The organism is Tessaracoccus lubricantis, from assembly GCF_039544535.1.
Lineage (GTDB): Bacteria > Actinomycetota > Actinomycetes > Propionibacteriales > Propionibacteriaceae > Arachnia > Arachnia lubricantis.
Map to the genome: position 1 here is coordinate 1 of NZ_BAABLV010000038.1, position 57,298 is coordinate 57,298.

52 protein-coding genes, 1 tRNA gene, 1 other RNA gene and 1 pseudogene (1 of these 55 cut by a window edge) are annotated in these 57,298 nt (G+C 70.0%); 34 read left to right on the plus strand and 21 right to left on the minus strand.

Annotated features, from left to right (window positions below; genetic code table 11):
• Positions 1-88: 88 nt before the first annotated feature.
• Genes ABEA30_RS13040 through ABEA30_RS13050 form a run of 3 tightly spaced genes read left to right on the plus strand, consistent with a single transcriptional unit; the run spans position 89 to position 2,594 of the window.
• Positions 89-1,966, plus strand: coding sequence for a GAF domain-containing sensor histidine kinase (locus ABEA30_RS13040; protein WP_345583556.1), 1,878 nt, complete (start codon positions 89-91; stop codon positions 1,964-1,966).
• On the plus strand, positions 1,963-2,412 hold the full coding sequence (locus ABEA30_RS13045) for a response regulator (protein WP_345583558.1): 450 nt from the start codon (positions 1,963-1,965) through the stop codon (positions 2,410-2,412). Before ABEA30_RS13040 ends, ABEA30_RS13045 begins: the two co-directional genes overlap by 4 nt.
• Positions 2,409-2,594, plus strand: a complete 186-nt coding sequence (locus tag ABEA30_RS13050; protein WP_345583560.1) for a helix-turn-helix domain-containing protein — start codon at positions 2,409-2,411, stop codon at positions 2,592-2,594. The genes ABEA30_RS13045 and ABEA30_RS13050 overlap by 4 nt, the downstream gene beginning before the upstream one ends.
• A 45-nt stretch (positions 2,595-2,639) precedes the next feature.
• On the opposite strand, the gene ABEA30_RS13055 is transcribed toward ABEA30_RS13050, so the two are convergent.
• From ABEA30_RS13055 to ABEA30_RS13085, 7 genes are all read right to left on the minus strand, one after another.
• On the minus strand, positions 2,640-3,038 hold the full coding sequence (locus ABEA30_RS13055; protein ID WP_345583562.1) for a type II toxin-antitoxin system VapC family toxin: 399 nt from the start codon (positions 3,036-3,038) through the stop codon (positions 2,640-2,642).
• Entirely contained in the window at positions 3,032-3,283 is a 252-nt protein-coding gene (locus ABEA30_RS13060) for a type II toxin-antitoxin system Phd/YefM family antitoxin (protein ID WP_345583564.1), read from the minus strand. Before ABEA30_RS13060 ends, ABEA30_RS13055 begins: the two co-directional genes overlap by 7 nt.
• A gap of 101 nt (positions 3,284-3,384) precedes the next feature.
• Positions 3,385-4,641, minus strand: a complete 1,257-nt coding sequence (locus ABEA30_RS13065; protein WP_345583566.1) for a beta-ketoacyl-[acyl-carrier-protein] synthase family protein — start codon at positions 4,639-4,641, stop codon at positions 3,385-3,387.
• 90 nt (positions 4,642-4,731) lie between these two features.
• Positions 4,732-4,977 (minus strand): acyl carrier protein, encoded by a 246-nt coding sequence (locus ABEA30_RS13070; RefSeq protein ID WP_386086153.1) that lies wholly within the window; start codon positions 4,975-4,977, stop codon positions 4,732-4,734.
• A gap of 46 nt (positions 4,978-5,023) precedes the next feature.
• Positions 5,024-6,013, minus strand: a complete 990-nt coding sequence (locus tag ABEA30_RS13075; protein WP_345583568.1) for a beta-ketoacyl-ACP synthase III — start codon at positions 6,011-6,013, stop codon at positions 5,024-5,026.
• 5 nt (positions 6,014-6,018) lie between these two features.
• The gene (locus ABEA30_RS13080) at positions 6,019-6,945 is read right to left on the minus strand and encodes an ACP S-malonyltransferase (RefSeq protein ID WP_345583570.1); all 927 of its coding nucleotides are present in this window, start codon (positions 6,943-6,945) and stop codon (positions 6,019-6,021) included.
• 163 nt (positions 6,946-7,108) lie between these two features.
• Entirely contained in the window at positions 7,109-8,194 is a 1,086-nt protein-coding gene (locus tag ABEA30_RS13085; protein ID WP_425584638.1) for a PucR family transcriptional regulator, read from the minus strand.
• 128 nt (positions 8,195-8,322) lie between these two features.
• Between ABEA30_RS13085 and cobF the strand changes: the two genes are divergently transcribed.
• The 7 genes from cobF to ABEA30_RS13120 all read left to right on the plus strand — a co-directional run bounded on the left by cobF (position 8,323) and on the right by ABEA30_RS13120 (position 17,689).
• Complete coding sequence (gene cobF, locus ABEA30_RS13090; RefSeq protein WP_345583574.1) at positions 8,323-9,045, plus strand: precorrin-6A synthase (deacetylating); 723 nt, start codon at positions 8,323-8,325, stop codon at positions 9,043-9,045.
• A gap of 94 nt (positions 9,046-9,139) precedes the next feature.
• Entirely contained in the window at positions 9,140-10,549 is a 1,410-nt protein-coding gene (locus ABEA30_RS13095; protein WP_345583576.1) for an alanine/glycine:cation symporter family protein, read from the plus strand.
• A 28-nt stretch (positions 10,550-10,577) separates the two neighbouring features.
• Positions 10,578-11,321, plus strand: a complete 744-nt coding sequence (gene cobA, locus ABEA30_RS13100; RefSeq protein WP_345583578.1) for a uroporphyrinogen-III C-methyltransferase — start codon at positions 10,578-10,580, stop codon at positions 11,319-11,321.
• A gap of 3 nt (positions 11,322-11,324) precedes the next feature.
• Positions 11,325-12,053, plus strand: a complete 729-nt coding sequence (locus tag ABEA30_RS13105; RefSeq protein ID WP_345583580.1) for a PHP domain-containing protein — start codon at positions 11,325-11,327, stop codon at positions 12,051-12,053.
• A 124-nt stretch (positions 12,054-12,177) separates the two neighbouring features.
• Complete coding sequence (aceE, locus tag ABEA30_RS13110; RefSeq protein WP_345583582.1) at positions 12,178-14,937, plus strand: pyruvate dehydrogenase (acetyl-transferring), homodimeric type; 2,760 nt, start codon at positions 12,178-12,180, stop codon at positions 14,935-14,937.
• A gap of 149 nt (positions 14,938-15,086) precedes the next feature.
• Positions 15,087-15,482 (plus strand): DUF3052 domain-containing protein, encoded by a 396-nt coding sequence (locus ABEA30_RS13115; protein WP_345583694.1) that lies wholly within the window; start codon positions 15,087-15,089, stop codon positions 15,480-15,482.
• Positions 15,479-17,689, plus strand: a complete 2,211-nt coding sequence (locus ABEA30_RS13120) for a 6-phosphofructokinase (protein ID WP_345583584.1) — start codon at positions 15,479-15,481, stop codon at positions 17,687-17,689. The genes ABEA30_RS13115 and ABEA30_RS13120 overlap by 4 nt, the downstream gene beginning before the upstream one ends.
• Here ABEA30_RS13120 and ABEA30_RS13125 read toward each other — a convergent pair.
• On the minus strand, positions 17,664-18,707 hold the full coding sequence (locus ABEA30_RS13125; protein ID WP_345583586.1) for a hypothetical protein: 1,044 nt from the start codon (positions 18,705-18,707) through the stop codon (positions 17,664-17,666). The genes ABEA30_RS13120 and ABEA30_RS13125 overlap by 26 nt on opposite strands.
• A gap of 128 nt (positions 18,708-18,835) precedes the next feature.
• On the opposite strand from ABEA30_RS13125, the gene pdxS reads away from it, so the two are divergent.
• Together pdxS and pdxT are read left to right on the plus strand one after the other, a co-directional pair.
• Positions 18,836-19,732: a pyridoxal 5'-phosphate synthase lyase subunit PdxS gene (gene pdxS / locus ABEA30_RS13130; protein WP_345583588.1), complete on the plus strand. Its 897-nt coding sequence runs from the start codon at positions 18,836-18,838 to the stop codon at positions 19,730-19,732.
• Positions 19,729-20,409: a pyridoxal 5'-phosphate synthase glutaminase subunit PdxT gene (gene pdxT / locus ABEA30_RS13135; protein ID WP_345583590.1), complete on the plus strand. Its 681-nt coding sequence runs from the start codon at positions 19,729-19,731 to the stop codon at positions 20,407-20,409. Before pdxS ends, pdxT begins: the two co-directional genes overlap by 4 nt.
• A gap of 35 nt (positions 20,410-20,444) precedes the next feature.
• Here pdxT and lnt read toward each other — a convergent pair.
• The 5 genes and pseudogenes from lnt to ABEA30_RS13160 all read right to left on the minus strand — a co-directional run.
• Positions 20,445-21,755 (minus strand): annotated as a pseudogene (lnt, locus tag ABEA30_RS13140) (apolipoprotein N-acyltransferase); the annotation flags it as partial.
• 32 nt (positions 21,756-21,787) lie between these two features.
• Positions 21,788-23,131 (minus strand): Na+/H+ antiporter NhaA, encoded by a 1,344-nt coding sequence (gene nhaA / locus ABEA30_RS13145; RefSeq protein ID WP_345583592.1) that lies wholly within the window; start codon positions 23,129-23,131, stop codon positions 21,788-21,790.
• Between the two features lie 222 nt (positions 23,132-23,353).
• Positions 23,354-23,430, minus strand: a tRNA-Val gene (locus tag ABEA30_RS13150).
• 57 nt (positions 23,431-23,487) lie between these two features.
• Entirely contained in the window at positions 23,488-24,261 is a 774-nt protein-coding gene (locus tag ABEA30_RS13155; protein WP_345583594.1) for a hypothetical protein, read from the minus strand.
• Complete coding sequence (locus ABEA30_RS13160) at positions 24,261-26,642, minus strand: D-glucuronyl C5-epimerase family protein (protein ID WP_345583596.1); 2,382 nt, start codon at positions 26,640-26,642, stop codon at positions 24,261-24,263. Before ABEA30_RS13160 ends, ABEA30_RS13155 begins: the two co-directional genes overlap by 1 nt.
• A gap of 166 nt (positions 26,643-26,808) precedes the next feature.
• Here ABEA30_RS13160 and prfB point away from each other — a divergent pair, with 166 nt between their 5' ends.
• From prfB to secA, 17 genes are all read left to right on the plus strand, one after another.
• A complete protein-coding gene (gene prfB, locus ABEA30_RS13165; RefSeq protein WP_345583598.1) occupies positions 26,809-27,921 on the plus strand; it encodes a peptide chain release factor 2 in 1,113 nt (370 codons plus the stop codon).
• A 98-nt stretch (positions 27,922-28,019) separates the two neighbouring features.
• Positions 28,020-28,706, plus strand: coding sequence for a cell division ATP-binding protein FtsE (gene ftsE / locus ABEA30_RS13170; protein WP_345583600.1), 687 nt, complete (start codon positions 28,020-28,022; stop codon positions 28,704-28,706).
• Between the two features lie 13 nt (positions 28,707-28,719).
• Positions 28,720-29,622, plus strand: coding sequence for a permease-like cell division protein FtsX (gene ftsX, locus ABEA30_RS13175; protein ID WP_345583602.1), 903 nt, complete (start codon positions 28,720-28,722; stop codon positions 29,620-29,622).
• Positions 29,623-29,637: 15 nt separating this feature from the next.
• A complete protein-coding gene (locus ABEA30_RS13180; RefSeq protein ID WP_345583604.1) occupies positions 29,638-31,161 on the plus strand; it encodes a peptidoglycan DD-metalloendopeptidase family protein in 1,524 nt (507 codons plus the stop codon).
• Between the two features lie 19 nt (positions 31,162-31,180).
• Positions 31,181-31,663, plus strand: a complete 483-nt coding sequence (gene smpB, locus ABEA30_RS13185) for an SsrA-binding protein SmpB (RefSeq protein WP_345583605.1) — start codon at positions 31,181-31,183, stop codon at positions 31,661-31,663.
• An 82-nt stretch (positions 31,664-31,745) separates the two neighbouring features.
• A complete protein-coding gene (locus ABEA30_RS13190) occupies positions 31,746-32,315 on the plus strand; it encodes a DUF1707 domain-containing protein (protein WP_345583606.1) in 570 nt (189 codons plus the stop codon).
• Between the two features lie 31 nt (positions 32,316-32,346).
• Positions 32,347-32,717: a transfer-messenger RNA gene (gene ssrA, locus ABEA30_RS13195) on the plus strand.
• 226 nt (positions 32,718-32,943) lie between these two features.
• Positions 32,944-33,504 (plus strand): YqgE/AlgH family protein, encoded by a 561-nt coding sequence (locus tag ABEA30_RS13200; protein ID WP_345583608.1) that lies wholly within the window; start codon positions 32,944-32,946, stop codon positions 33,502-33,504.
• 74 nt (positions 33,505-33,578) lie between these two features.
• Positions 33,579-34,292, plus strand: a complete 714-nt coding sequence (locus ABEA30_RS13205) for a hypothetical protein (RefSeq protein ID WP_345583609.1) — start codon at positions 33,579-33,581, stop codon at positions 34,290-34,292.
• Positions 34,292-35,740, plus strand: a complete 1,449-nt coding sequence (locus ABEA30_RS13210) for a hypothetical protein (RefSeq protein ID WP_345583611.1) — start codon at positions 34,292-34,294, stop codon at positions 35,738-35,740. Before ABEA30_RS13205 ends, ABEA30_RS13210 begins: the two co-directional genes overlap by 1 nt.
• Positions 35,721-36,491 (plus strand): hypothetical protein, encoded by a 771-nt coding sequence (locus tag ABEA30_RS13215; protein ID WP_345583613.1) that lies wholly within the window; start codon positions 35,721-35,723, stop codon positions 36,489-36,491. The genes ABEA30_RS13210 and ABEA30_RS13215 overlap by 20 nt, the downstream gene beginning before the upstream one ends.
• A gap of 47 nt (positions 36,492-36,538) precedes the next feature.
• The gene (gene mtrA / locus ABEA30_RS13220) at positions 36,539-37,240 is read left to right on the plus strand and encodes an MtrAB system response regulator MtrA (protein WP_345583614.1); all 702 of its coding nucleotides are present in this window, start codon (positions 36,539-36,541) and stop codon (positions 37,238-37,240) included.
• A 52-nt stretch (positions 37,241-37,292) separates the two neighbouring features.
• Positions 37,293-38,792: an MtrAB system histidine kinase MtrB gene (mtrB, locus tag ABEA30_RS13225; protein WP_345583696.1), complete on the plus strand. Its 1,500-nt coding sequence runs from the start codon at positions 37,293-37,295 to the stop codon at positions 38,790-38,792.
• A complete protein-coding gene (locus tag ABEA30_RS13230) occupies positions 38,789-40,483 on the plus strand; it encodes a GerMN domain-containing protein (protein WP_345583615.1) in 1,695 nt (564 codons plus the stop codon). Before mtrB ends, ABEA30_RS13230 begins: the two co-directional genes overlap by 4 nt.
• 48 nt (positions 40,484-40,531) lie before the next feature.
• A complete protein-coding gene (locus ABEA30_RS13235; protein ID WP_345583616.1) occupies positions 40,532-41,191 on the plus strand; it encodes a ComF family protein in 660 nt (219 codons plus the stop codon).
• Positions 41,192-41,336: 145 nt separating this feature from the next.
• Positions 41,337-41,948, plus strand: a complete 612-nt coding sequence (hpf, locus tag ABEA30_RS13240) for a ribosome hibernation-promoting factor, HPF/YfiA family (RefSeq protein ID WP_345583617.1) — start codon at positions 41,337-41,339, stop codon at positions 41,946-41,948.
• Positions 41,949-42,085: 137 nt separating this feature from the next.
• Positions 42,086-44,920, plus strand: a complete 2,835-nt coding sequence (gene secA / locus ABEA30_RS13245) for a preprotein translocase subunit SecA (RefSeq protein ID WP_453827669.1) — start codon at positions 42,086-42,088, stop codon at positions 44,918-44,920.
• A gap of 9 nt (positions 44,921-44,929) precedes the next feature.
• Here the strand turns inward: secA and ABEA30_RS13250 are convergent, their stop codons facing one another.
• The 3 genes from ABEA30_RS13250 to ABEA30_RS13260 form a co-directional block, all read right to left on the minus strand.
• Positions 44,930-45,301: an Rv3235 family protein gene (locus ABEA30_RS13250; protein WP_345583618.1), complete on the minus strand. Its 372-nt coding sequence runs from the start codon at positions 45,299-45,301 to the stop codon at positions 44,930-44,932.
• 135 nt (positions 45,302-45,436) lie between these two features.
• A complete protein-coding gene (locus tag ABEA30_RS13255) occupies positions 45,437-46,699 on the minus strand; it encodes a hypothetical protein (RefSeq protein WP_345583620.1) in 1,263 nt (420 codons plus the stop codon).
• Positions 46,696-47,070, minus strand: coding sequence for a hypothetical protein (locus ABEA30_RS13260; protein ID WP_345583622.1), 375 nt, complete (start codon positions 47,068-47,070; stop codon positions 46,696-46,698). Before ABEA30_RS13260 ends, ABEA30_RS13255 begins: the two co-directional genes overlap by 4 nt.
• A 44-nt stretch (positions 47,071-47,114) precedes the next feature.
• Between ABEA30_RS13260 and ABEA30_RS13265 the strand changes: the two genes are divergently transcribed.
• Together ABEA30_RS13265 and ku are read left to right on the plus strand one after the other, a co-directional pair.
• Entirely contained in the window at positions 47,115-47,585 is a 471-nt protein-coding gene (locus ABEA30_RS13265) for a DUF6912 family protein (protein WP_345583624.1), read from the plus strand.
• Between the two features lie 2 nt (positions 47,586-47,587).
• A complete protein-coding gene (gene ku, locus ABEA30_RS13270) occupies positions 47,588-48,397 on the plus strand; it encodes a non-homologous end joining protein Ku (RefSeq protein ID WP_345583626.1) in 810 nt (269 codons plus the stop codon).
• Positions 48,398-48,414: 17 nt separating this feature from the next.
• On the opposite strand, the gene ABEA30_RS13275 is transcribed toward ku, so the two are convergent.
• On the minus strand, positions 48,415-48,888 hold the full coding sequence (locus tag ABEA30_RS13275) for a DUF2505 domain-containing protein (protein WP_345583628.1): 474 nt from the start codon (positions 48,886-48,888) through the stop codon (positions 48,415-48,417).
• A 76-nt stretch (positions 48,889-48,964) separates the two neighbouring features.
• Between ABEA30_RS13275 and ABEA30_RS13280 the strand changes: the two genes are divergently transcribed.
• Together ABEA30_RS13280 and trpS are read left to right on the plus strand one after the other, a co-directional pair.
• Entirely contained in the window at positions 48,965-49,819 is an 855-nt protein-coding gene (locus ABEA30_RS13280) for a PHP domain-containing protein (RefSeq protein ID WP_345583630.1), read from the plus strand.
• Positions 49,820-49,877: 58 nt separating this feature from the next.
• On the plus strand, positions 49,878-50,969 hold the full coding sequence (gene trpS, locus ABEA30_RS13285; RefSeq protein ID WP_345583632.1) for a tryptophan--tRNA ligase: 1,092 nt from the start codon (positions 49,878-49,880) through the stop codon (positions 50,967-50,969).
• A 63-nt stretch (positions 50,970-51,032) separates the two neighbouring features.
• Here trpS and ABEA30_RS13290 read toward each other — a convergent pair whose 3' ends face one another.
• The 4 genes from ABEA30_RS13290 to ligD all read right to left on the minus strand — a co-directional run bounded on the left by ABEA30_RS13290 (position 51,033) and on the right by ligD (position 54,596).
• Positions 51,033-52,511: a DEAD/DEAH box helicase gene (locus tag ABEA30_RS13290; protein ID WP_345583634.1), complete on the minus strand. Its 1,479-nt coding sequence runs from the start codon at positions 52,509-52,511 to the stop codon at positions 51,033-51,035.
• Positions 52,512-52,579: 68 nt separating this feature from the next.
• On the minus strand, positions 52,580-52,804 hold the full coding sequence (locus ABEA30_RS13295; RefSeq protein WP_345583636.1) for a DUF3107 domain-containing protein: 225 nt from the start codon (positions 52,802-52,804) through the stop codon (positions 52,580-52,582).
• Positions 52,805-52,840: 36 nt separating this feature from the next.
• Complete coding sequence (locus ABEA30_RS13300) at positions 52,841-53,641, minus strand: PP2C family protein-serine/threonine phosphatase (protein WP_345583638.1); 801 nt, start codon at positions 53,639-53,641, stop codon at positions 52,841-52,843.
• Between the two features lie 13 nt (positions 53,642-53,654).
• Positions 53,655-54,596 (minus strand): non-homologous end-joining DNA ligase, encoded by a 942-nt coding sequence (ligD, locus tag ABEA30_RS13305; protein ID WP_345583640.1) that lies wholly within the window; start codon positions 54,594-54,596, stop codon positions 53,655-53,657.
• Positions 54,597-54,660: 64 nt separating this feature from the next.
• Between ligD and ABEA30_RS13310 the strand changes: the two genes are divergently transcribed.
• Positions 54,661-57,298, plus strand: partial view of an ATP-dependent helicase gene (locus ABEA30_RS13310; protein WP_345583642.1) — the 5' portion only. 470 nt of this gene lie beyond the right edge of the window; 2,638 of the gene's 3,108 nt are visible here — the first part of the coding sequence; it begins with the start codon at positions 54,661-54,663; its stop codon lies off the right edge, out of view.

Here is a 57,298-nt window from a genome sequence, read left to right on the forward strand (position 1 = left end):
ACAGGGGCAGTAAGTCATGCCGGGCCTGGTGACCAGAACCCCGACCATCGGGGCTACCTAGAAGGTAACGGGCGTCACGGCGGCTGCCATGTCGGCACCGGACCTCGTCTGGTACCTGTCGTTCCTGTCCTTCCCGGCGGTTGGGGCCGTCATCGCCTGGCACCTGCCCACGTTGGCCATCGGATGGGTCTTCCTGGGTGTCGGCCTCACACAGACGCTCGCGGGGGTGGCGGGGCTGCTGTCGGACCTGGCCCCGGCCGCTGGCGCCACGGCGGCGTGGTGGAGCCTGGTGGCGGAGGTGGCCTTCGGCGTGACCTGGGTGCTGGCCACGGCCATCGCGCCGTTGGTCTTCCCGCTGGAGGGCGTGCCGGTTCGCGGCAGGCGGTTCCTGCTCGCAGCGGCAGCCGTCGGCCTGGTGATCGTCGTCGTGGGTGTCGCCGTGTCGGAGGGCCCCTTGGGCGGGGGCACAGGTCCGCCCAGCCCCCTGGCCGTCGAGGGGATCGGCACCTGGCCCAGGTTCCTGGCAGACGTGGCCGTCTACGCGCTGCTGCTCGTCACCCTGGCGGCCATGGCCCGGCTGGTGATGGCGTGGCGGCGCTCCACGGGCAGGCAGCGGGCGCGGTTGATGTGGCTGGCCTTCGGCGTCCTCACCGCGTTGCTGGTCATGGTGGCGGCCTCGGCCCTGCAGTCGTGGCTGCCGGGGTGGGTGGGATCCACCGCGGAGGGCATTGCGGTGGCCGTCATCCCGGCCAGCGTCGGCGTCGCCATCCTCGCGGCAGGGCTGTTCGACATCGGCTCGGTGCTGAGCGCCACGGTGGTCTACGCACTGCTGACGGGCGCGGTGGTCCTCACCTATTTCGCGGCGCTGTCGTCGGCCACGGCGTTGCTGGGGCAGGACGCGGGCAGGGGCGCGTCGCTCCTGGCCAGCGCCGCGATCGCGATCTTCCTCACCCCGTTGAAGGGTCGCCTGCACCGCATGGTGGTGCGCGCCGTCTACGGGCGCCGGGACGAGCCCTCTGCCGTCCTCTCGGAACTGGTGGCGAGGCTGGAGCACACGACTGCCTTGGCGGACCTGGTCGAGACCGTGCGGGTGGCCGTGCGCAAGGCGCTCCGGCTCGCCGAGGTGGACATCGTGTTGGGTGCCGACGCTGGCTTCAGCGAAGGGGCCGACGTGGTGCCATTGACGGCGCACGGGCGCAGGGAGGGCGCGCTGGTGCTGCGCCGAAGGGCGGGCCAGGCGCCGTTCGGGGCGGCGGAGCAGCGGCTGCTGGGTGACCTGGCCACGCAGGTGGCGCGCGAGATCCGGGCGGCACGCATCTCCGTGGACCTGCAGGCCTCCCGCGAGCAGTTGGTGCATGCCAGGGAGGCCGAGCGGCTGCGCGTGCGTCGGGAACTGCACGACGGCGTGGGGCCCACGCTGGCGGCGGTCCGGCTGCAGGTCGACGTGTTGCGTGAGCGGTGGGCGCCGGAGGAACCCCGGGCACTCGCACTCCTCGACTCGGTGCGGGCGGAGGTTGCCCCATGCGTGGCCGACGTGCGGCACATCGTCGACGGCCTGCGCCCCGCAGCCCTGGACGACTTGGGGCTGGTGGGCGTGGTCCGCGAGAGGATCGACACACTCCGGGTGGCCGGCCTCGACGCCGCTCTGGTGTGCCCGCAGCCGCTCGACCTGGGCAGTGCCGCCGTCGAGGTGGCTGCCTACCGCATCGTCAGCGAATCCCTGGCCAACGTCGTCAAGCACTCACAGGCCAAGGGCTGCACCGTGACGCTCGCCGAGGACGGCAGCTGGCTCACCGTCAGCATCAGCGACGACGGCTCGGGCATCCGCGCCGTCGGGGAGGGCGTCGGGCTGGCATCGATGCGCGACCGGGCCGCCGAACTGGGCGGCACCCTGACGGTGTCGAGCGCACACGGCCGGGGCACCCGCGTCGTGGCCCGACTGCCGGTGGCAGGGGGCGACGCATGACGCGCGTACTCATCGTCGAGGACCACCCCATCTTCCGCGACGGGTTGGCCGCAGCGCTCGACGGGGCCGGCGCCATCGAGGTGGTGGGCTGCGCGGGGAGTGGCGAAGAGGCGCTTGAGCAGGTGGGCGAATTGCGGCCCGACGTGGCGCTGATGGACCTGAACCTCCCCGGCATGTCCGGCGTGGAGGCGACCCGGGTGTTGTGCGAGCGCCATCCCGCCGTGCGCGTGCTGGTGCTCACGATGCAGGCCGACGACGAGTCGTTGTTCGCGGCCGTTCGTGCCGGGGCCAGGGGCTACCTCCTGAAGGGCGCGGAGCGCGCCGACGTGGTCCGCGCGGTCGAGGCCGTCGCGAGGGGCGAGGCGCTGTTCGGCGCAGCCGTCGCGGCCCGCATGCTGACCCGCTTCGCGGCACCCGCGCCGGCGGTCCCGTTCCCCCCGAGTTGACGTCGCGCGAACGGGAGATCCTCGACCTCGTCGCGGCAGGCCTGGGCAATCAGGGCATCGCGGCGCGGCTGTTCCTCTCGCCGAAGACCGTGCGCAACAACGTGTCGATGATCCTGCAGAAGCTGCAGGCGGCAGACCGTGGGGAGGCCATAGCCCGCGCCCGTGAACAGGGGCTGGGGTAGGGCCCTGCAAGGTCAGTCGGCCATGTTCTCGTGACTGCCCTGCTGCTAGGGCGAGACCGGGTCCAGTGTGCCGAGGCCCAGTTCAGCGGCCACTTCCTTCATCCGTGCATCATGCGTGCAGACGACGATGTCCTCGATGCCACTCCTCAGCGCTGAAGCCAGATGGATGGCGTCCAGGCTCCTGATGTGGGGGACGATCGCCTCAGCCTCCTGAAGGACGGCGTGGTCCAGCGGGATGATGCCGATGAAGTCGAGAACATGGTCTCGTCGTGTGACAGGTTCGTTGAGCCGCCGGAGCACCCTCGTGAGTTCCGTGCGGAGTAGGCGTGAAGAGATCAGCTCGGCCTCCCCAACGGTTTCGTCAAACCATTCGGAGGCATTCCGATGAGCTCCCATCAGGACATGGACGGCGACAGAGGTATCCAGATAGTAAGTGGTCACCATTCGCCCTTCATCTCGTCCAGAAGGTCGTCGACGCTCATTGAGTCGGGTAGCTCGACTGGGGCGAGGAGTCGGGTTCTGGCGGGGCCCCTCTTCTTCGCAGGGATGATCGTCGCTGAGGAAGTCACCGGGCTGATGCGTGCGATCTCCCGGTTGTGCCGGGTCACGCTGTAGGTTTCGCCGGCTGCCACCTCCTCCAGCATCTGTGTCGGATTCTGACGCAGCTCACCGACTGAGATCCTCTTCATGGATCCACGATAGGTTATTTGTCTAGGCAGATCTACGAGGTTGTGGTGGTTCCACGCGCGTCACCCCACGCGGGAGTCGGAGGCAGTTGGCTCGGGATTCGTCAGTTCGTGACGTTCTCGTTGCTCACCACGACGGCGACGTTGTGGCCGCCGAAGCCGAACGAGTTGTTGATCGCGGCGAGGTCACCGTCGGGCAGCGTCCGGTTCTCGGTGGCCACGTCGATGCCCAGGTCGGGCTCGATGTTGTCGACGTTGATGGTGCCGGGCACGATCCGGTTCTTCAGGGCCAGGACGGTGGCGACCGTCTCCAGCGCGCCGGCGCCTCCCAGCAGGTGGCCGGTCATCGACTTGGTGGAGGTCACGACGACGTGGTCGACGTGGTCGCCCAGCGCCTTGCGGATCGAGCCGGCCTCGGTCACGTCACCCTGCGGGGTGGAGGTGCCGTGCGCGTTGACGTGCACGATCTCCGAGGGCTGCAGGCCGGCTTCCTTCAGGCCGCGGGTCATGGCCAGCGACTGGCCGTAACCGGCGGGGTCCGGCTGCACCAGGTCGTGGCCGTCGGCCGACATGCCGGCGCCGCGCAGCGTGCCGTAGATCCTTGCGCCGCGCGCCTTGGCCGAGTCCAGGCGCTCGAGCACCATGATGGCCGCGCCCTCGCCGAGCACGAAGCCGTCGCGGTCGACGTCCCAGGGGCGCGACGCGCGGGTGGGTTCGTCGTTGCGGCGCGACAGCGCCTGCATCTTGGCGAACGCACCCAGCGGCAACGGGTGGATGACGGCCTCGCCGCCACCGACCACGACGACGTCGGCCCGGCCGAGCCGCAACATGTCGAGGCCCCACGCGATGGCCTCGTTCGACGAGGCGCAGGCGGAGACGGGGGTGTGGATGCCTGCGCGCGCGCCGAGCTTCAGGCCGAGGTTCGCTGCGGGGGCGTTGGCCATCAGCATGGGGATGGTGAACGGTGACACGCCGCGCAGGCCCTTGTCGCGCATGCCGTCCCAGTTGCCGAGCAGCGACTGCAGGCCGCCGATGCCGGTGGCGCAGACGACGCCGAGGCGGTCGCGGTCGACGGGGTTGTCCTCGCCCAGGCCGAAGCCGGCGTCCGCCCAGGCCTCGAGGCCGGCCGCGAGCACGAGCTGCGTCGATCGGTCCAGTTTGCGGGCCTCAACGCGCTCGATCACTTCGCTGGGGTCGACGGCGACCTTGGCGGCGATCCGCGCGGGGAGGTCCTGTGCCCATTCCTCCTCGAGGGCGACCACGCCCGAGTGGCCAGCCAGGAGGCCGTCCCAGGTGCTGGCGACGTCGCCGCCCAGCGGCGTCGTGGCGCCGATGCCAGTGATGACGATGGTGTCAGACATGTGTCTCCTCGTGGAGCGGGAATGGGATGTGTCAGTGGGGTGGGTCGTCTGCCGGGCAGGCGTCACCTGCCCGGCCCGACGTGCCGTCGATCAGTTGGCGGCGCGCTCGATGTAGGCGACGGCGTCGCCCACGGTCTTGAGGTTCTTGGCGTCCTCGTCCGGGATCTCCATGTCGAACTTGTCCTGGAGGTCGTTGATGATCTCGAGCATGGAGAGGGAGTCGACACCGAGGTCGTCGACGAACGACTTGTCGAGGGTCACGTCCTCGACGGCGTTGCCGTTGATGTCGTTGACGACCTCGGCGATACCGGCGCGGATGTCTTCAGTGCTGGCCATGATGGCTCCTTACTTTCCTGTGGTGGGAGTGGGTTGAGTCTAGGGGTCAGGGCAGGATCACGGTCTGGCCGGCGAACACGAGGCCCGCGCCGAAACCGATGATCAGGGCGCTGTCCCCGCTCTTGGCCTGCCCGGATTCGAGCAGGGCCTCCATCGCCAGCGGAACCGAAGCCGCAGACGAATTGCCCATGCGGATGATGTCGCGGCCGACCACGACGTCCTCGGGCAGCTTGAGGTGGCGCAACATCGAGTCGGTGATCCGGTTGTTGGCCTGGTGGGGGATGAAGCAGTCGAGTTCCTCGGGGGTGAGGCCGGAGGCCTCGAGCGTCTCGACGGCCTTCTCGACGATGGAGCCGGTGGCCCACTTGAAGACCTCGCGGCCGTCCATGTGGATGAACGGGCCGCGGCTGCCGGGCTCCAGCGTGCGCCAGTCGTCGATCTCGATGACCTCGTGCGCGTCGGGCTTGGAACCCCAGACGGTGGGGCCGATGGCCGGCTCGTCGGAGGGCCCGATGATGACGGCGCCTGCGCCGTCGGAGAACAGGAACGCGGTGGAGCGGTCCTCGATGTCGGTGTAGCGCGACAGCACCTCGACGCCCAGCACCAGCACGTGCCTTGCCGAACCGGCGCGCACCATGCCCTCGGCCACGCCGACGCCGTAGCAGAAGCCCGCGCAGGCGGCGGAGAGGTCGAACGCGGCCGGCGCCTCGAGGCCCAGCTTCGCAGCCAGGATCGTGGCCAGCGAAGGGGTCTGCATGAAGTGCGACACGGTCGACACGATCACGGCGTCGATGTCGGCCGGCTGCAGCCCGGAGCGCTCGATGGCCTTCTTGGCGGCCTCGAGGCCCAGCGACTCGGCGTCCTCGCCCTCGGCGGCCCACCGTCGCTCCGTCATGCCGGTGCGCTGCTGGATCCACTCCGGGGTGGAGTCGATCATCGTGCACATCTCTTCGTTGGTCACGACGCGGCTGCCCCGGGCGCCGCCCACAGACATGATGCGCGCGAACTGTGCGCCGGTTGCGGTCTTCAGTGCCACTGGGTTCACTCCGATTCGGTGTGGGTCTGGACGAAGGCTCGCGCCTCGTCGAGTTGGTCTGGGGTGTTGAGGTTGAACAGTTCGACGCCCTTGAGGTTGCGCTTGGCGATGCCGGTCAGGGTGCCGGCGGGCGTGAGCTCGAGCAGGCCGGTGACGCCGCGCTCCGCCATGGCCTCCATGCAGAGGTCCCAGCGCACCGGGTTGGCCACCTGGTTGACCATGCGCCGCAGCGCATCGGCGCCGGAGTCGACGACTGCCCCGTCGCGGTTGGACAGCAGCGCCGTCACGGGCTCACCCGGGGTCACACCCTCGGCGACGGAGGCCAGGTGCGCGACGGCAGGCTCCATGTGCACCGTGTGGAAGGCGCCGGCGACGCTCAGGGGGAACAGCCGGGCGCGCTTCGGGGCGTTGGCCGCCAACTCCTCCAACTGCGCGACGGTACCCGCGGCCACGATCTGGCCCGAACCGTTGTTGTTGGCCGGCGTCAGGCCCGCGGCCTCGATCGCGGCGAGCACCTCGTCGCGATCGCCGCCGATGACGGCGGTCATGGAGGTGGGCTGCACGGCCGAGGCCTCGGCCATGGCGCGGCCCCGCTCGCGCACCAGCACAAGGGCGTCCTCGTCGCTGACGGCCCCGGCCAGCGCCATCGCCGCCAGTTCGCCGACGGAGTGGCCGGCCAGCACGCCGACCCTGGCCACGTCGTCGCCCAGGAGCGCGCGTCCGCTGAGCAGCGCCGAGGCCACCAGCAGCGGCTGGGCGATGGCGGTGTCGCGGATGGTGTCGGCGTCGGCCTGGGTCCCGTAGTGGGCCAGGTCGATGCCGCTCACCTCGGAGAGGCGGGCCAGCTGAGCCGCCAGGGCGGGGTCGGCGATCCAGGGGGCGAGGAATCCGGGGGTCTGGGCGCCCTGTCCGGGCGCGACGATCACAAGCACATGTCCACCCTGCCCTGTCGTCATCGGGGAGGCGGGATCGAATGTCACGAAAATCCCCGCCCCGCCGTTGTGGGTTCTCGACAACAGACCTTCTCGCGGCCTGCGCTGCGGGGCTGCGCGAGTTTGTCAGGTGCCCTGAATCACAACGGGGTGATTCTCCGCGTCAGTGCAGCCGCCCCAGCGTGATCGCCAGCCGCAGCACGTAGGCCTCGCGCGGGTCCGCCGGGTTGTAGCCGGTCACGTCCTGGATGCGCTTGAGGCGGTACCGCACGGTGTTGGGGTGCACGAACAGGGCGCGGGCGGTGGCCTCCATCGAGGAGCCGCAGTCCAGGAAGCCCACGCACGTCTCGAGGAGTTCCTTGCTGGCCGCCAGCGAGGGGTAGATCTCGCCGGAGAGGATGCGGCGGGCGTGGCCGTCGCCGGCCAGCGCGCGCTCGGGGAGCAGGTCCTCCGACAGGAGCGTGGTGGGGCCCTCCGGCCATGCCTTGGCCGCCCGGTAGCCGGACGCCGCGGCCCGCGCCGACTTCGGCGCCCCGGCGAGGTTGTCCACCGTCGGGCCCACGACGACCGGCCCCGGCGCGAAGTGTTCCTGCAGTTGGCTGATGCGTTCACATGCCTCGACGGGGTCGCTGACGCCGTCGCCCCCGAAGATGCAGACCAGGCGGTCACCCTGCGGCGCGGCGAGCACCTCGAGCGACAGCTTCGCCGCCGCGCGCCGCAGCCCGTCGAGCACGACGGTCTCCGGCGCGCCACCGATGGCGACGGCGACCTTGGAGTCGGTGTCCCAGCCCAGCGTCGAAGCCCTCGACATCACCGATTCGTCGGTCTCGGCCCGCACCACTGCGTCGACGATGGTGGCCTCGATGCGGGAATCCCAGGCGCCGCGGGCCTCAGCGGCCCTGGCGTAGATGGCGGCGGCCGCGAACGCGATCTCGCGCGAGTAGTGGACGATGCCGAACTGCAACGGTTGGCGGTCGCCGCGGGGGAGGAGGTGCTGGATCTGTTCCTCGACGACCTCGGTGGTGGTGCGCACCAGGTCCACCGTCTGCTGCAGCGTGATGCGGCGGGCCATGGCGCGCGGGGCGGCGTCGAAGACCGACTCGGGCACGAACGGCTCGCCGGAGAACCACGTCACGAAGCCGTCGATGCCGGAACGGGCGAGGATGCCGATCCACGAGCGAGACTCCGGGTCCAGCTGCCCGAACCACTCGTGCCTCGCGACCATCGCGGTCAGCGTGGCGGTGTTCATCTCGGACGTGGCGGCGGTGAGTCGCTTCAAGAGGCCGGCTCGGGCACGCGACGACGAGATGAGCGCAGGGGCGGTGCCGGGGCGGGGATCCATTCGGCCAGCCTAGTGGTGTCGCTAGGGTGGTCCCCGTGAGTCGCGAGGTATTGGTCATCGGCATGGGTCCCGGCGGTTTCGGCCAGCTGACGTTGGATGCCGTCGACGCCATGAACCGCGTCGACGTGTTCCTGGTGGCAGACGAGGAGGGTTCAGACCTCGTGTGGCGGCGCAGCGAGCTGATCAGGCGTCACGTGCGGCACGCGCATCGCATCATCACGGTCCTCGACCCCGCCCACCAGCACCCCGACGACGAACTCGACGCCGCGCGGTTGGCCACCTACACCCAGATCCTGAGCGGGCTGCCCGACGGCACGGTCGTGGGCTTCCTCGCCTGGGGCGACCCCGCGCTGTACGACTCGATCCTGCGGGTGGTCGACGCGCTGCGCGGCGGGATGTCGCTCCAGGTCGAGGTCATCCCGGGGGTCAGCGCGCTCCAGGTGCTCGCCGCCGCGCACCAGTTGGCGCTGCACGGCGCGCCCGTGCACCTCACCACCGGCGCCAGGCTGCTGGCCGAGTACCGCCCGGAGCTGGGAGACGTGGTGGTCTTCGACGACGCCGAGCTCGCCTGTCGCGGCCTGGCCACGGAGTTCCCCGACCTCGAGATCTTCTGGGGCGCCTACCTCGGCTCCGAGGACGAGGTGCTCGCCAACGGGCCGCTGCGCGACGTCATCGACGAGATCGCCCGGCTGCGCGCGCAGCTCCACGACCACCACGGCTGGGTGCACGACACGTACCTGCTGCGCCAGCCGTCGTGACGCAGCACGCGACACGTCGGTGAACACGCCACGAAAAGGCACCCCGCGTTGCTAGCTTGTCCCCGGTGACGGTCCGACCCCGACGGGAGCACACATGGAAACGCTGCAGAAGACGCTGGACGCCATCGCGGGCTTCGTGTGGGGTCCCTGGCTGCTCATCCCACTGCTGCTGCTCACCGGCCTCTGGCTGACGGTCAAGCTGCGGGGCATCCAGTTCCGCACGCTGGGCTCCGCGCTGCGGCTGGCGTTGCTGGAGCGGCGCGACGACGACGCCGAGGGCGGCGACATCTCGCAGTACCAGGCGCTCACCACGGCCCTTGCGGCCACGGTCGGCGTGGGCAACATCGTCGGCGTCGCCACCGCGATCGCGGTGGGCGGCCCGGGTGCGCTGTTCTGGATGTGGGTCACCGGCCTGGTCGGCATGGCCTCGAAGTACTCCGAGGCCTTCCTCGCCGTCCGGTTCCGTACCGTCGACGCCAAGGGCGAGGCCTCCGGCGGCCCCCAGTACTACCTGAAGAGGGCGCTGCCCGGCGGCTGGGGCGTGGCGCTGAGCGTCATGTTCGCGGTGTTCGCCGTGCTGGCCAGCTTCGGCATCGGCAACATGACGCAGGGCAATGCCGTGGCCGCCAACCTGCACGACGCCTTCGGCGTGCCCGTGACGATCTCGGCGGTCGTGATGGCGGTGTTCGTGGGCCTGGTGATCCTCGGCGGCATCCGCGTCATCGGCACGGTGACCGCCGCGTTCGTCCCCATCATGATCGTGTTCTACGTCCTGGGCGCGCTCTACATCCTGCTGGTCAACATCGCCGACCTCCCCGGCGCGCTCGGCCTCATCTTCGGCCAGGCCTTCACCGGCAGCGGCATGGCCGGCGGCGCGCTCGGCTCGTTCATGCTCGCCGTCCAGATGGGCGTGGCCCGCGGCATCTTCTCGAACGAGTCGGGCATGGGCTCGGCCGCGATCGCGGCGGCCGCCGCCCAGACCACCCATCCCGTCCGGCAGGGCCTGGTGTCGATGACGCAGACGTTCATCGACACCCTCGTCGTGGTGAGCTGCACCGGCCTGGTGCTGGTCACCACCGGCGTGTGGGACGCCGACGCCAGCCCGGCCGTGCTCACCTCGATGGCGTTCAGCCACGGGCTCCCCGGCCAGTGGGGCGGATACGTGGTGGCGATCGGCGTCATCCTGTTCGCGTTCTCCACCATCCTCGGCTGGTCCTACTACGGCGACCGCTGCGTCGAGCGCCTCTTCGGCGCCCGGGCGACGATCTTCTACCGCATCGCGTTCACCGTCGTGGTCTACATCGGCGCGACGGTGCCGCTGGGCATCGTGTGGTCGTTCGCCGACATCATGAACGGCCTCATGGCGCTGCCGAACCTCATCGGCCTGCTCGCGCTCTCGGGCTTGATCGCGCGGGAGACGGCGCACTACCTCAAGCACGACCCGAAGCTGCGCGCGAAGAAGGCCGACGTGGACGCGTTCATGGCCGACCGGGTCGACGCCTGACGAATCACGGCCAGTAGGCTGTGCGCCCATGAACGCAACGCGCACCGGCCACGTGACCCTGCTCGGCGGGGGCCCGGGTGATCCCGACCTCATCACCGTCGCCGGGCTGAAGGCCCTGCAGCGCGCCGACGTCATCGTCTACGACCGGCTCGTGCCGCTCCAGCTGCTCGACGAGGCCCGGCCCGGCGCCGAGCTGATCGAGGTCGGCAAGGTGCCGCGTGGCGAGTTCACGCCCCAGGAGCGCATCAACGAGATCCTCATCGAGCAGGCCTCGGCCGGGCGCGACGTGGTGCGGTTCAAGGGCGGTGACTCGTTCGTCTTCGGGCGCGGGGGAGAGGAGTGGCTGGCGCTGCAGGAGGCCGGCATCGCGGTGTCGATCATCCCGGGCATCTCCTCGTCGATCGCCGCGGCGGAGCTGGCCGGCATCCCCGTCACCCACCGCGGCGTGGCCACGGGCTTCACCGTGGTCTCCGGCCACGTCGGGCCCGGCGATGAGCGCAACGACGTGGCATGGGACAAACTGGCCACGGCGGGCACCACCATCGTCATCCTCATGGGCGTGAAGAACCTGCCCGAGATCACCGGCACCCTGGTCTCGCACGGGCTGCCGGCCGACACCCCGGCCGCCGTCATCGCCGACGCCGGCCTGCCCTCCATGCGGGTGCTGCGTGGAGACGCCGCCGGGATCGCCGCCCTGGCCGCCGAGGCCGGCATCCGCCCGCCCGCGGTCACCGTGCTGGGCAACGTCGTGGGCCTGGGCATCGGGGTCTGAGCCATGCACCTGCGCGGCGACCTCCACACGCACACCACGTGGTCCGACGGCGGCGCGAGCATGGCTGAGATGACCGCCGTCGCCCAGGCGCTGGGCCACGACTACCTCGCGGTGACGGACCACTCCCCGCGGCTGAAGGTCGCACGTGGGCTGAGCCGGGAGCGGCTGCTGGCCCAGTGGGAGGAGATCGACGAGCTGCAGGAACAGCGCGACATCCGCATCCTGAAGGGCATCGAGGTCGACATCCTCTCCGACGGCGCGCTGGACCAGGGGCCGGATATGCTCGCCCGGCTCGACGTCGTCGTCGCCTCCGTGCACTCCCGCCTCGACGACGACGAGGCGACGATGACCCGCCGCATGGTTGCGGCCGTGTCCAACCCGCACACCACGGTGCTCGGGCACTGCACCGGGCGCAAGCGCCGCTCCGACGGCACCTGGCGATCGGAATCGCGTTTCGACGCCGACCTGGTGTTCACTGCGTGCGAGATGTTCGGCGTGGCGATCGAGATCAACTCCCGCCCTGACCGGGCGGACCCGCGCCTGGAACTCCTGGAGCTCGCCAACGACATCGGCTGCCTGTTCGCCATCAGCACCGATGCGCATGCGCCGGACCAGCTGGGCCACCTGCCGCTGGGCGCCGCGCGCGCCGAGGAGGCCGGCATCCACCCCGACCGCATCATCACCACCTGGCCGGTCGACGAACTCCTGAGGCACGCGAACAGGCACCGTTAGTCGCCGAATGCGCCGAAAGGTTCACCGGCGGATAAGGTGAATATCACAACCGCCGCTGCGCGCTAATGTTGAGCCATTGAGCGCCCCTGGCGCCTTGACCTGCCGACATCGAGAGGATTACTTCGTGAGTCAGAACGAGGCCGGACCCATCCTGAATGGGCTGCCCACCAACCTGCCCGATATCGACCCCGCGGAGACGGCCGAATGGCTGGAGTCCCTCGACGGTGTGATCGACGCGGGCGGCCGCAACCGCGCCCGCTACGTGATGCTGAAGCTGCTGGAGCGCGCGCGTGAGCGCCACATCGGCGTCCCATCGCTGACGGGCACCGACTACGTCAACACCATCCCCGCCAGCCGCGAGCCCGCCTTCCCGGGCGACGAGCAGTTGGAGCGCGGCATCCGCCGCCTGCTGCGCTGGAACGCGGCCATCATGGTGCACCGTGCGCAGCGCCCCGGCGTGGGCGTCGGTGGCCACATCGCCTCGTACGCCTCCTCCGCGACGCTGTACGAAGTGGGCTTCAACCACTTCTTCCGCGGCAAGGACCACCCCGGCGGCGGTGACCAGATCTTCTTCCAGGGCCACGCGTCGCCCGGCATGTACGCCCGCGCGTTCCTCGAGGGCCGCCTCGACGAGAACGACCTCGACGGCTTCCGCCAGGAGAAGAGCCACTTCGTCGACGGCGACCTCCGCGCGCTGCCCAGCTACCCGCACCCGCACCAGCTGCCCGACTTCTGGGAGTTCCCGACGGTGTCGATGGGCATCGGGCCCCTCAACGCCATCTACCAGGCGCAGTTCAACCGCTACCTGCACAACCGCGGCATCAAGGACACCTCCGACCAGCGGGTATGGGCGTTCCTGGGCGACGGCGAGATGGACGAGCCCGAATCGCGTGGCGCGCTGCAGCTCGCCGCCAACGAGGAGCTCGACAACCTGACCTTCGTCGTCAACTGCAACCTGCAGCGCCTCGACGGCCCGGTCCGCGGCAACGGCAAGATCGTCCAGGAGCTCGAGGCGTTCTTCCGCGGCGCCGGCTGGAACGTCATCAAGATCGTGTGGGGCCGCGGCTGGGACCCGCTGCTGGCCAACGACTCCGAGGGTGCGCTCGTCAACCTGATGAACGCCACCACCGACGGCGACTTCCAGACCTTCAAGGCCAACGACGGCGCCTACGTGCGCAAGCACTTCTTCGAGCGCGACCCGCGCACCGCCGCCATGGTCAAGGACTGGAGCGACGACGAGATCTGGCGCCTGTCCCGCGGCGGCCACGACTTCGCCAAGGTGTACGCGGCCTACAAGGCGGCCACCGAGTTCACCGGTGCCCCCACCGTGATCCTGGCGCACACCATCAAGGGCTACTTCCTCGGCAAGCACTTCGCGGGCCGCAACGCCACGCACCAGATGAAGAAGCTGGCCCTCGACGACCTCAAGGGCTTCCGCGACCGCGTGGACGCCCCCATCACCGACGCGCAGCTCGAGGAGGACCCGTACCGCCCGCCGTACCTGCACCCCGGTCAGGACGACCCGCGCATCCAGTACCTCCAGGCCCGCCGTCGCGAACTGGGCGGCTACCTGCCCGAGCGTCGCGGGGACCGCAAGTTCATCTCGCTGCCGCCGGACAAGAGCTACGACTCGGCCCGCAAGGGTTCCGGCAACCAGCAGGTGGCCACCACCATGGCGTTCGTCCGCCTGTTGAAGGACCTCATGCGCGACAAGTCCTTCGCGCCGCGCGTGGTGCCGATCATCCCGGACGAGGCCCGCACGTTCGGCATGGACGCGTTCTTCCCGACCATCAAGATCTACAACCCGCACGGCCAGAACTACACGCCCGTCGACAACGAGCTGTTCCTGAGCTACCGCGAGGCCAAGAACGGCCAGATCCTGCACACCGGCATCAACGAGGCCGGCTCGGTCGCGGCGTTCACCGCGGCCGGCTCGTCCTACGCCACGCACGGCGAGCCGATGGTGCCGATCTACGTGTTCTACTCGATGTTCGGCTTCCAGCGCACCGGCGACGGCATGTGGGCCGCGGCGGACCAGCTCACCCGCGGCTTCATGATCGGCGCCACCGCCGGCCGCACCACGCTCACCGGTGAGGGCACGCAGCACATGGACGGCCACTCGCCGCTGCTCGCCTCGACCAACACCTCCGTCGTGAGCTACGACCCGGCCTACGGCTACGAGATCGCCCACATCGTCAAGGACGGCCTGCGCCGCATGTACGGCGAGCAGCCCGAGGACATCATGTACTACCTCACGGTGTACAACGAGCCCCTCGTGCAGCCGGCCGAACCCGAGGGCGTCGAGGTCGAGGGCATCGTGCGCGGCATGTACCTCCTCAAGGAGGGCAGCTTCGACGGCGTGGGTGAGGACGCGCGTCGCGCGCAAATCCTCGCCTCCGGCGTCGGCGTGCCGTGGGCATTGGAGGCCCAGGAGCTGCTCAAGAACGACTACGGGATCGTCGCCGACGTCTGGTCGGTCACCTCGTGGGGCGAGCTGCGTCGCGAGGGCCTCGAGGCCGACGAGAAGAAGTTCTCCGACCCCTTCGGTGAGCACACCAGGACGTGGGTGGAGCAGAAGCTCGACGGCCGCCCCGGGCCCGTCGTCGCCGTGTCCGACTACATGCGCGCCGTGCCGGACCAGATCCGCCAGTGGGTGCCGGGCAGCTACACCACGCTCGGTGCGGACGGCTTCGGCTTCTCCGACACCCGCGCGGCCGCCCGTCGCTTCTTCCACATCGACGGCCCGTCCGTCGCCGTGGCCGTGCTGCAGCAGCTCGCGCACGAGGGAGAGATCCCGCAGGAGTGGGCGACGCAGGCCTACGAGAAGTACAGCCTGGACGACGTCAACGCAGGCACCTCCGGCAACGCCGGGGGCGACGCCTGAGCTGCGCCCGACGCGAAACGAGGGCGGGGCCGGTCAGCACGACCGGCCCCGCCTTGCATCGACACTGAACCCCAAGTGAAATCGCGCGCCGCATCTGGCAGGCTTGGCTCGTGGACATCGCACAGGACAAGGACCGCACGCACGAAGGGATGGCTGGAGCAGACCTCTTGGGGCTGACGCCCGGGATGGTCGTTCAGGAGCTCGGCTGGGACGAGGACGTCGACGCCGACCTACGTGACGACATCATGGACATCATCGACGCCGAGATGATCGAAGACCCCCTCGAGGCGGTCGACGTGACGATCCTCTGGTGGCGCGAGGAGGACGGCGACGTCGCCGACGGCCTCGTCGACGCGATGACGGACCTCGGCGACGACGGCTTCATCTGGCTGCTCACCCCCAAGGTCGGCCGGTCCGGATTCATCGACGCGGCATCGGTGGCCGAAGGCGTCACCATCGCCGGACTCTCCCTGACCCGCACGGCGAACGTGGCCTCGGACTGGCAGGCGACCAAGGTCGTGCGCCCCAAGGGCGGACGTCGATGACGGCCCGCATCGGCGTCATGACATCTGGCGGCGATGCACAGGGCATGAATGCCGCGGTCCGCGCCATCGTCCGGGCCGGGATCCACGAAGAGGCTGAGGTCTTTGCGATCAAGGAGGGATGGCAGGGCGCCATCGCCGGCGGCGACAACATCACCCAACTGAGCTGGAGCGACGTCTCCGGCATCCTCCCCAAGGGCGGCACGGTCATCGGCACCGCACGCTCCATGGAGTTCAAGACGCGCGAAGGGCAGCTCACCGCCGTCGAGAACCTGGTCGGCAGGGGCATCGACCGGCTGATCGTCATCGGCGGCGACGGTTCGCTGACCGGCAGCCGGGCGCTGTGCCTCGCCTGGCCCGAGTACATCGCCGAACTGCGCGAAGCGGGCCGCATCACCGTCGAGCAGGCCGCGGCGCACCCCCGGCTGCGCATCGCGGGGCTGGTCGGCTCCATCGACAACGACATGGTCGGCACCGACATGACCATCGGTACGGATTCGGCGATGCACCGCATCACCGAGGCGATCGACGCGATCAGCTCGACCGCCGAGTCGCACCGGCGCACGTTCATCGTCGAGGTCATGGGCCGCAGCTGCGGCTACCTGGCGCTCATGACCGCCATCGCGGGAGGCGCCGACTACACGTTCCTGCCCGAGTCGCCACCGCGGCCCGGCTGGGAGGACCGCATGGTCGACGTGCTGCAGCGCGGCCGCGACGCGGGACGGCGCGACTCGATCATCGTGGTCGCCGAGGGCGCCGCTGACCGCGAAGGGGTGCGGATCACCGCGGAGCGCATCCAGGCCGAGCTGCGGGAGCGCACCGGTGAGGAGGCCCGCATCACGATCCTGGGCCACGTGCAGCGCGGCGGCACCCCGTCGGCGTACGACCGGTGGATGGCGACGGCGTGTGGCGTGGAGGCCGTGCGGCAGGTGCTGCTGGCAGACGACGACACCGAGCCCGTCCTGGTCGGCGTGCACCGCGACGAGGTGATCGCAGTCCCGCTGCTCAAGGCGGTCGAGGACACCCACCACATCGCCACGCTGATCGCCGAGGGAGACTACGGCGCAGCCGTGCGTGCCCGCGGCGCGGGGTTCACCCAGATGATCGACATCTACCGCGTGCTGACCGAGGCCAGGCCCACCGTCGAGATGGCGCCTGACGCGAAGCGCATCGCGGTCATGCATGCCGGGGCGCTGGCCCCCGGCATGAACCAGTTGGCCCGCGTGGCCGTGCGCTCCGGCCTGGACCGCGGCTACCACATGCTGGCCGTGCGCGGCGGCGTGCCGGGCCTCGTGTCGGGCGACGTGGAGGAGGTGTTCTGGCATGACGTCGAGGGCATGGCCAACACTGGCGGCGCCGCCTTCGGCACGCGCCGCTACGTGCCGACCGAGTCAGACCTGTACGCCATGGCGCGCTCGCTCGAGGAGCACCGCGTCGACGCGCTGCTGGTGATGGGCGGTTTCCACGCCTACGCCACCGTCGACATGATGGAGCGCGAGCGTCGGCGCTATCCCGCGTTCAACATCCCCATCGCGCTGCTGCCCGCCAGCATCGACAACAACCTGCCTTCGTGGCCGATGGCGGTGGGGGCCGACACGGCGCTCAACACCGTCGTCGACTCCATCGACATGGTGCGCATGTCGGCGTCGGCCAGCAAGCGCGCGTTCGTCGTGGAGACGATGGGTCGCGGGTGCGGCTTCCTGCCGCTGGTCGGCGGCATCGCAGGCGGCGCCGAGAAGGCGTACCTGCCGGAGACGGGGCTGTCGCTGGACCAGCTCGCCACCGACGTGGAGGCGCTCGTGGACGCCTTCGAGTCCGGCCGCTCCTTCTACCTGGCGGTGATGGGCGAGGAGACCAGCGAGCACTACACCTCCGACGTCGTGGCGCGGCTGTTCGAGGCCGAGGGCAAGGGGCTGTACTCGGTGCGGCAGGCCGTGATCGGCCACGTGCAGCAGGGCGGCATCCCCACGCCCTTCGACCGCATCAACGCCACCCGGTTGGCCTACACGGCGGTGTCGAACCTCGACGGGCAGCTGCGGGCGGGGCAGGCGAACTACGTCGCGGCCTCCAGTTCGGAGGCGGGCCTGCTGGCGCCGCTGCGGACGGTCACCGAAGGCATGGACTGGGACGCCCAGCGCCCCCGCGAGCAGTGGTGGATGGCGCTGCGGCCGGTGTTCGACCAGCTCAGCCGCCGCCCTGGCCAGGAGTGAGCGCACACTGGTTGACGGTGATGCCGAAGCTCTCACTGGCCGCGCACTCCATGCTGACCAGTTGAGCCAGTGCCGGTGAGTCCTCGGGCACCGTCGTGGGGACGGTGTCGCGGAACACGAGCGTGACGGTGCCCAGCTGCAGCAGGGTGAACTCCACCTGGTTGGCCACGCCGTCGCTGGCACGGGTGCCCGTGAAGTTGCAGGAGACGCCCTGGCCCTCGCCGCTGATCGGCACCGTGACGGGCAGGCCCTCGGCCACGCCCGTGAACAGCTGGCGGTGGTCGGTCATCAGGTCGAGGCAGGCCTGGTCGAGTGGCCCCGTGACGTTGGTGAGGCTGACGGCCTGGATGCGCACGTCCGTCGTGAGTTCCCGGATGCGCACCAGCCTGCGCTGGTCCTGCACCAGCTCGTCGGCGTAGAGCTGCCAACCGGGCGGCATGTCCAGGACGGCGCCGTTGAGCGCGAGCCGCACGCCGCTGGGGGTCGACGAGACGGGGCTGGGCTCCTCCTCGGGGCCGGTCGGCAGCTGGGGGCTCTCCGCGGGCGCGGGCGCCGGGCCCGACTGCGTCGGAGCTTCGCTCCCGGGGTCGGTTTCGTCGGGCGTGTTCGGCTGCTCGTTCGGTTCCGCCGAGGGTTCTTCGGCGGGATCGGCGGTGGCCGGCTCCACCTCGGAGGCCGACGACGGCGCGGGCAACGCGACCGACCCGCCGTCGCCCCGCTCACCGAAGACCAGCCACAGCACGCCCACGACGGCGGCGATCAGCAGGGGGAGGACGGCGACGGCGAACCAGGCCCGTCGGGAGTCGCGGTCGGGCCCGGAATCCTCGGGCTGGAGGCCACGTCTGGCCCCACCACTGGAAGGGCGCGTTGCCGGTACCGGGATGGGCACGGGACCGCGCTCCGACGCCGGCAGCGGTACGGCGCGCCTCGCGCCGGTCCGGGGCGGGGGTGCTGCGGGCTGCGGTTCGGGGCCGTCGCCTTCGGGAGGCAGGCCGCGACGACCGTACGGGTTGGCCATGACACCTCCTCCAGTCCAGCGCGGGGTCCAATCTACTTCTTCTCGCGCAATCACCGGACTCTGGCCCACTCCAACTCGTTGAATCTGGATCTGGACTGGTCCAGTCTCGGCGGGCCACGATTGCGCTCATGACAGAGAACCTCACCACCGAAGACCGCGCCGTCGTCAACAAGGGACTGGCCGAGATGCTGAAGGGCGGCGTGATCATGGACGTCGTCACGCCCGAGCAGGCCAGGATCGCCGAGGACGCCGGCGCCGTCGCCGTCATGGCGCTCGAGCGCGTGCCCGCCGACATCAGGGCACAAGGCGGCGTGGCGCGCATGAGCGACCCCGACCTCATCGCCGGCATCATCGACACCGTCTCCATCCCCGTGATGGCCAAGGCCCGCATCGGCCACTTCGTGGAGGCGCAGGTGCTGCAGAGCCTCGGCGTGGACTACATCGACGAGTCGGAGGTGCTCTCCCCGGCCGACTACGTGCACCACATCGACAAGACCCGCTTCGCCGTGCCCTTCGTGTGCGGCGCCACGAACCTCGGTGAAGCGCTGCGCCGCATCACGGAGGGCGCGTCCATGATCCGCAGCAAGGGCGAGGCCGGCACCGGTGACGTCTCCGAGGCCATGAAGCACCTGCGCACCATCAAGGGCCAGATCCGCGAGCTGGGCGCCAAGTCCGACGACGAGCTCTTCGTCGCCGCCAAGGAACTGGCCGCCCCCTACGAGCTGGTCCGCCGCGTGGCGCGCGAGGGCAAGCTGCCCGTCGTGCTGTTCGTCGCCGGCGGTGTCGCCACGCCTGCCGACGCCGCGATGATGATGCAGCTCGGCGCCGACGGCGTGTTCGTGGGCTCGGGCATCTTCAAGTCGGGGGACCCGGAGAAGCGCGCCAGGGCCATCGTGGCCGCCACCGCCAACTACGACGACCCCGCGGCCATCGCCGAGGCCTCGCGTGGCCTGGGCGAGGCCATGGTCGGCATCAACGTGGCCGACCTCCCCGCGCCGCACCGCCTCGCGGAGCGCGGCTGGTGACCATCGGGGTCGTCGCCCTGCAGGGCGCGGTGCGCGAGCACGTCCAGCTGCTCGAACGGCTGGGCGCGCGCACGGTGGCGGTGCGCACGCCGTCGGACCTCGAGGGCGTCCGTGCGCTGGTGCTGCCGGGCGGGGAGTCGACGGCGATCGCGCGCCTGGCGCGTCCCTCCGGGCTCCTCGGGGCCATCCGCGAACGGATCGACGGCGGGCTGCCCGTGTTGGGGACCTGCGCGGGGTTGATCCTGCTCGCCGAGCGCGTGGCCGACCCGGAGGCGCTGAGCGGCCTGCCCACCATCGGGGGGCTGGACGTCACCGTCCGGCGCAACGCCTACGGCGCCCAGCTGGCCTCAGGCGTGGCTGACATCGAGTTCGCCGACGGCACCATGGGCCGCGGGGTCTTCATCCGCGCGCCGCGGATCGAGCGGACCGGGCAGGGCGTGGCCGTGGTCGCGGCCCGGATGGGCGAACCCGTCGCGGTGCGGCAGGGCAACGTCCTCGCTGCCGCGTATCACCCGGAACTCGCCGGGGACGCCTTCCTCCACGCCCTGCTCCTGGACGCGATCGCGAGCCCGAGCAGCCACACGACGGTGAGCGAGGAGATGGCGAGTTCGAGCGGTCGCGCCAGCCACGTCGCCGGCGTGGCGCCGGAGCGCAGCGGCATCGCCTCGACGCCGTAGGCCGCACCCGGGCCGGCGTCGCGGGACACCACGGCGCCGTACGGGTCGATCAGTCCGGAGACGCCGCTGGTGGTGACCACCAGCACCTCGCGGCGCAGTTCCGCCGCCCGGGCGCGCGTGATGGCGAACTGCTGTTCGATCTGTGCGGTGCCCTGGTACATGGCGTTGCTGCTCTGGACCACGAGGAGGTCGGCGTCGGCCAGGTCGTGGACGACGGGGTCGAACGCCACGTCGAAGCACACCAGCGTCCCGAGGGTGAGCGGGGTGCCGTCGGCGAGCTCGACGTCGAGCAGGCCTGGTTCGGTTCCCGCGACGGACTGGGCGCCGACGTAGCGCAGGTCCGGGATCAGGGGGAGCAGGATGTCGCGGAACGGGATCCATTCGCCGAACGGCACGATGGAGCGCTTCACGTAGACGTCGGTGACCTCCCCGTCGGGTTCCGTCCACAGGCTGGCGGTGCGGCGCTGCTCCGGGCCCGGCCCGTCGAGGATGGCGCCGACGAGGATGGGCCGCTGGATGCTGTCCAGCGCCGAGCCCACGATGTCGCCGGTCTGGGCGTCCGTGCCGGGGTCGAGGTCGGTGGAGTTCTCCGGCCACACGACGAAGTCGGGTTCCGGCGCGCGACCTGCGGAGACCTCCGCCGCCAGCGCCTCGGTCGCCTTCGCCTGATTCGTGGTGATCGTGCGGGCTGGCCCGAGCCCGTAGACCCCGCCGCCGGGGGCGCCACCCTGGACCCAGCCCACCGATGCGCTGCCGTGCGCGGGTGCTGGCGCGATGCGATCTCCTGCGACCGCCGCCGCGGCGACGACGGCGAGCACGACGAGCGTCATCACCAGTGCACCCCTGCGCCTGCGCAGCGCCAGCCAGGCGACGACGTTGCCCACCAGCGCCGTGACGAAGCTCAGCCCTGCGACGCCCACGAGCGGCAGCAGGCCGGCCAGGGGTGAGTCGACCATCCCGTATGCCAGCCGCAGCCAGCCGAACCCGCCGAAGGGCACCGTGGCCGAGGCGAACTCGACGGCAGCCCAGGAGCCGGCGGCCAGCAGCGGCCACCAGCGGGTGCGGTGCGCGAAGTGCAGCAGCGCGCCGAGGACCCCGTACCAGCTGGCCATCACCACGATCAGGCCGACGGTGGCCGCGTCGTTGATGGCCGACATCCACACCAGCGACGGGCCGGCCAGGCCGAGCCCATATGCGAGGCCGACCGCGGCCGTGCGCCCGAGCGATCGGGCCCTACGCGTGGCGAGGGCCAGGCCGAGCACGCCCAGCATGGTCAGGGGCCACCAGCCGAGCGGCTCGAAGCCCAACCCGGTGGCGATGCCCGAAGCCACCGCGAGGGCTGCCACCAGCGCGGCCCGGCCCAGGAATCCGATACGCCTCAACCGATGTCCTCCGGCCCGTCCTGGTACACGTCGGGCACACCGTCGCGGTCCGCGTCCCTCTGGTCGCGGGCCTCGATCCTCCGGTAACGGCCGTTGCGCACGCTGAGCAGGATAGTCGCCAGCACCGCGGCGATCACGGACGCGCCCAGGATTGCGACCTTGGCGGTGTCGTGTTCGGCCGATCCCGTCTCGAAGCTCAGCTCGGCCACCAGCAGCGAGACGGTGAAGCCGATTCCGGCCAGCAACCCCACGCCGATGAGGTCGACCCAACGCAGCGCCGGATCGAGCCGGGTGCGGGTGAACGTCGTGACCAGCCACGTCGTCGTCACGATGCCGAGGGGCTTGCCGAGTACCAGTGCGGCGGCGATGCCCAGCGTCAACGGGTGCGCGACGGCCGCGCGCACCCCGTCCCAGCCGCCCAGCGCGACGCCGGCGGAGAAGAACGCGAACACCGGCACGGCGAACCCGGCCGACAGCGGGCGGAACCGATGCTCGAACTCCTCGGCCAGTCCGGCGCGGGCCCGCACGGCCTCCGACGCGCCGGCTCGGTGCAGGACGGGGATGGTGAAGCCGAGCAGCACGCCGGCGATGGTCGCGTGGATGCCGGAGGCGTGCATCAGCGCCCAGGCCACGGCACCGATCGGCAGCAGGACCAGCCAGGCGGCGAACGGCCGCAGCCCGAAGGACTCCCGGTACCGCTGCGCGACGAGGCCGTAGAGGGCGATGACGGCGAGCGCCAGGGCGAGGGGCAGGAAGTCCACGGCGTCGGTGTAGAAGATGGCGATGATGGTGATGGCCAACAGGTCGTCGACGACTGCCAACGTGAGCAGGAAGATCCGCAGCGCCGACGGGAGGTGCGAGCCGATGATGGCCAGCACCGCGACGGCGAAGGCGATGTCGGTGGCGGTCGGGATGGCCCAGCCGTGCTGCAGCCCGGGGGTGCTGCTCACCAGCGCGGCGTAGATGAGGGCGGGCACGACCACGCCGCCGGCCGCGGCCGCGATCGGCACGATGGCCGTGCGGACGCTGCGCAGGTCGCCGGCGACGAACTCGCGCTTGAGTTCCAGCCCGACGAGGAAGAAGAAGATGGCCAGCAGCCCGTCGGCCGCCCACGCGCCGAGGCTGAGCCTGAGGTGCCAGGGCTCGTAGCCCAGTTCCAGGTCTCGCAACGCGAAGTAGGACTCGGCGACGGGGGAGTTGGCCCAGATGATCGCGACGAGTGCGGCGACCACCAGCAGGATCCCGCCGACGGTCTCCTTGCGGAGGATGGCGGCCATGCGGCGCGCCTCGGCGAAGGAACCGTAGCGGGGGAAGAAGCGTCGGGTGGAGGAGGTGTCCATGGGTGTCTCTCGGGTGATGGTGTCAGGCGGGGGCATGGCCCGGCCGTCGTCATCGACGCGCCGGGGCTACGGGGCCACGACTGGATTGACGCCGGAGAGCATCGGTCCCCACGACGAGACGTACCCGTTGGTGCCGGAATGCAGACACGTCCACGGACCGGGGGTCAGGACCGTGTCGTGCATGGCTGCTCACTCCTCATCGGCGGGGCTACGGGGCATGGATGGTGGGCGCAGAGGGACTCGAACCCCCGACTCCCTGCTTGTAAGGCAGGTGCTCTAACCAACTGAGCTATGCGCCCGGGTGCCGGACGGCGACCCCCATTGTGACAGGGGATCGCCGCCGGCGCACGCCGGGTTCACCGCGCGCAGAACGCCAGGTGCTTGCTGACCAGGTCCTGCGGTGCCCCGTTGTCACGCGTCCACTGGCAGATCTGCCAGTTCGCGCTGCTGCGCACGGCGAGCCGCCAGCTGCTGCCGGAAAGGCGGTAGAACGCCGTCGACATGTAGCGGTAGCCGTCCGGGAGGACGACGGGGAAGTCCACCGCCGCCCAGGACGCGTCCTGCGACGAGCGGGTGCAGCCGGCCAGCACGGTGGAGGCGTTGCCCACGTCCTTGCGCAGCTGCGCCTGCGACACCACGCACGGCACCGGCGTGACGTGCACGATGTTGTTGAAGACGTACTTGTTGACCGTCTGGTACTGGCCGGAGGCGTTCTCGTCGATCACCGTGGCCATGATCTGCGAGCGGCAGCCGTTGGAGCCGGTCCAGGCGGTGTCGCACTCGGTGCGCCACCGTCGGCCGTCCACGGTGTGGTCGCCCGGGGTGACCAGTGGGTTCATGAACGACCACGAGGCCCGCGGGCTGGGCTTGTACGTGAGGTTGTTGAAAGCCCAGCCCTGCTGCTCGACGTAGCGGGACCCGGTGAACGACACGGTGGTCGCCTGGATCTCGGTGCGGCACCGCTCCACGGTGCTGGAGTACATCGAGCACGTGGTGCGCCACAGGCGCCCGTTGACGTTGTGCGTGCCGGGGGTCGTGTACACGTCCACCTGCGCCGCAGCGGGAATCGGGACGACGGTGCCCACCAGGGCGACGAGGACTGCCGTCAGGACGGTCGCGAGGCGGCGCATCAGCTGGCCGGCTTCGCGAGTTCGTCGAGCAGGTCGAGGTCCTCGTACGGCAGACCGGTGAACTGGTCGACGACGGGGTATTCGTACGCCTCGTCCACGACGGCGTCGATGCTCATGGTGCTGGCACCCGTCCGCAGCGTGGTCGACGTGCTGGGCTTGGGCACGGTGTGGTGCACCGACGGCGCCATCGGGGCCCACCGCTGCGCATACTCGAGGAGGTAGCCGTGCTGCGGGAAGGCGCGGTACAGCTGCATGAGCTCGCCGACGTGGGTCTCGTGGTAGCCGAGGTGGATGTTGCGGCCGGTGAAGCGCTCGGGGATGACGATGTCGACGGGAGCGTTGGTCAGGTCGACGGTGGCGAAGTCCTGCCAGCGGCCGTTGTAGTGGGCTTGGAGCGTGGCGCGGCCGGAACCGGTCAGCGACAGGACGTTCTGCGGCGTGTTGTACACCCGCAGGTCGTACTTCGGGGTGACGGACGAGCCCACGGTCTGCGCCGAGCTGAGGTGCACGTCGTCGAGCAGGAACACCGTGTTGTCGCGGTTGTACGGGCTCACCATGAACTGCACCCGCAGGTCGCAGCCCGCCTTCGGCGCGTTGAAGCCGAACGTGTAGTCGGCCCACTGGCCGCTGCCGCGCAGCACGTTCTCGTAGTGCAGCTTCACGTCGGAGCCGCACTGCTCGTAGAGGGCGATGCGCCCGGAGGCACCGGCCCGGTCCGCGGGGTACTTGACGGAGGCGCGCATCGTGAGCGTCATCGGCTTGCCCGCCACGTCCTTCAGCCAGCTGGCCGGGACACCCTTGCTGGGGTTCTCGGACCAGCCGAACTCGAGCCCCTGCCAGGCGTTGCCGCCGGACGTGATGCGGTAGTAACCGTTCTCGACGCGGGAGTAGGACGAGCTGCCCAGCCGGGTCCACCCCTCGGGGACGCCTCCCACGACGTTGCCGTTGAAGTTGCCGTTGACGAGGAACGTGTCGCGGGTGGACCAGGTGTCCGACGTCTTGGGCAGCGTGATCCGCTGCCCGTTCAGGGCCGCGGAGCCGACGTTGAGGGTGGAGGTGCCGTTGACGCGCAGGGGAGCGGCGGGGTAGCCGCGCACGGCGTCGTAGCTGGTGAGCGTGCCGCCGTCGATCTCCAGTTCGTGCACGTCGAGCATGGGCTCGAGCGTGCCGACGGCCTCGTCGACGAGAGCCTTGACCTCGGCCGGGTCGCTGACGGGAGTGCGGCCCGCCGACTGCTCGGCCACCATGCGGCGGTGCCAGAGGTTGAGGCCGATGACGGCCTCCAGGTGCCCGTTCAGCACGGTGGTGGGGAACGACGTGCCGTCCTGCGTGGTGGGGTACTCCTCGAACCACAGGAAGCCGTGCTCCTCGTTGCGGTTCAGGATGCCGCCGGGTTCGGTGACGGGCACCTCGAAGCTGCGGAAGGTCTCGGCGCCGCGGTCGAGCCAGGTGCGGTCGCCGGTGAGGTCGGTCAGCAGCGTGAAGGTGGTCAGCACGCCGCCCTGGGCCAGGCCGGAGTGCCACGGCGCGGTGAGGTCGTCGAGGGTGGGGTTGGCGCTGAAGCGGAACATGTACGGGAACCAGCGCACCGTCTCGCCGTCGGCGTTGGTGGTGGTCTCGGAGCCCTTCATGAGGTGTTGCGCCCCCAGCAGCGCCAGGCACTTCTGGTCCTGCCTGGCCTGCGTCGTCTGGGCGTCGTTGCTGGCCTTGGCGGCGTTGCGGATGAAGTTGCTGATCGACGTGGGGTTGTACATGTCGACGGGGGTGTAGGGCGCCTTGATGACGTAGGGCCGGCCCTCGTCGGTGAGCGCGAAGCCCGCCGGCAGCGGGGCGGCGTTGCAGTACGTCGGCTTCGGCGGCGTCGTGGGCGTGGGCGCCGGGGGAGCGACGCTGAAGTGCACGATGTTGTTGAACACCCACTGGTTGGACTGCTCATAGGTTCGCGGCGTCATCGTCTTGACGCCGTACACCGTGGTCATGATGTACGAGCGGCACGCGTTGCGCCCGGTCTGGGCCGTGTCGCACTCGGTGCGCCACTGGCGGCCACCGATGACGTGCTCGCCGGGCGTCGCGAGCGGGTTGCCCGCCCATGTCGAACGCGGGCTGGGCTTGTAGGTGAGGTTGTTGAACGCCCAGTCGGTGACCTCCACGAACTGGCCGCCCTCCACCTTCACGACGGTGGCCTTGATCTCGGCACGGCAGCGGTCCACCGTCGACGAGTAGGGCTCGCAGCTGGTGCGCCACTCGCGCCCGTTGAGGGTGTGGGTGCCGGGGGTGGTGTAGACGTCCACCTCGGCCGCGGCTTGGGTGGGTGGCAGGGCCACGATGCCGAGCGTCGCCGTGAGCAGCGCCGCCAATCCTGCGCCAATGCGTTTCTTCAAGATCCGTCCTTACTCAAGCTCTCACCATCAGGGCGTCGCCTGCGACCTTAACCGCTGGTCAGGTGCCCACCCAAACACAGGTTCCAGTGTTACCTGAGCTTCGTGCGGTCGGTCGCAAACACGCTGGGAAGGGGGAAACCCACGGCGCGGGGTAGAATGGCCGATTGTGGCTAACGATGATCTCTCCACCCGCCTGACCGACCTCGGCCATTCCCTCGACTCGATCGAGGCCGTCGCCGACCTGGAACGGCTCCGCGCCGAGATCGCCGAGCTCGAGGAGCAGGTGGCCGCACCCGACCTGTGGGACGACCAGGACAACGCCCAGCGGGTGACCAGCCAGCTGTCTGCGAAGCAGGGCGAGGTGGACCGGCTCGTCGGGCTGCGCTCCCGTCTCGAGGAGGCCGAGCTCATGCTCGAACTCGCCGAGGAGGAGAACGACGCCGACACCACCGCCGAGGTGGTGCGCGAACTCGACAAGCTGGCCAAGGACGTCGAGGCACTCGAGGTCCGCACCCTGCTCTCCGGTGAGTACGACCCCCGCGACGCGCTGATCACCATCCGCGCCGAGGCCGGCGGGGTGGACGCCGCCGACTTCGCCGAGATGCTCATGCGCATGTACATGCGCTGGGCTGACCGCCACGGCTACGCCACCGAGGTCTACGACACCTCCTACGCCGAGGAGGCGGGCCTCAAGTCCGCCACGTTCGCCATCAAGGCTCCCTTCGCCTACGGCACGCTGTCCGTCGAGCAGGGCACGCACCGCCTCGTGCGCATCTCGCCCTTCGACAACCAGGGCCGCCGCCAGACGTCGTTCGCCGGCGTCGAGGTGCTGCCGGTGACGGAGGAGGCCGACTCGATCGACATCCCCGAGGCCGACCTCCGCATCGACGTGTTCCGCTCGTCGGGTCCGGGCGGGCAGTCGGTCAACACCACCGACTCCGCCGTGCGCATCACCCACCTGCCCACCGGCATCGTGGTGAGCTGCCAGAACGAGAAGTCGCAGCTCCAGAACAAGGCCGCCGCGCTGCGCGTCCTCCAGTCGCGCCTGCTCGAGAAGGCCCGCCAAGACCGCGAGAAGGAGCTCAACGCGCTCAAGAGCGACGGCGGCAACTCGTGGGGCGCGCAGATGCGCTCCTACGTGATGAACCCCTACCAGATGGTCAAGGACCTGCGCACCGAGCACGAGGTGGGCAACCCCGAAGCCGTCTTCGACGGCGACATCGACGGCTTCATCGACGCGGGCATCCGGTGGCGCAAGAAGGCTGAGACAAGCGCCTGAGTCGCGGCGTGTCGTCGGACAACCCCCGGTCCGGTGCCCCTAGACTCGCTGTGCGCTGAGATTTTCTCAGCTTCTTCCCCAACCGTCGGAGTGCCCCTGTGATCACGTTCGAGGACGTCACGAAGTTCTATCCAGGACAGCATCGCGCTGCCCTCAGGAACGTCAACCTCGAGATCGGCCGGGGGGAGTTCGTGTTCCTCGTCGGCCAGTCCGGTTCGGGCAAGTCCACCTTCCTGCGGCTGATCCTTCGTGAGTACCGCCCGACGAAGGGCACGCTCTACGTGGCGGGGAAGAACCTCGCCACCCTGCCCCAGTGGAAGGTGCCGGGCCTCCGCAGGCAGATCGGCACCGTGTTCCAGGACTTCCGCCTCCTGCCGGGAAAGACGGTCTACGAGAACGTCGCCTTCGCGCTGCAGGTCATCGGCCGCCCCGGCCGCGAGATCCGTCGGGTGGTGCCCGACACCCTCGAGATGGTGGGGCTCGCAGGCAAGGAGAACCGCCCGTGTGAGGAGCTGTCCGGCGGCGAGCAGCAGCGCGTCGCGATCGCCCGCGCGTTCGTCAACCGCCCGAAGATCCTCATCGCCGACGAACCCACGGGCAACCTCGACCCCGAGACCTCGGTGGGCATCATGAAGCTGCTCGACCGGATCAACCGCGTCGACACCACCGTGATCATGGCCACCCACGATTCGTCCATCGTCGACCAGATGCGTCGTCGGGTACTGGAACTGCGCGACGGCGAACTCGTGCGGGACCAGGCCAAGGGCATCTACGGCACGGCGTAGGGGAGAGACACACATGCGGCATTCACTTCGCGAGACCTGGTCCGGTCTCAAGCGCAACATCGCGATGACCATCGCAGTGGTGGTCACCATGTCCGTGTCGCTGGCGCTGTTGGGCGCCGGCCTCCTGACGTCGATGGAGGTCGACCTCACCAAGCGGACGCTGTACGACAAGATCACCGTCCAGGTGTTCCTGTGCACGCCCAACACCCAGGGCGGCCGGTGTGAGCCGGGCAAGGGCACCAGCGACGCGCAGCGCGAGTCCATCCAGCAGACGTTGGAAGCCAACCCGGAGGTCTCCGAGGTGGTCTACGAGTCCAAGGAGGTGGCCCTGGCGGAGTTCCAGCGCGTCTTCAGGGACTCGCCCGCGGTGAACTCGCGCACCGTCGACGACATGCAGGACTCCTTCCGGGTCAAGCTGCGCAACCCCGAGAACTACGCCGGCGTCTCGAGCGAGGCCCGCGGTCTCCAGGGCGTGCAGGCGGTCCAGGACCAGAACTCCATCCTCGAGCCCATCTTCAAGTGGTTCGGCGCCCTCCAGTGGGCCACGATCACCATGAGCGTGTTGCTGCTGGTCGCGGCGGCGCTCCAGATCGTCAACACCATCCGCATGGCGGCCTTCTCGCGCCGCCGGGAGATGGGCATCATGCGCCTGGTCGGCGCGTCCAACATCTACATCCTGCTGCCGTTCCTGTTGGAGGCCCTCGTGGCCGCCCTCATCGGCATCGTCATCGCGTCGGCGACCCTGACGCTGGGGTACTGGTTCGTCATCGACCAGAACGCCCGAACCTCAATCGCCGCTTTACCTTGGATTGGCTGGGGAGACCTCGCCGCTGCCATTGTGTCCATTGCAGCAGTAGGTGTTGGCCTGGCCATCATCCCGACACTGCTCGCAACCAGAAGATATCTGCGTATCTGATCGAAGGAGTCGAGCGTGAACCGGGAACTTCCCCCTCTGCCCGCAGTTCGCACCAGAATCTCAGGCCTGTCCCGAGGCATCGTCGCCGGGACCTTGGCCGTCCTGCTGGGTCTCGCCAGCTGGGCGCCCGCGCAGGCCGACGAGCTCACGGACCGCAAGGCGGAGCTCCAGCGCGAGATCGCGCGCCAGTCCGCCGTCATCGACGGGGCGGAGGCACAGCGTGACTCCGCCGTCGAGGCCGCCCGTGTGGCCCGCACCCAGCTGGCCGACGCCGAGGCCAAGCTGGCCCGCGCCGAGTCCGAGGTTCGCCGGGCCGAGGAGATCGACCAGCAGCGCGCCGACGAGCTCGCCGAGGCCGAAGGCCAGCTCGACGACGCGAACGCCGAACTCGAGGACGCCAACCACAAGCTCGCGCAGGCGAAGGCCGACGTCGCAGCCGCGCAGGCCGCGCTCGACTCGGTCAACCGCAGGCTCAACGAGGAGATCCTGGTCACCACGCAGCACAGCACCGGCCTGGTGAACCTCGCGCTGATCTTCACCGACGTCACGGCGTCGAACCTCAACCAGCGCGCACAGCTGGCCCAGAGCCTGATGGCCTCCTCGGCCGTCCAGCTCGATGAACTGGAGATGCGCCGCCTCACCCTCGAGGACGCGGAGACCCGCGCCGACGACGCCCAGCAGGCGGCCGACGCGGCCCAGCAGGCGGCCGACGCCGCGCGTGACGTGGCCGACGAGGCCCGCCAGGCTGCGGCCGAACAGCTCGACCAGAAGGAGGCCGCCCAGGGCGCGGCCGAGGCGCTCCGCGCGCAGGTCGCCGACCTCGTCGCCGCACGGGACAAGGCGGAGGCGGCCGCACGCCAGCAGGTCGTCGACGAGGAGGCCAGGCAGCGTGAGCTCCAGGCCGAGAACGCCGACGTCGAGCGCCGCATCCAGCAGCGCATCGAGGCGCAGAAGAAGGCGGCAGCAGAGAAGGCCGCGCGGGACGCCGCGGCCCGGAAGGCCGCCGCGGACAAGGCAGCCCGTGACGCAGCCGCCAGGAAGGCGGCAGCCGCCAAGCCCGCCGCGCCGAAGCCCCAGGCGGGTTCCTCGTCCAGCAAGAACAGCGGTGCTGCGTCGAGCGCGTCGTCCTCGCGCAACCAGTCGACCTTCATCCGCCCCGTGGACGGACGGCTGACCTCCAAGTACGGCATGCGCCTGCACCCCGTGCTCGGCTACCGGAAGCTCCACGACGGCACCGACTTCGGTGCCCCCTGTGGCGCACCCATCCGTGCCGCTGCCGCCGGTGTCGTCACCGAGCGGTACTACAACGCCGGGTACGGAAACCGCCTGATGATCGACCACGGCCTGGTGCGCGGCTCCTACGTCACCACCGGCTACAACCACGCCACTCGCTACATCGTCGGCGTCGGCTCGCGCGTCAAGCAGGGCCAGGTCATCGGCTACGTCGGCTCCACCGGTTACTCCACCGGCTGCCACCTGCACCTCATGGTGTGGCAGAACGGCCGCGTGGTGAACCCCATGGCCGGCTGGTTCAACTGAGGCGTGGTTTAATTACCGGATGCCCAGGGAGACCGGAACCAAGCTCGTCGCACAGAACAGGAAGGCCCGTCACGACTACCACATCGGAGACGTGTACGAGGCCGGCCTGGTGCTGACCGGCACCGAGGTCAAGACCCTGCGCGCCGGGCGGGCGACGATCGCGGAGGCCTACGCCACCGTCGACGAACACGGTGAGGCGTGGCTGATCAACGCCAACATCCCCGAGTACGAGTTCGGCACCTGGCGCAACCATTCCGCCCGTCGCACCCGCAAGCTGCTGCTGCACCGCAAGGAGATCCTCAAGCTCTCCCGGGCCATCGACGACTCCGGCCGCACCCTCATCCCCTTGTCGTTGTACTTCAAGGACGGCTACGCCAAGGTCGAGATCGCGGTTGCCACGGGCAAGAAGGACTGGGACAAGCGCCACGCCATCGCGGAGCGCGACGCGAAGCGCGAGATGCAGCGGGCCCTGGCGCACAAGAACAAGTACAACGCTCGCTGAGACCCGGCCCGGGTAGTCGTCAGGGGCGATTTCAGGGGAGTTCCCGGTACGTTTCCGTGGGCCCGTTGGTCACAATGGATGCATGAGCGCCTACCAGCAGTTTCCCGGAGTCACCGACCAGCAGCGCGACCGTGCGGTCAACCACCTGCAGGCCTGCTACGCCGACCGCTCCATCGACGAGGCCGAGCTCGACCGCCGACTCGACCTCGCCCTCAACGCGCGCGACCGCGTCGAACTCAACCGCTCCCTGGTGGGGCTGGCACGCATCGCGCCTGCGGTCTTCGTCCCGCAGCGACCCGGCCAGGCCGCGCCTGCGGAGAACGTCGGCGCAGGGCTCGTCCACCTCTCGGGCCTGTTCACCTGGTTCATCGCCCCGGCCATCGTGAAGTCGGTGGCGCGTCCGGGGAGCCACCTGTGGTGGGAGGCCGGACGCGCGCTCAGCTTCCAGCTGACGGCGGCGGTCGTGGCCGCTGCCGCGCTCGTGCTCGGCATCGTCCTCGGTGCGGAGGGCTTCCTGTTCCTCGCATGGCTCGCCTGGTTCGGTGGCACCATCTGGGCATCGGTGCGTGCGTTCAACGGGCAGTCCGGCACCGGCCGGCTGGAACCGTTCATGCTGGCCAGGCCGAATCCGCCGAGGCAGGCCCTCCGCTGACTTCCGCTACAATGGTGGGGACAACTCAACAGGGGGTGACTGGTTTCGACTCGGGACGGTAGTCCCAGGAGAAGCGGGCCGAGGATCCACGTTTATCTCGTAAACGCTGCGTGGAAACCAATAAGTGCCAACAACAACCGCACTGACTTCGCTCTCGCTGCCTGATCAGCGACACCGAAGGGTCAGCCCGGACGAGCCTTCGGTCCGGTTCCTGGCCTCATTTAGAAGGCTTGCTGAGTAGCCTGCGTATCAGGGGCTGCTCGGGACTTTACTGATACTGGGTCTGTCTGCGACGTGCCGACGAAGAGCGCAGGGACCGAGAACACGCCATTGTCGGCTGCGCCCGGAGAATCCCTGGGTCATCTCTTGAGGACGCGGGTTCAATTCCCGCCACCTCCACCCCTGTGGCCCCTGTCAGTTCGCTGACAGGGGATTTTGTCTTTCTGGGATGATCGTCACGCCCTCGAAGGCCGCGAACTTCGCCGACCTACTCGGCGTCCCAGGCGCTCATGCGGACGGTCGTGGAGGCATCCTTCCGTGAGGGCTCAACACGTGCCCCCGGGCCCCACCCCCCGTGCCCACGGTTTTTCATGCCCATGCCCCTGTCCTGCCCGTTAGGGTTGGGTCCATGCATACCGGTGCGATCGCTGTGGGTCAGTTGCTCGTCGCCACCCAACCCGGGCGCGGCGGATACTTCGACCGCTCCGTCGTGCTGCTGCTGGAGCACCATCAGGAGGGCACCGTCGGGGTCTGCCTCAACATGTTCTCCGAGATGCCGCCGGAGGCGGCGGCAGGACAGTTCGTCTCCCACCTGAGCCCGCCCGGGGTGCTCTTCGAGGGCGGCCCCGTCAACAGCGACGTCGTCCTGGCGCTCGGCAAGCCCGCCGCCGACGACGTGAGCCCGCCCGGCTGGGAGCGGGTGGCCGGCGACGTCGGGCTGGTCGACCTGCGCTTCCCGGGCGAGCTGTTGGCGTCCTCGTTCACCGCGCTGCGGCTGTTCGTCGGGCTGTCATCCTGGTCCCCGGGGCAGCTCGAGGGCGAACTCATCCGGGGCTCGTGGTTCCGCACGGAGGTGCGGTCCGACGACGTGTTCGGCAATCCCGAAGGCCTGTGGCGGCGGGTCCTGCGCCGGATGGGCGGGCTGCCCGGCCGTTGGTCCACCTGGACCGAGGAACCAACGCTGAACTGAGGCACGCGGGCGCTCGGGTGACCCCTTGTCCATGCAAAACTTTGGGGGTATGCCGCTTGCTAGGAGGGCCGCCCGTGACCGCTGAGGACTTCGACGACGACATGCTGGCCCCACCCATCGACGGGGTGGCCGGGGGCATCGGCGGCGTCGACGACCATGACGGCCACACCGATGAATGGCACCCGTCACATGGCTTCACCGATGCCCGCATGGCGGTGCGCGTGTGGGTCGACGAGGAGTCCCGCCATGTCGCGAAGGTGCACGTCTCGCCCCGCTGGCGCGAGGTGCTCGGCGCCAACCGCTCGTTGGAGGATGCGTTCCAGGAGGCGTTCTTCGCGGCGTCGGTGCGGGTCGACGACGGCAGCTCCCTCATCCCAGACGTGCTCCCAGAGGCAACTCCCGACCCCGACTCGACGCTGACGTGGGCAGACCTGGAGGCGGTCCAGGAGCGGGTCCTCGTCCTCACGGAGCGGCAGGAGGCGTTGTCGTCCCGCCCGGATGACCAGATCCGTTGGGCGCACCTTGAAGGGGAGCAGACCCTGGCGCGCCGTGGCCCGGTCACGGTTGCGCTGTCATGGTCCGGGCTGGCGGAGTCGGTCCGGTTCGAGCGGAACTGGTTGCTCTCCGCCACCTCGGAGCAGATCGAGGCGGGCGTGCTGAGCACCTGCCGGAGCGCCCACGCGAACTACTCCCCGCCCGTCTTCGTGCCGGGCGAACACGAAGAGTTGGCCGAAGAATTCCACCGAGCACAGCGAGACCTGCTCACCATCATGGCGAAGGACATCTGATGAACGACGAGACGACGGGCGCTGAACTGCGCTTCGACCCCCGCCAACTCCAGGCGCGCATCGACGGGCCGGATCCGGAAGACCCGTGGGGAGCGGCGGATGCCGACGAGTACGCGGTCCCCACCGAGGTGACCGGAGCTGAGGACGAGAAGGAGCGCGAGGAGCGTCGCCGGCGCCGCGCCGGCGGGATGGCGCTGCGCGGCTCGGGCACCCGCGGGCGCAAGGGCGGTGCGGGCGGTTCGATGGCCCCCGGCGTGGTCGCACCCAACGCCACCGTCGGTGGCGTGGGTCCAGCGGGCGCAGGCGGTCCCGGTGCCGCCATGCCGGTGCCGCAGCAGATCATGTCGGCCGGCCCCGGCGGACCGGCAGGCATGCCCTCGTTGATGCAGGGCCAGGCCGGGCGCTTCGGCACCTCGTCGGTCTTCGGGCCCATCGGCGCCCAGTCCCCCGGCGCTTCGGTGGCGCTGTCTCCGGGGGGCGGGCTCATGGCCGCCGGCACGGAGGACGCCGTGGACGCCGAGCAACTGCGGGAGGCGTTGCGCCGCAGCGGTCTCGACCAGCTGGTCACGGTTGACGGCGATGGTCAGATCATCGAGGACCCGCTCGTCGACACCGACGGTGACGGCCTGCCCGACACGCGGCTGAGCGAGGTCCGCGCCCGCGAGAACTCGAAGGCGGTCAACGGCCTGAACGTCACGGGGATGCAGCCGTTCCACCTGCAGAACCAGACCACCCCCGGCGGCCTCCAGCAGGTTTCCACCGCGCCCTCCACCCAGCCCGGCACGATCGCTGGCCCCGGTGCCGGTCCCGTCGCGGCCGGCGGCGGCGACTCCGGCACGTACGACGGCGGCGGCACCCAGTACGACGGCGGCACGCAGTACGACGGGGGAGCGCAGTACGACGGCGGCACCCAGTACCCGGGCGGCACCCAGTACGAGGGCGGCGGCCAGTACGGCGGGGGCACCCAGCATGGGGGCGGCAGCCAGTACGGCGGAGGCTCCCAGTATGGCGGGGGCTCACAGTACGACGGCGGCAGCTACTCCGGTGGGAGCTACAGCGGGAGCCAGACGGGGGTGCGCCCCTCGTCGAGCACGTCGTTCAGCCAGCCCACCTCGACCTACTCCACGTCGGGCGGCACGGACTACACCGTCAACACCGACGAGTTGCGTCGCGAGGCGAACAACTGGAGTGACCTGGCGGACCAGTCCCAGCCGATGAAGGACTCCATGTTGGACACGCCGGAGCCCGGCGCGATGTTCGGCGTGATGACCGAGGCGGTGCCCCCATACCGGGCCGCCGTCGAGAACAGCGTGGACGCCGCCAACGAGGCAGGCCTCGAGGCGGAGGCCCAGGCCATGGCGCTCCAACTCAACTCCACCACCTACGACCAGAACGAACTGCAGGCCCAGCAGCACACCGGAGGAATGAATGAGCACCGCAGCGTATGACAGCCTGACACAGGCCCACACGAAGATCCGGGGCCTCGCCTTCACGGCCGTGCGCAACGACGTGATCGAGAACTTCCTGGTGCTCACGCGTCTGGAGAACCTGGCGCAGGCGGCGCTGCAGCCCTGGATCGCCGCTGCCATCGCCGCGGACGCGGCCCAGTTGTTCGGCAGGATCACCGGCCGACTGTCGTCGATCCAGGGCCATCACCAGTGGCTCGGCGCCAGCCGACGCTCCGTGTCGCTCCTCGGTGAGGCTGCCGGGCAGTGGAGCAACGTGGTGGCGCAGCAGCAGCAGGTGGTTGCCACGGTCCGGGCGAACAAGGGCCGGATCAGCGGCGGCGAGTGGCGGAGCGTTGCCAGGGACGCGCACCTCGACACGGTGAGCCGCAAGGAGCAGAAGGAACTGGCGTTCGCCGACAGCGTGGGCCGCATCGTCGAGGGCTGCACCATGGCGCAGCTGGTCACGAAGAACCTCATGACCCAGGCCGCCACGAGCTGCAACCAGGCGCTGATGCAGACCTCCGTCGCCAGGACGGCGCCCAGTGCCCATTCGCCCCATGCGCGCAACTGGCGCATGCGCAAGGTCAACGCGGCGCTCGGCCAGCTGGACGCGTTCTACGCGCGCCTCGAGGGTGGGGCCACATGGCGCGGCCAGGCCCAGAAGGTGGCGCGGATCTTCGACGAGAACGCCGAGACGCTGCAGGCCCTGCACAAGCTGTCCGGAGGGCCGCTGCGCGCCACTGCGGTGTGAGCCTTCCCGCCCCTCGCTACCATGGATGGCAGAGCAAGGAGGCAGGGGTGACCGACGCCAAGGGCAAAGCCCGCATTCTGGTGGTGGACGACGACGCGGCACTCTCCGAGATGCTGCAGATCGTGCTGCGCCAGGAGGGGTTCGAGACGGTTCGATGCGGGACCGGCAACGAGGCGTTGCAGGAGTTTCGCCAATCCCGACCAGACCTGGTCCTGCTGGACCTGATGCTCCCCGGTCGCGACGGGGTCCTGGTGTGCCGGGACATCCGTGCGGAATCCGGGGTGCCGATCATCATGCTGACGGCCAAGTCGGACACCTTCGACGTCGTGGCGGGGCTCGAGGCCGGGGCGGATGACTACGTCGCCAAGCCCTTCAAGGCCAAGGAACTGATCGCCCGGATCCGAACCCGGCTCCGACGCACCAGCGGTGACACTGGCTCCGACACCCTCACGATCGGCGACCTGACGATCTCCGTGTCGTCGCACCTGGTCAAACGAGGGGAGACGCACCTGCCGCTGACCCCGCTCGAGTTCGACCTGCTGCTCGCGCTGGCCCGTCGGCCCTCCCACGTGTTCACCCGTGAGGCGCTCCTCGACGAGGTCTGGGGATATCGCAATGCGGCCGACACCAGGCTGGTCAACGTCCACGTCCAGCGGCTGAGGGCCAAGATCGAGAAGGACCCGGAGCATCCCGAGATCGTGATCACGGTTCGCGGCATCGGGTACCGCGCCGGTGAAACGCAGATCTGACGCGACACGCGCTCGTCCCGCGCGCGGTCTCAAGGCCCTGTGGTGGGGCTCGCTGCCGCTGCGCGTGCTGATCTCGACACTGGGCCTCTCCATCGTCCTCATGACGTTGGCCGGCATGGTCCTGATGCGGCAGGCCACGGCCGGCGTCGTGGAGACCAAGCGCCAGGCCGCGCTCAACGAGGCCGCGGGCGTGTACGCGTTCATGCAGGAGCAGCTGCGCACCCCCGAGGCCCGGGGCGCGGCGATCCACGAGTCGCTCAGCCGCCTCGCAGACCTCGCGGACGCGCAGGCGGCGCAGTACCGCGTCGTCATCCAGGGCCCGGTCTCCAGCCTCACCTCGACCGGCATCCGAGCCGAATCGGTGCCGGACGAACTGCGGGAGCGGGTCGAGCAGGACCAGGGCATGTTCATCACACCGACCCGCGTCGTGTTCACCGATGCCACGATGCTGCCCGAACCCGGATGGGCCATCGGCTCGTCCCTGATCGGCGAGACGGGGGAGCGGTACCCCGTCTTCTACATCTTCCCCATGACGACCGAGTTGCAGACGCTGCGCGCGCTGCAGGGCGCCGTCATCGCGGCGGGCCTCGCGCTCGTCGCCGCCCTGGGCCTGATCTCCTACCTGGTCACCGTCCAGGTGGTGCGGCCCGTGCGAAAGGCCAGCACGACGGCGCTGCAGCTGGCCTCCGGCCAGCTGGGGGAGCGCATGCTGGTGCGCGGCACTGACGACCTGGCGCTGTTGGCCACCTCGATGAACCGGATGGCCGCCGAGCTGCAGCAACGGATCCGTGAACTCGAGACGCTCTCCACCCTCCAGCAGCGCTTCGTCAGCGACGTCTCGCACGAACTCCGCACGCCGATGACCACGATCAAGATGGCCGCCGACGTCATCTACGACGCACGAGACACCTTCGAGCCCGTCCCCGCCAGATCGGCGGAACTCATGAGCCTCGAGATCGACCGCTTCGACCTCATGCTCGCAGACCTGCTCGAGATCTCGAGGTTCGACGCCGGCGCTGCCGTGCTGGCGCTCGACGAGACCGACGTCGCGGCCCTCGTCGCAGCCGAGGTGCCGAGCAACCGCTCCATGGCGGAGACGCTGGACGTCGAACTGAGGTGTGAACGGGTCGACGACGACACCACCGCCGAAGTGGACACCCGCAGGGTCCGGCGGATCCTGCGCAACCTCATCACCAACGCGATCGAGCACAGCGAGGGCAACCCCGTCGTGGTCCGGGTCGCCTCTGACGCCGACGCGGTGGCAGTGACCGTGCGCGACTACGGCGTCGGGTTCCGTGCGGAGGACGCCGCCCGGGTGTTCGACCGGTTCTGGCGCGCCGACCCCAGCCGGACCCGCCTGGTCGGCGGCACCGGCCTGGGCCTGGCCATCGCGATGGAGGACGCGCGCCTGCATCGTGGCTGGCTGACCGCCTGGGGCCGGCCGGGACGGGGCGCCCAGTTCCGCCTCACCCTGCCCCGCGAGGCCGGTCACGAACTGACGTCGTCTCCGTTGCCGGTGGTGCCACCTGACGACAAGGAGGTCGGCTCATGAGAGCAGTCATGGCCGCAGTGGTCAGCCTCGTGCTTGCGCTCACGGGATGCACGGCCATCGCCACCACCGGGCCGGTCGAGGAGGTGCCCCTCGCTGCGCAACCCCGTGGCATCGAGATCGCACCCGAACCGCCCAGTGCCGACATGACGCCGGTGCGCCTCGTCGAGGGCTTCCTGCAGGCCATGGCGGACCCGGAGGGCGACTACGCCATCGCCCGGCAGTACCTGACCAGCGAGGCGGCTGCGCGGTGGGCCCCCCGCGAGGCGCTCGTGTTCGACGGTGGGGTCACCGGCGGCGCGCAGTCCGCGGGCGCGGTCGGGCTGGCGATCGGCTCGCTGGACGAGCACCGCCGCTACACCGCCAACCGCCAGCCCTTCGAGCACGACTTCGGGCTGGTGCAGGAGCAGGGCCAGTGGCGCATCAGCGTGCCGACGGAAGGGCTGCTGCTCACCCGCTACAACTTCGAGCGCTACTACTCGCGGGTGACCCTGTACTTCATGAGCCGGGTCGGTGCCCATGTGGTGCCGGACCCCATCCACATGCCCGAGTCGCTCGTGACGCCCAACAACGTCATGCAGGCGCTGTTCGAGGGCCCGGACGAGGACCTCGGCCGGTCCGTCATCGACGCCCTCCCCAAGGGCACCCGCCTCGGCGCGGGCGGCGCGACCATCGACCAGGGCGGAGTGGTCACCGTCGACCTGGCGGGGCTGCCCGTCGTGATGGGCGACGACGACCTGCGCGGGCTCGGCGCGCAACTCCTCTGGACGCTGACGTCGGTGGCACGGTTCACCGGGCTCGTCGTCACGCGGGAGGGCGGCCGGACCCTGCCGATCCCCGGCGCGTCGGCCAACGGCGTGCTCGAACTGGCGACGCAGCAGGGCTACCAGGTGCTCTCGCGCGCGGCGGCGACGGACCTGTTCGGCGTGCGTCGCGGCCGGGCCGGGCGGATCACTGGGCAGGACGAGTTCGAGGTCCTGACCGGCATCAGCTTCCGCGTCTCGGACATCGCCGTGTCGGTCGACGGCGCGAGCATGGCCGTCATCAACGAGCAACGCACCGAGGTCTCGATCGGTTCGCTGGGTGGCCCCGTCAATGCGGTCGAACTGCCGCTGAGCAACCTGCGTTCGCCGCAGTTCGTGCTGGGCACCCTGTGGGTGCTGGGCGACGACTGGACCGGCACCCCCCGGATCGCCACGGTTGACCGTGGCGGGCAGGTGCAGATGGTGACCACCGAGATGACCGTGGGCAGGGTCCAGGACTTCTCCGTCTCGCCGTCGCGTGCGCGGATCCTGATCATCGCCGACGTCAGGGGCGTTCCCACGCTGGGCATCGCCTCGCTGCTCGGGTCCAACCCCGTGACGGCGACGGGGTGGGAGCCACTGGAGATCGTCGCCCAGTCGGGCGAGTTGCTCACCGACCCGGTCTCGCCCACGTGGCAGGCAGAGACGTCCCTGGCGGTGGCCGCGACCAGCGGGGGAGTGCGTTCGGTGTTCACCTCGCTGCTCGACGGCTCCGTCGTCCAGGACCTGGGCGCGGTCACCGGCGAGATCGTGGACGTGACGTCCAACGTGCGCCTCGGCGGCGGGCCCGTGGCCGTGTCCACCGGTCAAGAGGTGACCTGGCGCTACGAGGCGCGCACGCGCTGGACACGCCTGGCGGACGACGTGTCGGCGGTCGCGTATCCCGGCTGAGGCTGTGGACAACGAGGCCGGGCACCTCCAACCGGCCACAGTGGTGGCGTGCTGACCTACCTCCACACCGCCGCAGACCTCCTCCTCGGCGCCACCTGCCCCGGCTGTGACTCTCCCGGGTGGGGCCTCTGCCGCGCCTGTACCCGGCAACTCTCCACCCCGCCCGAGTTCATCCAACGTGGCCTCGACGTACCGGTGGTGGCAGCGTGCCAGTACCGCCCGGTGCTCGAACGCGTCATCCCGCGCCACAAGGACGACGGAGCGCTCCACCTCAGCGGCGCGCTGGGAGACCTGCTCGCCCGCGCCGTCGTCGCGCTTGGCCCAAGCCCTGGCACGGTCCTGGTTCCGGTACCGTCGCGCCCGGCGGCCGTCCGGGAGCGCGGCTTCGACCACGCGCGGCGCCTGGCGGCCCGCGCCGCCAAGCGGTGCCACCTCGGTTGGGAGCCGCTGCTGAGCAGGGTCTCGCGCGGCGCGGACCAGTCAGGCCTGGGCCGCTCGCAGCGCAGCAGCAATGTCCAGCACGTCATGGTGGCGCACCCCAGCGCGGCCCCAGTCGTCGTCATCGACGACGTGGCCACGTCCGGCGCGTCGCTGCGGGAATCGGTGCGGGCGCTGCGTGCCGTGGGCGTCGCCGTCCTCGGGGCGGCCGTCGTGGCCCAGGCGGAGAAACTTCCACAACACTCTGGGAAAGCCGATACACATCCTTGAGGGTGAGGGTAGCGTTGGTACATGGACACGCCGCAGGCCCAGCTCGCTGGGGACTCTGCGGCGTTGTGCATACCGGCCGGGATCCCTCCCGGACGGTGGTAAGTCGTCAAGTGGGCCCATGGCCCAGGACAGACGGAGGATAAAGATGGACATCGTCGTCACAGGTCGTCAGTGCACGATCAGCCCCGAACTCAAGGAACTCGTCACCGAGCGCTTGGCCACCATCGAGCGGCTGCGCGACCGGGTGATCCGGGTGGAAGTCGAATTCCAGGCTTCCGAGGGGACGAAGAACCCGTCCGACGCCATCACGGTCCAGCTCACCCTCCGGAGCCGTGGACCCGTGATCCGTGCCGAGGCGAACGCCGAGGACAAGACCGCCGCGTTCGAGATGGCGCTCGACCGGCTCAAGACCCAGCTCCGCAGGGCAGCAGATCGCCGCAAGACGCACCGTGGGCTGCGCGCGGCCGCAGTGGCGGAACTGCAGCCCCGCCAGCCGGAGATCGCCCTGTCCGAGGAGGACCACAACGGCGTGCCCACCACGAACGTGGCCGGCCTCGTGGTCACCGGCGACGGCCCCCTCGTCGTGCGCGAGAAGGTCTTCGAGACGGCCCCGCTCACCCTCGCCCAGGCCCTGGACGAGATGGAACTGGTGGGGCACGACTTCTTCCTGTACCAGGACGCCGAGTCCGGCCGGCCCTCGGTGGTGTACCGCCGCAAGGCCTACAACTACGGCGTGATCCAGCTCGACGTCAGCTGATCCAGCAGGCCTGACCACGCTCGCCCCGACCGGTTGGTCGGGGCGAGCGTGTTCTGCACGCCCTTGGCGTGTGGGGTTAGGATGGCTGGCGGTAGTCGGCACCGGCCCGGCATGCACTGACACGAAGGATGCGCCCCGTGGGAATCATGGACTTTCTGAGCGGCCTCGGCTCCGGAGCCCAGCTCCGCAAGCTGAAGAAGGTGGCCGATCAGGTCAACTCCATCGAAGAAGAGTTCCAGGCCATGTCGGATGCCGAGCTCCGTGAGGAGACGCAGAAGTTCCGCGAGCGCATCGCCGACGGCGAGTCGCTGGACCGGCTGATGCCCGAAGCGTTCGCCGTCGTCCGCGAGGCTTCGGTGCGCGTGCTCGACAAGCGCCACTTCGACGTGCAGTTGATGGGCGGCGCGGCGCTCCACTGGGGCAACATCGCCGAGATGAAGACCGGTGAGGGCAAGACGCTCGTCGGCACGCTGCCGTCCTACCTCAACGCGCTCAGCGGCAAGGGCGTCCACATCGTCACCACCAACGACTACCTCGCGAAGTACCAGTCGGAGCAGATGGGCCGCATCCACCACTTCCTCGGCCTGGAGGTCGGCGCCATCCTGGCGTCGATGACGCCCGAGCAGCGGCGCGTGGCCTACCACTGCGACATCACCTACGGCACGAACAACGAGTTCGGCTTCGACTACCTGCGCGACAACATGGCGCTGCGCAAGGCCGACATGGTCCAGCGCGGCCACCACTACGCGATCGTCGACGAGGTCGACTCCATCCTGATCGACGAGGCCCGCACCCCGCTGATCATCTCCGGCCCCGCCGAGGACAACCACGAGTGGTACCCGGTGTTCGCCAAGCTGGCGCTGACGCTTCGCCGCGACGAGGACTACGAGGTCGACGAGAAGAAGCGCACCATCGCCGTGCTGGCCCCGGGCATCGAGAAGGTCGAGGACCGGCTCGGCATTGACAACCTCTACGAGTCGGCCAACACCCCCCTCATCTCGTACCTGAACAACTCCATCAAGGCCAAGGAGTTGTTCAAGCGCGACAAGGACTACGTCATCGCGGGCGACGAGGTGCTCATCGTGGACGAGCACACCGGCCGCACGCTCGCCGGGCGCCGCTACAACGAGGGCCTGCACCAGGCGCTCGAGGCCAAGGAAGGCGTCAAGATCAAGGACGAGTACCAGACGCTCGCCACGATCACGCTGCAGAACTACTTCCGCATGTACGACAAGCTCGCCGGCATGACCGGCACGGCCAAGACCGAAGAGGGCGAGTTCCAGAAGATCTACGGCCTGGGCGTCATCCCGATCCCCACGAACCGGCCCATGGTGCGAGTCGACCAGGCAGACCTGATCTACCGCACGCAGGAGGCCAAGTACGAGGCGATCGTCAAGGACATCGTCGAGCGGCACGCCACGGGTCAGCCGGTGCTGATCGGTACCGCATCGGTCGAGAAGTCCGAGGTGCTGTCGGCCCTCCTGAAGAAGGCCAACGTCCCCCACAAGGTGCTCAACGCCAAGCACCACGAGAGTGAAGCCGCGATCGTGGCCGAGGCAGGCCGCAAGGGTTCGGTGACGGTGTCGACCAACATGGCCGGCCGCGGCACCGACATCATGCTCGGCGGCAACCCCGAGTTCCTGGCAGACATCCAGCTGCGCAAGGAGGGCCTGGACCCGCAGGAGACCCCGGAGGAGTACGAGGCCCGCTGGGGCGAGGCCCTCAGCGCGCTCGAGGAGCAGGTCAAGGCCGAGCACGAGGAGGTCGTCGAACTCGGCGGCCTGTACGTCGTCGGCTCCGAGCGCCACGAGTCGCGCCGCATCGACAACCAGCTGCGTGGCCGCTCCGGCCGACAGGGTGACCCGGGCGAGTCGCGGTTCTACCTGTCGCTGAGCGACGACCTCATGCGCCTCTTCCGCCCCGAGCTGCTCGAGCGGGCCCTGCTGATGATGAAGGTGCCCGACGACGTGCCGATCGACATGAAGTCGGTGTCGAAGTCGATCGAGGGTGCCCAGAAGCAGGTCGAGGGCCAGAACTTCGAGATGCGCAAGAACGTGCTCAAGTACGACGACGTGATGAACCGTCAGCGCCACGCCATCTACGGCGACCGCCGGCAGGTGCTCGACGGCGCCGACGTGTCCCCGCAGCTGAAGGCGGCCACCGAGCGCGTCGTCACCGACGTCGTGCGCCAGCACACCGGCGGCATCCCGGAGGACTGGGACCTGGAGACCATGTTCACCGAGCTGAAGACGCTGTACCCGGTGACGATCAAGCTCGACGACATCGCCGACGACCTGCCCGAGCAGGGCGAACTGATCGAGATGGTCCTCGAGGACGCCGACGCGGCATACAAGGCCCGCGAGGAGCAGCTCGGTGAGGATACCATGCGCGAACTCGAGCGTCAGGTGCTGCTGACGGTGCTCGACCGCAAGTGGCGCGAGCACCTCTACGAGATGGACTACCTGCGTGAGGGCATCGGCCTGCGCGCCATGGCGCAGCGCGACCCGCTGGTGGAGTACCAGCGCGAGGGCGGCGACATGTTCAACGCCATGATGGACGCCTTCATGGAGGAGGTCGTGGGGTACCTGTTCAACCTCGAGGTCACCCCGCAGCCTGCGGAGCCGCAGCTCAACGTCGGCCTGGTGACGGATGCCGACGGGTCCGCAGTCGGTGTGGACTCGCTGACCGAGGCGCTGCCGTCGAAGGCCGCCCACAAGGTCAAGACGCCGACGATCAAGGCGCCGGTCGAGGAGGAGCCGCAGCAGGAGCTGCCCGCAGCGCTGGCCAAGGGCCTGGGGCGCAAGGCGGACCGGAACCTCTCCTACTCCGCGCCGGACGAGTCCGGCAACGCCACCCGCAGCGGGGCCACCACGACCACGACCGAGCAGAAGGTGGGCCGCAACCAGCCGTGCCCCTGTGGCTCGGGCAAGAAGTACAAGGTGTGCCACGGCCGCCCCGGGGGTGCCGCCTGACGCTCGCGTTCAGGCCGCCATCAGCGCGGCCGGGCGCAGCACCATCAGTTCGGTGCACATCCATCGGCCGCGCCGCACGTCGAGGCGGATCACGCAGCTGACGATGCGCGGCCCGCACCTCAGCGTCACCGTGGCCTCGACCGCGTGCGGTGTCGGCATCTGCGTGCGCACCTGCCCGATGGCGAGCCGTCGGAAGGTGCCGCCGTCGGCGTAGCCCGCCAGCCGCGTGAACGGAGTGGGAGCCAACAGCGGACGCACCTGGTGCAGCGCACGCCGCCCGGACATCGCCTCCAGCAGCACGTGGACGAGGCGGAGGGCCTGCGGGGGCGCCTCCTGGGGGCCGTTGAAGGGACGAAGGGCCGTGATGCCGGTGGAGTTCATGGCCGAGACGCTAGGCGGGTCACCCGCGCGAGGTCACGCGTTCATGACCAACGGACAACACCTCACTGGGAACGGACAACACCTTGTGCGTGTCGGACAACACCTGGGGCCATCCGGACAACACCCTGTGAGAGGTCAGCCGCCGAACATCAGCAGCAGGCCACCCATGGTGAACACCACCATCATGGCCAGCAGGGGCAGGTGGACGACGATGCTCGATGGGGCGGACCGCAGGGCGATGTCGTGGGTGACCAGGACCCCGAGCGCATGCCCGCCGACGATCAGCAGCACCTGCAGCACGGCGATGGCCGTCGGGTACAGGAACAGCGTCGTGTCGGGGGCCGCGTCGATGGTGCCGAAGATGTTCCAGCCGAGGCCGAGCGGGTCGCTGAAGCGGATCAGGGTGCGCTGGCCCTCGAGGTAGAGCATGGTGCCGTAGTGCGCCAGGGCGTAGCCGACCACCAGGGGGACCAGGCCGGGGGCGAGGGCGTCCATGGACAACCCCCGGTAGGGCCGGGTGCCCACCCAGAACAAGCCGAGGATGGCGGCCACCGAGCCGAGCAGCGCGAGCAGGCTGATGGGCCACAGCCAGCCGTCGAGTTCCTGGGTGGCGCGGACCCACCAGGCGGTGTTCGACAGCGCATCGAAGAGGGTGCCGCCCAACAGCACGCACGCGAGCACGGCAAGGTGCCGCGGCGCTCGCCACGACGCGAGGTTGCGGACGGGGTTGGTCCAGAGGATGGTGCCGCCTTCGGTGCGCGCCCACGGCGACATGCGGGCCACCGTCGTGGCGTAGGCCTCGAACGGGTCCGCCTGCGCCACCCAGTGGCGGCCGCGCAGCAGCGCGCCGGCGACGACCCAGACGACCCATCCGACGGCGAACCAGCGCACGACGGGCACTGTCGCGCCGCCGGGCTGGACGAGCTCCAGGTACAGGAAGACCAGCAGGGCCAGTGCGGCCGGCAGTACGGAGGCCGTCGACTCGTGCGGCCCGGGCGCCGTGGTGCCACGGAAACGCAGCAGGAGCCTCAGCGGGTTGGAACGCCGGTACACCTGACCGAGGAGCAGGGACAGGGGCACGAGGCCCACCCACAGCAGCACGTAGACGAAACCGAGCACGGGGTTGTCGATGCGGTCCACCCCGAAGAAGAGCGCCGCCGCCATCAGGGTCCACACGAGCGCCGCCGCCACCCGCAACGAGCGTGAGATGACGGGCGAATCCACGAACCGGGTCAGGCGGGGGAGTTCGCGGCCATCCTGCTCTCGGTACCGCGATCGCTTCCATGCAAACAGCGCAACCCAGAAGGTGACGACGAGGACGACCGCGCCCCCGGCGACCACCAGTTCGAAGGGCAACGGCAGGTCGGAGCGCGACGCGATGCCGTGCAGGAGCGTCATGAGACGACCACGTCTGCCCAGATGGTGTCGGTGGCGTGCGATTCCAGTTCGTAGCTGCCGGCCATGTCGGCGGTGAAGACCCATTCGATGGTCTCGCCCGCCTCGGTGGTGGCCTCGAGCTCGTAGCCGTGGAGGTGCGCGTGGTCCGCGGTGGGCGTGGTGATGCGCATGGTCACCTCGGCGCCCAGCGCGATCTCGATGCGCTGCGTGGGGCCGGGCGGGTCGGCGATCTCCAACTCGACGGTCTGCGGCGGAACCGATTCGGGCGCACCGCAACCGGCCAGCGCGAGGGCCGTCAGGACGAGGACGAGGGCGCGGAACAGGAACTTCATGGCGCCCACGAACCTACCCCGTTCCTGCGGTCGCCGCACCCGAGGCCTCCTCCGCGGCGCGTCGCGGGGCTAGGGTGGGCTTCGTGAAGCGTCAACTGGTGTTCATTCCCATCGCGTCGGACGAACTGGACATGCTCGTGGGCGGCGTGGCCGTCGATGGTCGGGCGGCGTACACCGTCACGCCCGAACTCATGGCCGAGCTCGAGTACGACGAGGACGAGACGGAGGACGCCGAACACGCAGCCATGGTGCTGGCGTCGGTGGCGGGGCTGGCTGCGCACGGGGAGCGGGTCGTCGTGGTGGCCGAAGTGGACCCGTCGCTGGTCCGGCCGGGTGAGGACCCGGCCAACGGCCAGGTGCAGCTGACGCAGTGCCCGCCCAGCGCGATGATCGCGTGGTTCGCCGAGGAACCCGGGGTGGACGTGGCGGACGCAGCCGCCATCGCCAAGGGCATGACGATCGACCAGGCCTGGGCCCAGCCACAAGTGCAGGAGTTACTCGAGAATCACGACCTGCTCTGGAATGACAAGGTCGAATACCACGGAGGGAGCTGACCATGCCACGCTCTATCTGGAAGGGCTCCGTGTCCTTCGGGCTGGTGTCCATCCCCGTCAAGCTCTACGGCGCCACCGAGGACAAGGACATCAGCTTCCGGCAGGTGCACTCCGAGGACGGCGGGCGCATCCGCTACCAGCGCGTCTGCGAGAAGTGCGGTGAGGTGGTGCAGTTCGCCGACATCGCCAAGGGCTACGAGGCCGCCGACGGCCGCATGGCCATCCTGAGCGACGAGGACTTCGAGAACCTGCCGCTCAGCACCCTCAAGAGCGTCGACGTGGTGCAGTTCGTGGAGGAGCACGAGGTCGATCCCACGTTCTTCCAGCGCACCTACTTCCTGGAGGCGGAACCGGCCGGGCAGAAGCCCTACGTGCTGCTGCGCGAGGCACTGGCCAAGGAGAACAAGGTGGCGGTGGTGAAGGTGGCGCTGCGCAGCCGGGAATCGCTCGCCCTGATCCGCGCCAAGGACGACCTGCTGCTGATGCACACCATGTACTGGCCAGACGAGTTGCGCGACGGCGAGTTCGCGGCCCCCAAGGCCGAGGTGAAGATCTCCGACGCGGAGATCGAGATGGCAAAGCTGCTGATCGCCCAGCTGGAGGGGGAGTTCGACCCCGAGGCCTACACCGACTCCTACCGCGAGGCCCTGCTCGAGGTGGTCGAGGCCAAGCTCGCGGGCGCCGAGGTGCCCGAGCAGACCGACCGTTCCGCGCCCACCGGCGACGTGGTCGACCTCATGGCGGCGCTCAAGGCCTCCGTCGAGGCGGCCAAGAAGCGCCGCGAGGAGGCCTCAACCAGCAAGGCCGGCTGAGGCCACCGTCGACAGCGTCAGCGGGTGAGCCAGTCGGCCGCGCGCCGCTCGAGGCCGGCGAAGGCATCGCGGATGTAGGGCTCCACCTGCGCCTCGACCTTCTTGCCCACCAGCGGGATCTTCACCTTGAGGTCGCCCGTGTAGCGGCCTTCCGTGCTGCCGTTGGACTGCGGCACCATCAGCGCGTCGGCCTTCACGTCCACCGGCATGCCGGGCACGTCGACGTCGACCCGGCCGCGGATGCTGCCGTCAGATGCCGGTGCCTCGAAGCGGAAGACCTGCTTGAGCTTCATGGTGGAGCCGACGAACTTCGCGACGTTGGCGGGGACGGGCAGCGACATCGTCAGGGTGGTGGCGTCCGGGGTGATGTCGACGGCGTGCTCGGTGGCGCCGGCGTGGCGTGCGACGTCTGCGATGAACTCCTCGTTGCGGAGGAGGCCGACGACGCGCTCGGGGTTGGCGGCATACGTGTGGGTGTAATCCAGGTCCATGGGGCCAGACTACTTGGCCCGGGCTGTTGCCCCGGCCCGGCCAAATCCCGGCGGGCCAGTGCCTAGGATGTGGGCCATGAGGATCGACCTGCACACCCATTCGCGCGTATCGGACGGGACCGACTCCCCGACGGCCCTCGTGCTGAAGGCGTCACAGGCAGGCCTCGACGCCATCGCGATCACCGACCACGACACGTTCGGCGGGGTCCTCGAGGCCCAGGAGGCGGGCCGGCGCATCGGGCTCAAGGTGCTGTGCGGGATCGAGATGTCGACGGAGGTCGAAGGCCACCCCGTGCACCTGCTCGGCTACGGTTGCGACCTCTACGACCGCGAGCTCGGTGCCGAGCTCGCCCGCATCCGGCACGGGCGCAGCCACCGGCTGCCCATGATGGTGGAGAAGCTCAACGCCGCAGGCATCGAGCTCACGCTCGACGACGTCAACCGCGCCGCGATGGGCGCGCCCGCCGTCGGCCGGCCCCATGTCGCCGACGCCATGGTGGCCAGGGGCCACGTGGCGGACCGGGAGCAGGCATTCTCCGAGTGGCTCGCCGAGGACAGGCCGGGCTACGTGAAGCGCTACGCCGCGTCGTTGGAGCGCGCCATCGAGTTGATCCATGGTGCCAAGGGAGTCGCCGTCATCGCGCACCCGTGGGCCAGGGGTGGCCGGGCCGTGATCGACGGGCCCTACCTCGAGCAGCTGGTCGCCGACTACGGGCTCGAGGGCATCGAGGTGGACCACCCCGACCACGACCCGGAGGCACGCTCGCTGCTGTTCGAGATGGGCGGCAGGCCGGGCCTCCTGCGCACGGGCTCCAGCGACTACCACGGCCTCGGGAAGAGGAACAACCCCTTGGGTGCCAACCTGACCCGCACGTCGGCCTTCCGCGACCTCCAGGCGCGGATCAGGCGCCGGGGCGGCCAGATCGTCTGACCTCGGACCAGTGGCTAAGCTTGGGGCGCACATCCACTCACCCCAGGCAGGTTCACCTATGTCCACCGAAGAGATCTCCCTCGACATCGACGCGTCACTGGCGCGGTCCACGGCGCGTAGCCAGGAGATCGAGGCGGCACTGGCCAAGGATCCGTCGCAGTTCCGCATCCTGACGGGGGACCGGCCCACCGGGCACCTGCACATCGGGCACTACTTCGGCTCGCTCCAGAACCGCGTGCGCCTTGCGCAGCAGGGCGTGGAGACCTTCGTCATCATCGCCGACTACCAGGTGATCACGGACCGCGACGGCGTCGGGCCCATCCGGGAACGCGTCTACTCGCTGCTGACCGACTACCTCGCGATCGGCCTCGACCCGGCCGAGGTGACCATCTTCACCCATTCGCAGATCCCGGCCCTCAACCAGTTGATGCTGCCGTTCCTCTCGCTGGTCACCGACGCCGAACTGCGCCGCAACCCGACGGTGAAGTCCGAACTGGACGACACGGGGGACCGCCCGATGTCGGGCCTCATGCTCACCTACCCGGTGCACCAGGCCGCCGACATCCTGTTCTGCCGCGCCAACCTCGTGCCGGTCGGCAAGGACCAGCTCCCGCACATCGAGCAGGCCCGCGTCATCGCCCGCCGCTTCGACGAGCGCTACGGCCGAGCCGACGAGTCGCGGCCGGTGTTCCCCGCCCCGGAGGCCCTGCTGTCGAAGTCGGGCACCGTGCTGGGCCTCGATGGCACGAAGATGTCGAAGTCGAAGGGCAACACCATCGAGTTGCGGATGACCGCGGACGAGACCGCGAAGCTGCTCAAGCGTGCGGTGACCGACTCGGACCGCCACATCACCTACGACCCGGCGAACCGGCCCGAGGTGTCGAACCTGGTCAACCTGGCGGCGCTGTGCCTCGACCGCGACCCCGTCGAGGTCGCCGACGAGATCGGCGACGGCGGTGGTGGCGGGCTGAAGAAGCTCGTCACCGAGGCGGTCAACGAGTACTTCGCCCCCATCCGCGCGCTCCGTGCTGAGCTGGAGGCAGACCCCGGCCACCTCGCCGCCGTGCTCGCAGACGGCAACGCCCGCGCCAACGCGATCGCCGACCAGACCCTCGACGAGGTCCGCGCCGCGATGCAGATGCAGTACTGACGCCAGCGGAACGACACGTGGCCGGGACCCAGCGGGTCCCGGCCACGTGTGCGGTACGGGCGGTCAGCTCTCGGGCTTGACCTCGACGCCGGCGCGGGTGCGGCGTCGGCGACGACGCGGCTTGCGCTCGGCAGTCGGCTCCTTCGCCGGCTGGTCGCCCTCACTCTCCGTGACGCGGTGCCGACGGCGGCGCGTGCCACCGGCCTCGCCCGCGGCCCGCTGGCTGCTGCTGCGACGCTCCCCGGTGCCGCGACGGCTGGCCTCTGCCCGCTCCCGTGCCGCGACGGCGCCGGGCGCGCGGCCCTTGGTGCCCTCGGGGATGTCGAGGTCGGTGTAGAGGTGCGGCGACGACGAGTACGTCTCGACCGGCTCGGGCTTGCCGAGCTTGAGCTGCTGGTCGATCAGCTTCCACCGGTGCAGGTCGGACCAGTCCACGAGCGTGACGGCGACACCGGTGTTGCCGGCGCGGCCGGTGCGGCCGATGCGGTGCACGTAGGTGGCGTCGGTGTCCGGGCACTCGTAGTTGATGACGTGGCTCACGTCGGGGATGTCGATGCCGCGGGCGGCCACGTCGGTGGCGACGAGCACGACGATGGTGCCCGAACGGAACTTCTTCAGGGCGCGTTCACGGGCCTGCTGGTTCAGGTCGCCGTGGATCGAGGCGGCGGCGAACCCGCGGTCCACGAGTTCGTCGGTCAGGCGCTGCGCGGCCCGCTTGGTGCGGCAGAAGACCATCACCTTCGAGGTCTGGCGACCCTGCAGGATGCGCGCGACGATCTCCGGCTTGTCGAGGTCGTGCGCCTGGTAGACGAACTGCTCGATGTCGGGCACGGTCATCTGGGCGTCGTGGCCCTCCGCGCGGATGTTGATGGGCTTGTTCAGCGTGGCCCGGGCCAGCGCCAGGATGGGCGCCGGCATGGTGGCCGAGAACAGCATGGTCTGGCGGTTGTGCGGCGTCTTGCGCAGGAGGCGCTCGATGTCGGGCAGGAAGCCCAGGTCCAGCATCTCGTCGGCCTCGTCGAGGACGAGCACCTGGATCTGGCTGAGGTCCAGCGCGCCACGGTCTGCCAGGTCGAGCAGCCGGCCGGGCGTGCCCACGGCGATGTCGATGCCCTTGTCCAGCGCGTCGAGCTGGTCGTCGTAGCTGGTGCCGCCGTAGATGGTGAGCACGCGCATCTTGAGGTGCTTGCCCGCCATGTCCATGTCGCGGCCCACCTGGAGCGCGAGCTCGCGCGTGGGGCACACGACGAGCGCGCGGGGCTTGCCGTGGGCGGGCTTCTCGCCGTCGGAGAGGGTCACCATGCGGTGCAGCAGGCTCACGCCGAACGCGAGCGTCTTGCCGGTGCCGGTGCGGGCCTGGCCGATGAGGTCGCTGCCCTGGATGGCCAGCGGAATGGCGAGCGTCTGGATGGCGAAGGGGTGGACGATGCCCGTCTCCGCCAACGCCGAGGTGATGGATTCGTGGATGCCGAGGTCAGCGAATGTGTCGCTGCCTGCAATCTCGTTGTCGCTCAGGGTTCTGACCTTTTCGAGTGAGCTCACGGCGCGGGAGACGCGCCGGAGGCGGGCAGAGTGCGCCCGCAGGGGCCCACTCTACCGCAGGCCCCGTCTCAGACGGCGCCGAAACCGACTGCGCGCACGGAGGCGCTGCCGATGTCCAGGTAGCCCACCCGCGCTGCGGGAATCACGACGCGGCGACCCTTCTCGTCGGTCAACTCGAACAGGCCGGAGTTGTCCACGGCCTCCCTGAGTGCCTGGACGACCTCGTCTGACGAGGAAATGGTCTCGATGCTGACTTCGCGGGCGACGTCGGTGATGCCGATCTTGACTTCCATGCCGCCAACTCTAGCCGTGGCGCAAAGCGTGGCGCGTCACTGTTCGACGCGCGCGACCACGACCGTGACGTTGTCCTTGCCGCCCTGCTCGTTGGCCCACGCGACGAGCGCCTCCGCCAGGGCGGCGGGGCTGGGGCTACGGCTCACCTGCGCGCTGAACAGTGCCGACATGTCCTCGGGGGAACTCGCGTAGTTCCACAGCCCGTCCGTGCAGAGGAGGAGCCAGCCGTTGGCGCGGGGCTGGAGCGTCAGCACCGACGGCGTGACGTTGGTGGCCTGGCGGCCCAGCCACTTGGTGATCGCGTGCGCCTGGTTGGACTGTTCGGCATCGTCGCGCGACATGCCCAGCATCATGCGCGCCTGCGCCATGGAGTCGTCGACGGACAGCAGCTCGGTGGAGCCGTCGTCGCAGAACCAGTAGGCGCGCGAGTCACCCACGTTGCCGACGGCGATCACGCCCGGCTGGATGGCTGCGGCGATCAGGGTGCAGGCCGACGGGTCCTCGGAGGCGGCCAGCACCTCGTCGTTGGCGGCGGCGAAGGCCTGGACGAAGGCGACGTTGGCAGGCGTCCCGGCGCCGAGCGCCTGGATGAGGGTCTCGACGGCGGTCTCCGTGGCCACCAACGAGGCAAGCTCCGAGCCGTGGGCGGTGGTCACCCCGTCGGCGATCGCCAGCACGGCCTCCGCACGGGGGTCGGACCGCACGGCCAGGCACATCGCGTCCTGGTTGGTGCGGTGACGCCTGCCCGTGTCGCTGCAGCCCGCCACCCAGGGGGCGGGCTCGCGCAGGTAGTGCGCGCGCTCTGAACGGGGCAGCGGGGTCGACTCGTCCGTCATGGAGTCCATCCTGTCAGTCGAGCGGTCCGGGCAGGGCCGGGCTCTGGGGGGTGGGCAGGGTGGCCTGCCACAGGTCGCCTAGATTCTGCACCCGCTCGAGCATGGCCGTGGGATGCGTCCGAACCGGCGTGTCAGCGCGCAGGGCAGCCACCTCCTCCCAGGTGAGGGGCGTGGCCACCGACGGCGTGTCGAGGCCGCGCACCGAATAGGCGGTCACGGTGTTGCGCGCCGCGAGGTTCTGGGCGAAGTCGACGAAGATGAGGCCGGCGCGGGCGTTCTTGGCCATCGTCGCGACGAAGCGTTTCGGGTGCGCGCGGGCCAGGTGTCGCGCGAGGGACTGGGCGAAGGCGTAGACCTGCGACGCGGGCGTGGGCGAGATGGGCACCGTCAGCTGCAGTCCCTTGTTCCCCGAGCTCTTCGGGTGCGCCTCCAACCCGAGTTCGGCGAGGGTCGTGGCGGCGATGATCGCGCCCTTGGCGGAGTCCTCGGGCGTGATGCCGGGGCCCGGGTCGAGGTCGACCACCAAGGACGTGGCGAGCGGCTCGTCCTCGCCGTCGAGCACGATGCCGTCCTCGTGTGCGGTGGCCTCGGTGGTGCGCCACTGGGGGGTGTGCAGCTCGATCGAGGCGAAGTTCGCCAGCCAGGCGAGATCAGCCCGCTGCGTGACGCTCACGTAGCTCACCGTCCCGGCGCTGGTTGCCACGTCGACGGTGCGCACGAACTCTGGCGTGCCCGGGGGTGCGTTCTTCTCGTAGAACGAGTCCCCGGTCACTCCCTCGGGGAACCGGACTCGGGTGAGCGCGCGGTCGCGCAGGTGTGGGAGCAGCACCTCGGAGATCTCCACGTAGTAGTTGATCAACTCGCCCTTGGTGAAGCCGCTGGGGAAGAGTGGCTTGTCGAGGCTGCTCAGGTTCAGCGTCAGACCGTCGATCTCAGTGGTGATCCGCTCATTCATCGTGGGCCTCCTCGCCACAGCATGACACGCGTCCGCTGTGAAATTGTCGCAGCAGGATGGTTCCATGGTGCCCATGAGTTTCCGCGTCGTGCCACCCCGTCAGGTCGTGATGCCGGTGCTCACCGTCGAGCAGGAGGGGTTGGCCGCACCGGCGGCGGGGGTCACGGTGGTGCTGGGCGGCCCCGGCTCCGGCAAGACCACGCTGGTCGCAGAGGCGGCCGCCGCGCGGGTGAAGGCCGGGTCCCCGTTGGAACGCCTCATCGTGCTGGCACACTCGCGCGCCGCCGCCCAGACCCTGCGCCGCGACATCACCCGCCGGCTGGACAGGGCGCAGACCGAGGCGCACGTGACCACCATCCACGGCCTGTCGCTCGGCCTGCTGCGCCGGTTCTGGCCGCACGAGGACAGCCCGTGGCGCCTGCTCCGCGCGCCGGAACAGGAGGCGCGCATCCGCGAGCTCCTGGAGGGGATGGGGCCCGAGGCGTGGCCCGAGGAGTTCAGGGCCGCCGTCGGCACGCGGGCGTTCGCGCGCCAACTGCGCGAGGTGCTGGCCCGTGCGCGGCAGCTCTCCCTGGATCCGGAGGCAATCGCCGGGATGGCGGCGATGGAGGGCGATGCACTCTTCCGCGCCGCAGCCGCCTTCATCGAGGAGTACCTCACGGTGGCAGACTTCGCCGGCACGCTCGACTACGCCGAGCTCGTCTACCGCACGCGGCTGTTGCTGACGGAGCAGTCGGTGGCGGGGGGTGTTGCCGCCTCGTTCGACGCCGTGCTGGTCGACGATGCCCACGAGTCGGACCATGCGCAGGTGGGGCTGGTGGGAGACCTGGCGCGGCTCGGCCTGCCCGTCCTGGCAGTGGGGGACCCGCATTCCCGGATCGGCGGGTACCGCGGTGCCAGCCCCACGGCCATGGCAGACCTCGCCGCGTTGGCCGGGGCCCGGCAGGCGCACCTCACCCGGGGCTTCCGCAGCCGGTCGGTGCTGGCCGAGTCGCTGGAGACCCTCCGCCAACGCCTCGACCAGCGGCACGCCAGCCCCGCGCCCCGTCCCGAGCGGGCGGGCGGCACGGTCACCGCCACCGTCTACGACGACCATTCCGCAGAGCTGGCGCACGTGTCCGCCCAGCTGCGTGCGGCGGCCACCCAGGACGGCCTTTCCTGGGCGGACCTCGTGGTGGTCACCCGGGCGGGTCGGGCGCAGCTCAGCGCCGTCGCGAAGGAGCTCGTGCGCCTCGGCGTGCCCGTCGATGTCTCCGGCGATGAGATCGCGCTGGCGGAACAGCCGGCCGTCGCCGTGGTCCTGCTGGGGCTGCGCGTCTGCGCCGACGGTGGCGCCCCGGAGGCGGACGAGGCGCGCCTGCTGTTGTCGTCCCAGCTGTGCGGTCTGGACGGAGTGGGCCAGCGCCGGCTGGGCCGGGCCCTCCTGGCCCGCCACCGCACGGAGGGCACCTCCGCAGCGCTGCTCGGCAGGTCCCTGTCAGAGCCCGGTCTGCTGGCAGACCTCGACCTTCCCGAGGCGGCCCAGGCACGGGCCCTGGCCACCCTCCTCGAAGAGGGCACCACGCTGGTGGAGCGGGGAGCCGAGGTGCAGGAGGTGTTGTGGCTCCTCTGGTCCGGCACCGGGTGGCCGGAGGAACTGCGCGAACGCGCCCTGCGCGGCTCCCGGCGGGCAGACGCAGACCTGGACGCGATGGTCGAACTCTTCGAGCAGGCCGCCCGTGCGGACGAGCTCCGCGGCGCGGCGGGCGCACGCACCTTCCTCGCCGAGCTCTCCGGTCAGGAGATCCCCGCGGACACGGGCCGCGAGCTCGACATCAGCGGCCGGGGCGTGCGCGTCGTGACGGCCCACCGCACGCGCGGCCTGGAGTGGGAGCGGGTCTGGGTCATCGGGGTGCAGGAGGGCCTTTGGCCCCGGCTCACCCGGGCCGGGCTGCTCGTCGACGCCGACAGGCTCGGCCCCCACGGCCTCGCCGCACCCGGTCAGGGGTCGCACCTGCTGCCGGAGCGGCAGCTGTTCCACGTCGCGTGCAGCCGGGCGCGTTCCGGGCTGCACGTGTCGGCGGTGCAGGGGGTCGACGGCGAGGGCGGCCGCCCGTCGCGGTTCCTCGCCGAGTTGGGCGTCGAGGTGCAGCGGGTGGTCGGCCGCCCCACGCAACTGCTGTCCTCTGCGGCCCTCGTCGGTGAACTGCGACGCGTCCTGGTGGACGAGGCCGCGTCCCCCGGCCTACGGCGGGCTGCGGCACTGCGCCTGGCGTCGATGGCAACGGTCCAGAACCCGGACGGCGCCGCAGCGTTCCCGGGGGCTTCCCCCGGCACCTGGTGGGGCATGCGCGAGGCCAGCGGGCCGTCCCGCCAGCAGCGGGGGCCCATCCACCTCAACGGTTCCTCGCTGGCGCTGCTGCTCGACTGCCCCCGCATGTGGTTCCTGTCCCGCCGGGCCCAGGCGGACCGGGTCCGGCAGTCGCGCGCCTCGGTGGGTGACGTGGTGCACGTCGTGGCCAAGCAGGCCGCCACAGAGGGGCTGGACGCTGCGGAGATGCACGCCCGTCTGGAAGACGTCTGGGAGAAGATCCCGTTCGAGACCGAATGGCTCTCTGCCACGGAGCGCTCGGAGATCTTCGCCGCGGTGGAACGCTTCGCCAACTACCAGGACACCAATCCCCACGACCTCCTCGCGGTCGAGAAGGACTTCGAGGTCGACC

Excerpts from the sequence above, each read along its gene's own strand:
- ABEA30_RS13040 (WP_345583556.1), top strand. The coding sequence starts at position 89 with ATGTCGGCACCGGACCTCGTCTGGTACCTGTCGTTCCTGTCCTTCCCG.
- ABEA30_RS13045 (WP_345583558.1), top strand. The coding sequence starts at position 1,963 with ATGACGCGCGTACTCATCGTCGAGGACCACCCCATCTTCCGCGACGGG.
- ABEA30_RS13055 (WP_345583562.1), bottom strand. The coding sequence starts at position 3,038 with ATGGTGACCACTTACTATCTGGATACCTCTGTCGCCGTCCATGTCCTG.
- ABEA30_RS13060 (WP_345583564.1), bottom strand. The coding sequence starts at position 3,283 with ATGAAGAGGATCTCAGTCGGTGAGCTGCGTCAGAATCCGACACAGATG.
- ABEA30_RS13065 (WP_345583566.1), bottom strand. The coding sequence starts at position 4,641 with ATGTCTGACACCATCGTCATCACTGGCATCGGCGCCACGACGCCGCTG.
- ABEA30_RS13070 (WP_386086153.1), bottom strand. The coding sequence starts at position 4,977 with ATGGCCAGCACTGAAGACATCCGCGCCGGTATCGCCGAGGTCGTCAAC.
- ABEA30_RS13085 (WP_425584638.1), bottom strand. The coding sequence starts at position 8,194 with ATGAACACCGCCACGCTGACCGCGATGGTCGCGAGGCACGAGTGGTTC.
- ABEA30_RS13095 (WP_345583576.1), top strand. The coding sequence starts at position 9,140 with ATGGAAACGCTGCAGAAGACGCTGGACGCCATCGCGGGCTTCGTGTGG.
- cobA (WP_345583578.1), top strand. The coding sequence starts at position 10,578 with ATGAACGCAACGCGCACCGGCCACGTGACCCTGCTCGGCGGGGGCCCG.
- ABEA30_RS13105 (WP_345583580.1), top strand. The coding sequence starts at position 11,325 with ATGCACCTGCGCGGCGACCTCCACACGCACACCACGTGGTCCGACGGC.
- ABEA30_RS13115 (WP_345583694.1), top strand. The coding sequence starts at position 15,087 with ATGGCTGGAGCAGACCTCTTGGGGCTGACGCCCGGGATGGTCGTTCAG.
- ABEA30_RS13120 (WP_345583584.1), top strand. The coding sequence starts at position 15,479 with ATGACGGCCCGCATCGGCGTCATGACATCTGGCGGCGATGCACAGGGC.
- ABEA30_RS13125 (WP_345583586.1), bottom strand. The coding sequence starts at position 18,707 with ATGGCCAACCCGTACGGTCGTCGCGGCCTGCCTCCCGAAGGCGACGGC.
- pdxS (WP_345583588.1), top strand. The coding sequence starts at position 18,836 with ATGACAGAGAACCTCACCACCGAAGACCGCGCCGTCGTCAACAAGGGA.
- nhaA (WP_345583592.1), bottom strand. The coding sequence starts at position 23,131 with ATGGACACCTCCTCCACCCGACGCTTCTTCCCCCGCTACGGTTCCTTC.
- ABEA30_RS13155 (WP_345583594.1), bottom strand. The coding sequence starts at position 24,261 with ATGCGCCGCCTCGCGACCGTCCTGACGGCAGTCCTCGTCGCCCTGGTG.
- ftsX (WP_345583602.1), top strand. The coding sequence starts at position 28,720 with ATGCGGCATTCACTTCGCGAGACCTGGTCCGGTCTCAAGCGCAACATC.
- smpB (WP_345583605.1), top strand. The coding sequence starts at position 31,181 with ATGCCCAGGGAGACCGGAACCAAGCTCGTCGCACAGAACAGGAAGGCC.
- ABEA30_RS13190 (WP_345583606.1), top strand. The coding sequence starts at position 31,746 with ATGAGCGCCTACCAGCAGTTTCCCGGAGTCACCGACCAGCAGCGCGAC.
- ABEA30_RS13200 (WP_345583608.1), top strand. The coding sequence starts at position 32,944 with ATGCATACCGGTGCGATCGCTGTGGGTCAGTTGCTCGTCGCCACCCAA.
- ABEA30_RS13210 (WP_345583611.1), top strand. The coding sequence starts at position 34,292 with ATGAACGACGAGACGACGGGCGCTGAACTGCGCTTCGACCCCCGCCAA.
- ABEA30_RS13215 (WP_345583613.1), top strand. The coding sequence starts at position 35,721 with ATGAGCACCGCAGCGTATGACAGCCTGACACAGGCCCACACGAAGATC.
- ABEA30_RS13230 (WP_345583615.1), top strand. The coding sequence starts at position 38,789 with ATGAGAGCAGTCATGGCCGCAGTGGTCAGCCTCGTGCTTGCGCTCACG.
- hpf (WP_345583617.1), top strand. The coding sequence starts at position 41,337 with ATGGACATCGTCGTCACAGGTCGTCAGTGCACGATCAGCCCCGAACTC.
- ABEA30_RS13250 (WP_345583618.1), bottom strand. The coding sequence starts at position 45,301 with ATGAACTCCACCGGCATCACGGCCCTTCGTCCCTTCAACGGCCCCCAG.
- ABEA30_RS13255 (WP_345583620.1), bottom strand. The coding sequence starts at position 46,699 with ATGACGCTCCTGCACGGCATCGCGTCGCGCTCCGACCTGCCGTTGCCC.
- ku (WP_345583626.1), top strand. The coding sequence starts at position 47,588 with ATGCCACGCTCTATCTGGAAGGGCTCCGTGTCCTTCGGGCTGGTGTCC.
- ABEA30_RS13275 (WP_345583628.1), bottom strand. The coding sequence starts at position 48,888 with ATGGACCTGGATTACACCCACACGTATGCCGCCAACCCCGAGCGCGTC.
- ABEA30_RS13280 (WP_345583630.1), top strand. The coding sequence starts at position 48,965 with ATGAGGATCGACCTGCACACCCATTCGCGCGTATCGGACGGGACCGAC.
- trpS (WP_345583632.1), top strand. The coding sequence starts at position 49,878 with ATGTCCACCGAAGAGATCTCCCTCGACATCGACGCGTCACTGGCGCGG.
- ABEA30_RS13295 (WP_345583636.1), bottom strand. The coding sequence starts at position 52,804 with ATGGAAGTCAAGATCGGCATCACCGACGTCGCCCGCGAAGTCAGCATC.
- ABEA30_RS13300 (WP_345583638.1), bottom strand. The coding sequence starts at position 53,641 with ATGACGGACGAGTCGACCCCGCTGCCCCGTTCAGAGCGCGCGCACTAC.
- ligD (WP_345583640.1), bottom strand. The coding sequence starts at position 54,596 with ATGAATGAGCGGATCACCACTGAGATCGACGGTCTGACGCTGAACCTG.